Source organism: Wenyingzhuangia sp. IMCC45533, assembly GCF_054111225.1.
In genome coordinates this window covers 845,515-903,185 of record NZ_CM134197.1, presented here as the reverse complement: position 1 = coordinate 903,185, position 57,671 = coordinate 845,515, and the positions used below count along the sequence as shown (strand labels likewise).

Genomic DNA, 57,671 nt, shown 5'->3' with positions numbered 1-57,671 from the left:
GTTTGTTTTTTGGTTTTTTCTTTTCAAGAAATTTAGCCTACGTATATAAAGAATCAAGAGGTGTGCACAGAAGAGGTAGCATGTGGGTCATTATTATTATTGCCTTTTTAATACCTCCGTATACGATATCAGGATTTGACTATTGGACAGCATCACAGGTGTTTATTTACATAACAATGCCAATAATTTATGAAAATAAAAAGAAAAATAGTTGGCTGCTGGCTATTGTTCCTTTTATTCATTTTTCTTTTTATCTAGTTATTTTTTTGTTAATCAGTTTTTATTTTTTGCGAAAAAAGAAAAGGCTACTTCTAATTTTTTATGGAGTCAGCTTCTTGTCGTTTTTCTTGAATAAGTCTATTTTTAATGTGTTTATGAATTATTTACCTTCGGTAATTACTAGAAGAATGGATATATACATGAATGCTGAACAAATAGAAAGAACAGGTGGAAATATCATGAGATTGGTAGGGCTTATTTTCAATATTGCTACTAGTATTTTATTTTATGTGACATACACAAAGAATAAAACTTTCATAGAAACTAAGGGTGGGGTAAATAGGCTGTTTTTGTTTACACTATATTTTGCTGCTTTTTTTAATGTTTTAAGTATAATTCCTAGTGTTGGTAGATATAGAATAGTAGCTAATATTTTTATTTGGATGTGTGTTTTTCTGTTGTATAACCATAAAGATTTTAACAATCATAGAAAGTTATACAACGGAATAAGAGTAATGAGAATTTTTATATTATTCTATTGTTTAGCAAATACAATTAGATTTTATTTTCCAATGCTAGGTTTAGGATCAATACTTTCTAATCCACTTTTTGTTAATTTATTTGTGGATGATGATTATGTAGTTGGTAACATACTGAAGAAACTAAATTAAATAATTATGAAAATTTTATTTGTTGTGCCAAGGTATCATACCAATATGACTGGTTGGGTTAAAGCTTTGATATCTGCGGGGCATAGGGTTGAAGTACACGCTACATTGAGAGGGTATACAGAGAATTACGATGAAATAAAACCCATTGTCTTTGAAGATTCTGCGATCTCTAAGCTTTTAACAAAAATAGGCAAGAATGGGATCAATTCTCCTAAGTCTTTTCCTCCGGCATACAAATATTACAAATTTTTGAAAGCTAATAAACCTGATTATATCATAGTTAGAGATATAAGTCGCTACTTTTCTTTATTAGCGGCTTTGCTGGCTAAAATACTAGGAATAAAAACTGTAATTTATTCTCAGGCGTTACTAAATGAAAAGTATTCTCTTAAAAGACAAGCTTCGTTCAATTTTATAAATTGGTTTTTCGACTCCAAATGGATGACTCCTCTAGAAGGTAGGAGTATTCCTAAAAAAAGTGACAATGTTCCATCTAAGATGGTATTTGTACCTTTTGCAGTTACAGAAATAATTTTCAAAAATGAGTTTTTTTATAAGAATGAAACTAAACAGATATTAAGTATTGGGAAGTTTGTTCCTCGAAAATGCCATTTACTATTGTTAGAATCTATAAAAGATATGCTGTCACAAGGGTACAAACTGCATTTAACCTTAGTGGGAGAAAAATCTAGTGATTTACACGAAATAGAATTCCAAAAAGTGGTAAACTATATTGATCAGTATAATTTGAATGAATTTGTTACTTTAAAGACAAATATTCCACATAACGAAATTGGAAGTCTCTACAAAGCGAATGATCTATTCGTTTTACCTGCTGAAAAAGAGCCTGTAGGAATAGTTGTGTTAGAAGCCATGGGGTACGGACTGCCTGTAGTATGTTCTACAAGTTGCGGTGCTAAATATTATATTGATGATGATATTACAGGTTGTATTTTTGAAGAAAACTCAAAAATAGATCTAGTAAAAGCTATAAAGTGGTCATATGATGATAAAAATATGAAAGTTTTTGTAAAAGAAGGCAGCAAAAAAATAGTCAGCCGTATTTCTACACAAGCTTTTTTAAGCGAATTTGAATCAAAAATTTTACGGTGATTTAATTTTAAAAATATGAGAGTTAAACGACTTTTTTTTATACTACCAGATTTGAATGCTGGAGGAGCTCAGCGAGTGGTAACTTTTTTAAGTAAAAATATAGCTCAAAATTTTTTTGAAGTCAAGTTAATAATTATTGGGGCTAAAAACAAAACAGCTTTTGATTTGGAATTAGTAGATGTGGTTTATTTGGGAAAATCAAGGTTGTTAAAATCAATTCCCACTTTAATTAGTATTTTTAATAAAGAGAAACCAGATATAGTTTTTAGTTCGATAGGCAATTTAAATGTTGTTTTAGGTATGCTAGCGATCTTCTATAACAAAATAAATTTTATTGCGAGAGAAGCTAGTGTGGTGTCAAATAGAGCTGAATATTCTTCTTTAGGAGAAAAAATATATGGACTATTTCTTAAATTATCATATAAGAATTTTTCAAAGATAGTATGTCAGTCTACGGATATGAAAAAGGATTTTATTGAAAACTTTAGTATTCCATCAGAAAAATTAGTATTGATAAATAATCCAATTACTGAATTAGTATCAGTTGGTGAAAAAATAAAAACTACAGATAAAATGATGTATATAACCGTAGGAAGATTGACTGAAATAAAAGGTCACTTACGAATTCTACATTGTCTCAGCAAGATCAGTAATTATGAATTTGAATATACGATAGTGGGTTCGGGAAATTTGAAATCAAAAATTTTGGAAACTGCTGAAAAACTAAATTTAGAAAATAAAATAGTTTTTATTCCTTTTACATCAAACGTGTTGAAAGAGCTAAGCAAACATCATTTTTTTTTACAAGGTTCGTACGTTGAAGGATTTCCGAATGCTTTATTAGAAAGTTGTTCTGTAGGAGTTCCAGGGATAGCATTTAACGTGCCAGGAGGAACTAAAGAAATTATTCAAAATGGAGAAAACGGTTTTTTAGTAGAAAATGAATGTGAGTTTATAGAAGTTATATGTGATTTGGATAAATTAAATTCATTAAAGAATTGCAGCGAAATCAAAAAATCAGTGGAGTTAAAATTTAACGCAAACAAAATTTTAAGAGAATACTTGGAGTTGTTTGATGATGTTTTAAATAAGAAATAAGTATGGCTAAAAGAATAACATTACTTTCACTTTCTTTAATAAAAGGAGGAGCCGAAAATCAACTTGTTAAATTAGCTCTTTATTTACATAAAAATAATTACCAAGTCAAATTAATAGCTCTTTTGCCTCAAAATGATTTTCAAGAGTTATTGTTAGAGAATAACATTGATTATAAATTAGTACCCTTTAAAAAGGGTTTGGGGCTAATTAATTTAGTGAAAACAATAAAGGACAACAATACAGATGTTTTAGTTTCATTTATGTTTGGGGCTAATCTTATTTCTAGATTTGTCAAATTATTTACGAAGCTAAAGTTAATTACTTCTGTAAGAGTTAATGTTATTGATAAAAAATATTATTTATTATACAAGTTAACATACAAACTGGATGATATTTCTACGTTTAATTCTGAAGTTTCATTAACCAATTTTACTAAGAAAAAGCTAACAGCTAGAGGAAATTCATTTTTAATAAATAACGCGGTAAAAGTTTCAGAATTAGAAGAAAAAAGAGGTGTTAACAAAGTATTTACTTTTGTAAGTATAGCACATTTTAGAAAGCAAAAAGATTATAAAACTTTGTTCGAATCATTAAAAATACTTAAAGAACAAAATTGTGTTTTCAAATTGATAGTTATAGGTCATTTATATAATCAGTCTTGGCCTTTTGACGTAGTTAAAAAATATGGATTGACCTCTGAAATTGAGATATTGGGGTTTCAGCCAAACCCTAGTCAATTTTTAAAAAGAAGTGATGCTTTGATTTTATCAACTCATTGGGAGGGGACTCCAAATGCTGTATTAGAGGGGATGTCAAATAAGTTACCAATAATTGCATCGGATGTACCTGGTTGTAGAGCGTTGTTAGAAAAATCAAAGTGTGGATATTTGGTTAAACAGAAAGATCCTAGAGATTTGGCTTCAAAAATGCTCGTGCTCATGAACATGGCTGAAACTGAAAGAATTCACTTGGGAAATGTTGGGAGGAAATATATAGTAGATAACTATAGAGAGAGTAGTATCTTTAAAAAATGGGAAGAATTAATAAATAGTTAATTATGTGTGGAATTAATGGAGTGTATACCAATGCGAAAAATTTAAATCTAGATCCAGAAATTCATAGAATGAATGAAAGAATTTTTCATCGTGGACCCGATGAGTATGGTGTTTATATTGAGAATAGTAAAGATTATTCTTTAGCCATGGGTATGAGAAGACTCTCTATAATTGACGTACAATCTGGTAAGCAGCCAATTTATTCAAGAGATAAGAATCAAATAATTGTTTTTAATGGTGAAGTTTACAACTATAAAGTGCTTAAGAAAAAATTATTGGACAAAGGAGTTGAATTTGAAACTAATTCCGATACTGAAGTTATAATGAGACTTTATGAAGAGTATGGAACAGCTAGCTTTTCAATGTTAGACGGAATGTATGGATTTAGTATTTATGATAAAAAGGAGGATAAAATATATATTGCTAGAGATTTTTTTGGAGAAAAACCTATGTATTACTGTCATAAAGAAAATAGTTTATTATGGGGGTCTGAATTAAAATCAATTGTAAGTCAATTACGGAGCAAGCCAGAAATATCACACGAAGCATTGTCACTTTATTTTCAGTTGACATACATTCCAGCTCCATACACAATATATACTGCAGTGAAAAAATTGGAAGCTAATAGTTTTTTAGAGTTTGATTGTAAAACCCAAGAGGCTAAAATCAATACTATTAGATATGAGGATGTTATTGATTACGATAAAAAAATGTCGTTTGAAAAAGCTAAAAGAGTTACGGAAAATTTAGTGAACGAGACAGTAAATTCAAGAACTGTGTCAGACGTGCCAATAGGAACTTTCTTGTCAGGAGGTGTAGATTCATCCATTATATCGATGTGTCTAAGTAATAATTCCAATACGGCAGTAGATACTTTTTCAATTGGTTTTCAAAAAAAATCTTTTGATGAAAGTGATAAAGCCAAGTTAGTATCGAAATTAATTGGTAGTAATCATCATGAATTTAAATTGTCGGATAAAGATATGTTGGGTGATGTTGATTCAATATTATTAAATTATGACGAACCCTTTGCAGACCCCTCAGCTTTACCCACATTCATGGTGTCTAAATTAACTAGTCAGCATGTAAAAGTAGCATTAACAGGAGATGGAGGTGATGAAGTTTTTGGAGGATATAATAAATATTATATGGGAAAAATGAATAATATTTATACGGGTATAGTTCCCCAAAAACTACATCATAAAATTCTTATAAATACTGAGGGGATGTTAAAAGATAAATCGGATAGTAGAGGTATTAAGTTCAAATTAAGACGTTTACTAAAAGCGATAAATTACGAAGAAGAATTTTACTACAATATTATCTCTTTGGGCTTCCAAAAAAAGGAATTAGATTATCTAATTAACGATGAGAGTAAGATCAAAGAAATATTAGATTATTACAAGTCTAAAAATGTGCGAACACTTAAAGATTTTAGAGAAGTCGATAGAAATATTTCTTTGGAAGGTGCTTTACTGACAAAAGTGGATAGAGCGAGTATGCTTGCTTCAATAGAATGTAGATCACCTTTTTTAAATAAAAAATTATGGGATTTTACAAATCAATTGCCTGATGATTTTTTATTAAAAGGTTGGAATAAAAAATACTTATTAAAAAAAACTTTTGATAAGTATTTTCCTGAAAAATTCTTAGATAAATCTAAAAAAGGCTTTGCGGTACCCGTAGGAGATTGGTTAAGGTCTGTTTTTAGTAGAGAATTAAGAAGTTATATTGATGCTTCTTTTATAGAGAGACAAGATTTATTTCAGACAGAATATATTAGAGAATTAGTTATTAATCACTTATCAGGCAAAGAAGATAACACCTATAGAGTGTGGACATATTTTTGTTTTCAAAAATGGTATGTGAATATATATGATAATGGATTTAATAGCTAACAAATGAAAGTAGCTTTAGTGGAAAATTATGGTGCCGACTTTGTAGGAGCTAGATTGAGGTTAGCCCTGTTCTTGAAAAGGCAAGGAGTGAATGTAACGGCTATCATACCCAATGATGGATGCAAAAAAATAATACAAAATTCAGAGATAAATGTTATAGAAGTAGGTGCGAATATTAGAGCTCACGGACTTGACGTAAAATATCAATATGCTAAAAATTTAAGGGAAATATTGGTAAGAGAAGAATTTGATATCGTTCATTTTTTTAGACTCCAGCCAAACATAATTGGTACACTCATAGCAGGGCTGTTTACAGAGTCCAAAATTGTGAATCATGTAACAGGTTTAGGGGTTGCTTTCTCAGGTAGTAATCTTAGAAGTAGAATTCAGCAGTTCGTAATCAAATCTATTTATAAATTCAATTATTTATGCTTTAAACCTTTTACAATTTTTCAGAATAAACAAGATGTTAAAGAGCTAGGTTTTAAAAAAAGAGCAATTTGTATTGAAGGAAGTGCGGTAAATGAGGATAAATTTAACTCTGATGTTGTTAGTACTTATAAAGAGAATCTAAACAGTATAAGTAACGAAATCGAAGAAAAAGATAAAGAGCTCAAATTCATTTTTGTCTCAAGGCTGTTGAAAGAAAAAGGAATTTTAGAACTTATTTCGGGGTTCACGGCCGCAGAAAATGTATCTCATAAAAGAATAAAATTAATTATCGTTGGTTGGAGTGATTCACAAAATCCTTCAGCAATTTTACCATTTGAATTAGAACAACTTGTAGTAGATAAACCATTTATCAAATATCTTGGTAAACGATCAGATGTGGATAAACTCATTTACAAATCAGATGTGGGTATATTACCGACCTATTATAGGGAAGGGACCCCTCGGTTTTTATTAGAGTGTATGAGAATGAAGAAACCTATTATTACAACTGACATGCCAGGTTGTGATCATTTAATTGATAACAATGGTTTATTAATACAACCTCAAAGCACCGAAGCTATAAAAAATGCTATTTTAAATATTACAGACATGAATCTTTCAGATCTGGGAGAAAAAAGTTTTGACTTATACAATTCAAACTTCAGTGAGAAAAAAGTTTACTCAGGGATATTAGATTCTTATAAAAAATTATTGAATTAAATCTATGGCGAATATTTTAATAACAGGAGTGTCTGGTTTTGTAGGAGGAAACTTATCAGAATATTTATCCAGCGATGTAATAACAGGAGTTTCTAGAAAATCGAGGGTTAACGTAATTACCTATAAAGAAGTCTCCAGAGAAAGAATGAGTGAATTCTCTTGTGTAGTTCACCTTGCAGGAAAAGCTCATGATTTAAAAAAGACTTCCGACGATCAAGAATATTTTGAGGCTAATACAGAATTGACAAAAAAATTGTTTGATACCTTTTTAAAAAGTAGTTCTCGTGTATTTATATACATGAGCTCTGTTAAGGCCGCTGCGGATAAAGTAAATGGAGTGCTGGATGAAAATGAAATTCCAAATCCAATAACAGTTTATGGAAAGTCAAAATTAGCAGCAGAGCAGTATATATTGTCAAAAAAAATACCTGAGAATAAACGTGCTTATATTTTGAGACCTTGTATGATTCATGGACCCAATAATAAAGGAAATTTGAACTTGCTTTATAGTTTTGTTTCCAAAGGAGTTCCGTATCCTTTTGGAAAATTCCATAATAAACGTTCTTATGTTTCTGTTGAGAATTTGTGTTTTGTCATAAAAAACATGATAATTAATAAAAATATAGAAAGTGGCATTTACAATATTGCTGATGATGGTGAGTTATCAACAAATAAATTGGTTAGAATAATAGGAAATACAATAGACAAACCAGCCAAAGTGTTAAATATTCCTAAATTTTTAGTGCTTACACTCGCTAAATTAGGAGATGTTTTATCCTTACCAGTTAATAGTGAACGTTTACAAAAATTAACAGAAAATTATGTAGTCTCAAATAATAAAATAAAACAAGCAATTGGAGTAGATTTCCCTTTGACATTGGAGAAAGGAATAGAAAAAACAATTCAATCATTTCTGTAAAATATGACTTACTTAATTATTTTCCTAATAATGACTATTTGTTCTGTTGCTTATTTAAAGTTGGCAATCAAATTTAATATTATAGACAAACCTAATCAAAGAAGTTCACATACCATACCAACAATAAGAGGCGGAGGTGTTTTGTTTTTTATCTCAATTTTGTTGTTTTTTATAACTTCCAAAGGTCAATATCCATATTTTTTTATAGGAACTTTTATAATTGCCTTCGTGAGCTTTATAGATGATTTGAAGACATTAAGTTCAAGATTTAGATTACCATTTCAGTTTTTAGCGATAAGTCTAATATTATTCCAAATTTATGGTTTTACAATTCCCTTTTGGATTTTTATACCATTGATGATTTTAGGAGTTGGTTTCATAAATTTATATAACTTTATGGATGGTATCAACGGTATAACTGGCATTTTCAGTTTAGTTATTCTTTCTGCATTATATATGGTTAATCGAGATATTAAAGTAATTAATAATGATTTGTTTATATATCAAGTAATTGCAATTATTGTTTTCGGTTTTTATAATTTTAGAAAAAAAGCGAGATTTTTTGCTGGAGACATAGGGAGTATATCCTTAGCTATGATGGTTTTTTTTACAGGACTTTTTATGATTTATGAACAAAATTCACCTATTTTTTTGATGTTTATGATTGTTTACGGAGCTGATAGTACCCTGACAGTTTTTTACAGATTATTTGTGATAAAGGAGAATATAGGAGAACCTCATAGACATCACATTTATCAAAAGTTGGTAGACAGAACATCTCTCTCTCATATTCAAGTATCTCTATTGTATGCCTTAGTTCAATCTATTGTGAGCCTAATTATTTTTCAATTTTGTCATTTAGAATTTGTAAATCAATTAATAGTCATGGGATTAATCACCGTAGTTTTTATATCACTTTATATTGGTGTTTTTGTTTTCTTAGAAAAAAAAAAGATCAACTAACTCGATGCTAAAACAGAAATTTGTAACGAACACATTATCGCTTTTTTCAATAAAAGGATTAGAACTAATATTTACAATTTGGGTGGTCCCTTTTTTATTAACAAAAATAGGTATTGACAATTATGGTGTATATGCCTTTGGGATATCACTCGTTTTGTTTTTTACCAATGTCTTGAATTATGGCTTTAATTTATCAACAGTTAGGGATTTGGCGAAGGCTGATGAAGATAAATCTATGATATCCAAACTTTTCAACGAAGTGATTAATGTAAGATTTTATCTATTTGTTTTTTCGTATCTAATCATTGTTTTAATTTTAATTTTGGTTCCAAAATTTGACCCTCACAAGAAAGTTTATGTTTTTAGTTCTTTTATTTTACTAGGACATTTCTTTTCACTCAGATGGTTTTTTTTGGGATTAGAGAAAATGATTGTTTATTTGATACTTAGTTTATTATCCACATTAAGTTTTGCGATACTATTGTCTCTGCTACTTAGTAATGAGACACCACTTTACTATGTGCCTTTGTTCGAAGCTATTTCTTTGATTGTTATTAATTTCTTCGGATTTGTCTACGTATTACGTGTTTATAAAATAAAATTATATGCTTTGCATCCTATTAAAGTTTTAAATTATTTGAAAAATAACATTGATTCATTTATAAACTTACTACTTCCATCTATCTATAATAATATTATTGTTTTTTTAGTGGGGATGTTTGGTCTACCTTCTGATGTTACTTTTGTTCAAATAGGTTTGAAGTTAACAAATATGTTTACCACTATTAATGCTATTTTAACCAAAGCTTTCTATCCAATAGTAAATAGAAACAGAACAGCCTTTAGTTTGGTAAGAACCTTAATGATTGTTGTAGGTACAGGGTTTTCATTAATTATGTTTTTTATGAGTGAGTGGATTGTTACCGTTTGGCTAAATAAACATTCAATAAAGGAGTATCAAAACATTACTCTAGTCATAAAACTAATGTCAGCAATACCTTTTTTAATGTCTATTATATCTATTTACGGCGTAAATGGGATACTTGTGTTTCAGAAAGATAAATTATATAGAAACATTACGCTAATATCAACACTCATGATGGTTATTTCAATTTTGATATTGTTGCCCATATATGGCTATATTGGGGCTGCAGTTTCACTTGTGGTAAGCAGATTGGTCTATTCATTTTTATCATACCATTATTATATTGATTTAAAAAGAAATGAATTTGTCAATTAGATTAAAAAATACTGAGAACCTATTTTTTTTTATAATGATATTAGTATCGTTATTGTACGCTTTTTTTCCTTTTGGTGATAGATACAATATGGCTATTGTTTCAACTTTTCTGATGGTTGGATTAACGTCTATTTACGGAATTTTTAAAATGGGTAAGAGCAAAAAAATAAGTTTAAATATTTCAATCTTTTTATTTAATTATTTTTTTTGTTTTGTAGCGCCATTAATTCAGTATAAAACAAATACTGTATTCTATACTGATTTTGTAATTACTGATAGCCTCTATCTTAAATCCGCTTTAATAATTCTATGTTCGCAAGTTTATTACCTTTTTGTTTATGTGTTTTTAACCTCAAAAGTTAATGTGGAAAATTTTGGAGCCCAAGAATCGTCTAATGCTTTGATTGGAATCCCTTTCAAATACTTCTATATTCTATCACTAATAGCAATTGCAGTATATTTTTACTTAATTAAATTTAACTTTAGGCTATTGATTTTTAGGCCTTTCGAATTTAAATTGAAAGAAAATACTAACTGGGGTTATATTGGTTATGCACTTGTTTTAGTTGTAAGGCAAATACCTTTTTTTATCTTTTTGTTCTATTCACTATCGTCTAATAACTTCAAGAAAAGAATAATTCTATTGTTTTTGTTGCTAATAGTTTCTTTTCCAACGAGCCTATCTAGAGGTTTAATGGGAGTAATTTATATTCCTGTGTTGTTGACTTTCTTCCCTGTACTAAAGGACAAACTTAGATATGTATTACTTTTTATTGGTGGTGTACTGGTACTTTTCCCACTATTAAATAATTTAAGACACTGGAACGAAGCAGTTTTAACTCTAAACTATGATTTGTTTAACACAGCACATTTCGATGCTTTCCAAAATTTTATATTTCTTATTAAAGAAAATTATATAAGCTGGGGTCAGCAACTAAAAGGTTCGGTATTGTTTTTTATGAGAGAAATTAACGGAGTTTCTAATAATGGGAGTGGTCACATAATTGGTGAAAAAACAGATTATAGCTTTCTAAATGTGTCTATGCCTCTAGTTGGTGAAGGTTATATTAATTTTGGTTATTTTGGGGTTTTTCTTTTTTTATTTTTGCTCGCTTTTTTAAATGTTGTTCTTGATAAAATTAATTTGATAGTAAATGTCAAATATCAGCTTAAAGCCATTTACCTAGTGATGTTAGGTTATGAGTTTTACTTAATGAGAGGAGATTTATTAAGTTCCGCAAAAATGTTAACTAGTTTTACGTTATCCTATTTATTAGTAAACGTAGTGTTTAAGGTAGTTTGTTTGAAAAATAAAAAATTCCAAAATAAATTTCCGAACAGATTATTTTAAACAAAGGTTAAAGTTCAAAGGATGTTATATATTTGCGATTATGAAAAAATACTTATTAGAATTAATAAGCCAAAACATACCAAGATCTTTGGTTTTACTAATTGATACTACTTTAGTAACAATCAATTTCATTCTATCGTATTTTATTTTAAATGAATTTTCTGTTGATTTTGACTTGATGAAGCCTTTTATACAACTACCTTACGTTGTAGTTGTATCTCTATTTAGCTTTTTAGTGATGGGGTCATACAAGGGGGTGATAAGACATACAGGTCTCAGGGATACAATTACAATATACTCAAGCGTTTCTTTATTAACTTTTATTTTACTGACCTTAAATTATATTAACAAAACAGGTTTCTATTGTCCGCGATATATACTGTCCATGTCAAATATCACTATTTTGTTCTTATTGAATATAATAACTTTGATAACCAGTAGATATTTGTTCAAATTTGTATTCAAATCAATCATAAATAAGTCCTTAAAAGTAACGAGATCTAATGTTGTTATCTACGGAGCAGGTGAAATGGGAACCATTGTGTATTCTACTTTGCAAAAGAGTAGTGATAGAGGAATTAAAGTACGATGTTTTGTAGACGATGACATAAAAAAACAAGGTTCTAAAATTGACAGAATAAATGTAGTTTCTTTAGAATCTATAGACAAAAGATACGTAGACGAGCATAATATCAACGAGGTTATAATTGCTATTAAAAATATTCCTCAACAAAAGCTGTTATCAATATCTGATAAATTTTTGAATTTATCTGTCAAAATAAAAATTGTACCACCTGTATATAAGTGGGTGGGAGGAGATTTGCAGTTGAATCAAATAAAACAAATTAATATTGATGATTTGCTAAATAGAGTTCCTATTGAGTTAAATAATCCAGAGATTTATAAAGAAGTAGCCAATAAAAAAATTATAATAACGGGAGCTGCAGGCTCTATAGGATCTGAAATAGTTCGTCAACTTTCCCTCTACAAATGCGAGGAGTTAATTTTAATTGATCAGTCGGAATCTTCTCTTTATGATATTGAGCAAGATTTGTCAAGGAAAATAATTAGTACAAAACTAAGATGTTATGTATCTGATGTTAGGGATTTGAATATGATGGATTTTATATTTAATACTCACAAACCTAATCTTGTTTTTCACGCAGCAGCCTACAAACACGTACCGTTAATGGAGGCAAATCCGTACGAGGCAGTAAAAATTAATATTGTTGGAACGAAAAATATAGCCGATTTATCTTGCAAATACGGAATAGAAAAGTTTGTAATGGTTTCCACAGATAAAGCAGTTAATCCAACCAATGTAATGGGAGCTACTAAAAGGGTTGCTGAACTCTATATAAGTTCAAAAAACAGAGAGCAAACCGTTACTAAATTTATTACTACCCGATTTGGAAATGTTTTAGGGTCAAATGGTTCAGTTATTCCACTATTTAAAAAGCAAATATCAGAAGGTGGGCCAATTACTTTAACCCATCCCGAAATTACTAGGTACTTTATGACTATACCTGAAGCTTGTCAATTGGTTATAGAGGCTGGATGTATGGGAAACGGCGGCGAAATATATATATTCGACATGGGTCAGTCGGTTAAAATATTAGATTTGGCCAAAAGAATGATCAAATTATCGGGGTTAAATTATCCGGAAGACATCGATATTGAGATAACGGGGTTGAGGCCTGGTGAAAAACTTTACGAAGAATTGTTGAATGATGGTGAGAATTCAATACCAACTCACCACAACAAAATAATGGTACGCAAACAAGATAGTACTCTATTGGATGAAAAAGTCAGAGATATAAATGAATTGATTGTAATAAATCACCCAAATAATCAACACGAAGTAGTATCAAAAATTAAAAATATTGTTCCTGAATTTATATCGAATAATTCTATATTTGAAAATCTTGATAAAAACTAAAATGACTATAATAAAAAAACTATTGTTCTCAAGTATTTTAATGCTTTTGCTATTCTCTTGTGCATCAAGAAAGGATATAATTTATTTACAGGATTTGAAATCACCTGATGGACTCGTAAAAGATGTCAAAATGGTAGATTTTGAATCTCCAACATTCAAAATAGACGATAGAATAACAATAAATATATCTTCTATAAACCCAGAAGCTGCTAGACCTTTTAATTTATATGTAACTTCTTTCAATACTCAAGGAATAAGTGCTGGTGGAGGTCAACAACAGCAATCCTACTTGGTAGATGCCAATGGTAATATAAGTTTTCCTCAGCTGGGTAAAATAAAAATAGAAGGGAAGACGAGAATTGGCTTAGAAAAATACTTGGAGGAACAACTCAAACCGTTTTTGCCAGATGTAAAAGCAAATGTTCAGTTGGTAAATTTTAGAATTTCAATACTAGGTGAAGTAAATAGGCCAGGTGAATATAGGTTCAACAGAGAAAAGATTTCAATTTTGCAAGCAATAGGCTTAGCAGGTGACCTAACCATTCATGGAAAGAGAAAAGATATTAAGCTAATTAGAGAGGAGAATGGTGAATTGAAGTATTATGACATTAGTTTAAGAACCAAAGAGTTGATAAATTCTCCGGCATATTTTTTAAAGCAAAACGATGTAATATATGTACCACCAAATAAACCGAAGGTCAACGCATCAGCAAGTTCACCAACAGCTTCCTACATTATATCAGCAACAGGTTTGTTGATTACAATAATTTCTATTTTAACGAGATAAGAACAATGTCAAAGATGTACAACAATAACGAGTTTAATGTCAATAATGACTCTTCAAATATAAGAGCAGAAATAGAAAAGTATCTAACAAACTGGAAATGGTTTGTTTTATCTGTTTTTATTTGCGCATCAATCGCTGTGGTTTATGCAAAAAAGCAACTCAACATTTTTCAAACTCAAGCATCAATACAGGTTAAAGAAGATGGAAAGTCTTCTTCCGAATTGATGGCTTTTCAAGATTTAACATCGTTTGGATTAGGGGGGGGGAATAATGTAATCGATGAAATAGAAATATTAAAATCTAGAACTTTATCGGAAGCTTGTGTAAAAAAAATAGGACTGAATTTTGAAATTTATCAAAAAGTAGGATTAAAGAACATAGAAGTTTTTAACAATAGACCAATAAATTATCAAGTAATATCTGATAAAGAAAGTTTTTACGAGTTGGATACTATGCTGAATTTGAAAATTATTGATAATGTCAGTTTTGAGTATTCAATAGCAGGGAGTGAGGAGGAGGTTTCTAAAAAGAGGTTTGGTGAAAAACTAAGATTGGGAAAACATCAAATTATATTTACGCCCAACGAAAAATATAATAGTTCCTTAGATAATAATTATCAAGTATATTTTAAGAACAGTAACGTAATAGAAGCGTTAAAAACAAGTTTGATTGTTACTTCTGCCGAAAACTCTAGTATTATCAAAATTACGTTAAATCATCCCGTAAAAGAAAAAGCACAGTTAATCTTAAATACACTCGTAAATCTATACAATCAAATGTCTGTTGAGGATAAAAATCTTGTAGGTAAAAAGACGAGTGACTTTATAGATCAACGTTTGGAGGTGATTAAGACGGAGTTGGATGAAGTTGATAAGTTAGAAGAAATATACAAGACAGACAAGCAAATAACTGATATAGGAGCGCAATCAAGCATTTTTGTCAATGCTAAGTCTCAAAATGAATTGGAGATTTTTAAAAAAGAAACTAAATTGAGGTTAACTGAATTCATGCTGGAGGATATTGATAGTCAAAAAACAGACTTTAACTTGCTGCCAACAAATATAGGAAGTGAAGAGTATCCTCAGTTAAATCTTGACGTTTCTAGGTATAATGCTTTATTATTTGAAAGAAACAGATTACTTAGAGCCTCTTCTATGAGTAATCCAGTAGTTAGGAATCTAAATATAGAATTATCTGGTCTGATTAAAAACATAGAAGAATCACTAAAAAACATAAAAAGACAACTTGAAATATCTATTATATCGCTCAACTCTGTAGAAAAAGAGTTTCAAGATAGAATTTCTTCTCTTCCAAAACAAGCTAGGGAATATAGAACAATATTAAGAAGGCAAACTATTATAGCAGAATTATACTCTTATCTCTTGCAGAAGAAAGAAGAAAATGAGATATCTATGGCTGTCACTCTTTCGAACTCTAAAGTTATAGACAGGGCATATTCTCTAAAAGACCCTATTGCACCAAGAAAAGCATTAATAGCATTATTCGGGCTAATCATAGGCTTTGTGATACCGTTTGGAATCATTTATATCAAGGAATTATTAGATAACAAATTTCACAATAAAAATGATTTACAAGATTTAATTTCGTTGCCCTTGGTAGGAGACATTCCTTTAGACAAAACCGAAGAAAAAGTCATCATAAAAAAAGGAAGTAGAACGAGCACTGCGGAAGCATTTAGATTATTGAGAACCAATTTAGATTTTATACTGAGTTCCGTAAATTCAACATCTAAAACTATCTTTGTAACATCTACTATTTCTGGAGAAGGAAAGTCCTTTGTTTCGGTAAATGTAGCCGCTTCTTTGGCCTTAACAGGAAAAAAAGTGTTGTTAGCAGGAATGGATTTGAGGGCTCCAAAAATAACACAATACTTAGGGTTACCCAATAGAAACGGAATAACGAACTACTTAATTGATTCGGAGATTACCCTTGAAGAGGTCATTAAACCTTTAGCAGGCTTTGACAACCTATATTTATTAAGTTCAGGTATTGTACCTCCTAATCCTGCCGAATTACTTTTAAATCCCAAAATTGGACAAATGTTTGAGGAGCTAAAAAATGATTTTGACTACATTGTTGTGGATACTGCTCCAGTTAATTTGGTAACAGATACTTTAATGCTAAGCAAATATGCAGATATGTTTTTATATGTATCTAGAGCTAATTATTTAGACAAAAGAATGCTTGAAGTACCAGAAAGACTATATCAAGAAAAACGTTTACCAAATATGGCCTTATTAATCAATGGTGTGGATTACAGCAGGGGGTATGGCTACGGATATGGTGGCTACGGATATCCAAGTGGAGAAAATAAAAAAAGCTTTTTCAAAAAACTATTCAACAAATAGGAGTTAAAAACCTCATTATCAATGAGGTTTTTTTATGCTTTGTACAGTGCCTAAAAAAACATAAAAAAAGTTTTGCGTAATTACAATATGTGCCTATATTTGCACCCGCAACGCCGATATAGCTCAGCTGGCTAGAGCAGCTGATTTGTAATCAGCAGGTCGTAGGTTCGAGTCCTATTATCGGCTCAAAAGAGACAACTTTCGTTGTCTCTTTTTTTTGTTTTAAAAAAAAATTGTCAAAACAAAAAAAAATAATACATTTGTTGTACGTTATAAAACGATATATGAAATTATTTAACACTTATGGATTTTATTTCTTTTTCTTTTTTAAGAAAGAGAGACTTTTCTTGTGTTAATAAAAATATAAAGCATAAAAAAAAGTCTCGATCATATCGAGGCTTTTTTTTGTCGTAAAAATTATGAAAATAGCCATTCAGGGAATTAAAGGATCGTTCCATCACATAGTAGCAGAAAATTATTTCGGTTCTGATATAGAATTGGTCGAATGTATGACTTTTGCTGAAATGCCAGATGTTATTCTCAGTGGTCAAGCAGATTATGCAGTAATGGCTATAGAAAATTCTATTGCTGGAGCTATCATTCCAAATTACACATTGATTGACGAATCAGATCTGACTATTGTAGGTGAATATTATTTGGAAATTCATCAGAATTTAATGGCTTTGAACGGACAGGGGATTGAAGATATCAAAAAAGTACATTCACACCCTATGGCCTTGTTGCAGTGTAGAAGTTTTTTCAAAGATTACCCGCACATAAAGTTAATAGAAGATGTTGATACTGCTGATGTTGCTAAAAGAATTCAAGAGAATCAGCTAAAAAAGATAGGTGCGATAGCGAGTAACAGAGCAGCTGAAATTTATGAATTGAATTTGGTTGCAGAGCAGATACAAACCATCAAAAAAAACTATACCCGCTTTGTCATCGTTCAGCGCAAAGAAAAATCGTTAAACACAAAGGCAACTAAAGCATCACTAAAATTTGTGTTAAAAGATAAGAGTGGAAGTTTGGGAGAAGTACTAATGGTACTTGCCGACCACAAGGTCAATTTATCTAAAATTCAATCTTTGCCCATTATCGATAGACCTTGGGAATATGCCTTTTTTGCTGATTTAATTTTTGATGATTATCAAGAGTATAAAAATGCGATGGTAGATATAAGGCATAAAGTGTCTAGTTTAAAAATTTTAGGAGAATATAAAGACAATAAATAATGATTGTTTCAACTGCAGATAGATTAAAGGAGGTAAAAGAATATTATTTCTCAAAAAAATTGAGAGAAGTCGCTAATCTTAAAGCTCAAGGAAAACCAATCATAAGTCTAGGGATTGGTAGTCCTGATTTAGATCCTGATACTGCTGTAAAAAAGGCACTTGCTAACACATTGGACAAAAATATGGCTCATGCCTATCAAGGTTATCAGGGAATTCCTGAATTGAGACAAGCCATGGGTTCTTTTTACCAATCACATTTTGATGTAAATCTAGATGCAGATTCTGAAATTTTACCTTTAATGGGGTCTAAAGAAGGAATTATGCATGTCTCTATGGCCTTTTTAAATAAAGGAGATCAGGTCTTAATTCCAAATCCAGGTTATCCAACATATACTTCCGTGACAAAACTAGTAGGAGCGGAACCCGTATTTTACGACTTGTTAGAAAGTAATGATTGGCAGCCAGATTTTAAAGCGCTAGAAAATTTAGATTTGTCTAAAGTTAAAATAATGTGGGTCAATTACCCACATATGCCCACAGGAGCGTCGGCTAAAGATAAAATGTATAATGATTTGATTACTTTTGCGAAAAGGCATAAAATTCTTCTAGTAAACGATAATCCGTACAGTTTTATATTAAATAATGCTCCGCAAAGTATCCTGAACTACAAGGGAGCTAAAGAAGTGGCTTTGGAGCTAAATTCCATGAGTAAGAGTTTCAACATGGCAGGTTGGAGAGTTGGAATGTTCGTAGGTGCTTCGGACTATTTAAAGGAAATTTTAAAGGTAAAAAGCAATATGGATTCTGGAATGTTTTTAGGAATTCAGAAAGGAGCTATAGAAGCTTTAAAATTGTCTAAAGATTGGTTTGCCAATGTAAACAGTCATTACAAAAGAAGAAGAGAGCTAGTATATAAAATATTAGACAGTTTAAATTGCGTCTACGATCAAAGTCATGTTGGAATGTTTGTTTGGGCAAAGTTACCTAAGGAAATAAGTTCGGAGCAAATGACAGATAGATTGTTGTATGATAAAAACGTATTTATTACTCCCGGAACTATATTTGGTAGTAACGGTGAGGGGTATATAAGACTATCACTTTGCGTTTCAGAAGAAAATTTAAAAGAGGTTTTAAAAAGAGTTCAATCGTAATTTATGTTGGTTACAGTTATAGGTTTGGGTTTGATAGGAGGTTCTTTAGCTTTAGAGCTAAAAAAACGCTTGCATTGCACTGTTAATGGTATAGATGCAAACCTTCAGCACGCCCAAAAGGCTTTGGAATTGGGTATTATTGACTGTATTATTGATATCGATGAAGTAAGAGAGAGTGATATTGTGGTATTGGCCGTACCGGTAAATCACTTGTCAAAACTGGCTATTGAGGTGTTAAATTTTATAAAAGATGATGCAATAGTGTTTGATATGGGCTCTACCAAAGAGAAACTATGTAAAACAGTTGAAAATCACGAAAAAAGGACTAATTTTGTGGCCGTTCATCCCATAGCCGGTACAGAGCACTCTGGGCCAGAAGCAGCAGTGTACAACTTGTTCGATCATAAAGTTAATATTATTTGCGATCAACATCTGAGTAGTAAAATTGCTATTGCCAAAGTTTTGGAGATATTTGAAGCTTTGCAAATGAGAACTATTTTTATGGATAGTAAGGAGCATGACAAGCATATTGCTTATGTGTCTCATCTATCACATATAAGCTCATTTATGTTAGGGAAAACAGTATTGGAGATAGAAAAAAATGAGAAGAATATTTTTGATATGGCAGGTTCTGGTTTTGAATCTACTGTAAGATTAGCAAAAAGTTCTCCCAATATGTGGTCTCCAATTTTTATAGAGAATAAAGAGAATATTTTAACTTCTTTAAACGAGTATATTGATAATTTGATAACGTTTAAGAATTTAATAACAGAAGAAAATAGTGCAGGTTTGCGTCGATCTATGAAAGAGACAAACCATATTAAAGACGTATTAAAAGGAATTCAAAAATAAAAAGTATATAATTACTAAGATGGAAAATAACAAAGAATTTAGAAAGTGGTTGGATGATATGAATTTAGATCATCCGTTAGTAATTGCTGGACCATGTAGTGCAGAAACTGAAGAGCAAGTATTAAAAATAGCACATGAGCTAAAAAATACAGATGCTACAGTTTTTAGAGCAGGTGTATGGAAACCAAGAACAAGACCAGGAGGTTTTGAAGGTGTTGGTGCTGTAGCTTTGCCATGGTTAAAGAAAGTTAAAGAACAAACAGGTTTATTAACAGCAGTAGAGGTTGCTAATGTAGCTCACGTAAAATTAGCTTTAGAGGCTGATGTTGATATTTTATGGTTAGGAGCTCGTACCACCGTAAACCCATTTGCGGTTCAAGAAGTGGCAGATGCTCTAGAAGGAACAGATAAAATTGTTTTAATTAAAAATCCAATCAACCCAGATTTAGCTTTGTGGTTAGGAGGAGTTGAACGTTTGTACAAAGCAAATATTAAGAATTTAGGAGTTATCCATAGAGGTTTTTCTTCTTATAAGAAAACTCGTTACAGAAACGTACCTCAATGGCAGTTACCAATTGAATTAAAACGTCAATTCCCAGACTTGCCAATTATCAACGACCCTTCTCACATTTGTGGAAATAGAACAGGAATCCAAGAAATTTCTCAAATTGCTTTAGATTTAAATTTCGAAGGATTGATGATTGAGACTCACATCACTCCAGATGATGCTTGGTCTGATGCTGCACAGCAAATTACTCCGGATCGTTTGGTAGAAATTATGAACGATTTAAAAGTTCGTAAACCCAAAGCAGAAGGAGAAGCACTAAATAAATTAGAGGAATTAAGAGCAGAGATTGATGTAATCGATAATCATATTATTGATACGTTGGCAGAGCGAATGAAAGTTGCTGAACAGATTGGGGAAGTTAAAAAAGCTCAAAATATATCAGTATTACAAGATAGTCGTTGGGGAGAAATTTTAAAAACGATGGTAGCTACAGGTAGCAAATCTGGATTAAGTGAAGATTTTGTAGAAGCAGTATTCAAAGCAATTCACCAGGAGTCTATCAACAAACAAGAAGCAATTGTAACATCTAAATAATTAGAAATACAACCTGATATAGATAAAAAGAGAAACAGTTTTAACTGTTTCTCTTTTTTTTGTGGCTTACTTTAGTATAAACAATCGCGATAAACTATTTTTACCATATGAATGGAGTTGTTATAAAATCTACAGGGAGTTGGTATTCAGTAAGAACCGAAGAAGGAGAAATTTACCAGTGTAGAATTCCTGGGAAATTTAGAATGAAGGGAATCAAAAGTACCAATCCTTTAGCGGTGGGTGATGTTGTGGTTTTTGACTTAGAGCCCAACAAGGATACAGGTGTCGTTAGAGAAATTGAAGATAGAAAAAACGTAATTGTCCGTAAGTCGGTTAATCTTTCTAAACAAACGCACATTATAGCTTCTAACATTGATATTGCTTTTTTGGTAGTAACACTGCACAATCCTGAAACGTCAACCACATTCATAGATCGCTTTTTAGCAACTGCGGAAGCTTACAGTATCAAGTCCATATTGTTGTTCAATAAAATTGACACTCATGATGAGGAAATGGACGAGTACAGAGAAGCTTTCAAATATATTTATACCAATATAGGTTACCAATGCATAGATATTTCAGCGAAACAGCAGACTAATTTAGATTTTGTAAAGGAGTTAATGAAAGACAAGGTAAGCCTATTTGCTGGTCATTCAGGAGTAGGTAAGTCCACTTTAGTGAATGCTTTGGAACCTTCATTAAATTTAAAAACAAAAGAGATTTCCGAACAACATCAGCAAGGGCAACATACTACAACTTTTGCAGAAATGCACCCTCTATCTTTTGGGGGTTATATTATAGATACTCCAGGAATCAGAGGTTTTGGCGTTGTAGATTTTGATAAGTATCAAGTAACCGACTACTTTCCAGAGTTGTTTAAACTAAAGTCCGAATGTAAGTTTAACAATTGCACACACGTAGATGAACCTAAATGTGCTGTAAAAGAAGCTTTAGCTTCGGGTAAGATTTCAGAAACGAGATACGAAAGCTATCTACAATTGTTAAAAGAAGAAGAGGAACATTATAGACAAGACAATTATAAATAGATGAGGGTAGTTGTTCAAAAAGTAAATAAAGCCTCTGTAACAATTAGTAACAAGCAGGTAGCTAGTATTTCTAAAGGTTTGCTATTACTGGTAGGCATAGTTTTGGGAGATACCGAAGAAGACATTGATTGGTTATGTCAAAAAATGGTTAAGCTTAGAATTTTTCAAGATGATGAAGGTAAGATGAATCTTTCTGTACAAGACATTGTTGGAGATGTTTTGGTGGTAAGCCAGTTTACTTTACATGCACAAATAAAAAAAGGAAATAGACCTAGTTACGTAAAAGCTGCCAAATCAGAGGTGGCTATTCCTTTGTACGAATTGTTTAAAGAGAGGTTATCGTTTTATCTAGGTAAAGAAATTCAATCGGGAGAATTTGGAGCAAATATGCAAGTTGAATTAATAAACGATGGCCCTGTTACGCTACTAATGGATTCTAAAAATAGAGAGTAAAATGAGGAATTATTATTTGTTACTATTATTACTCACTTCACTAGCGAATGCACAAAATATATTTGAGATAGAAAAATTACCTTCAAGGGTTAGAATTTCAGGGGAATTTATCAATATGCATAACGAACCAGATATTGGTTTTTTGGGACATGGCTATGAGGTTTTTGGCTTGATACCTAAATTTAAATCAGTATACTTTGGGGTTAATGCATACTCTGCTTTAACAGGTATTAGGTCGGGTTTTATTGTGTTTGGAGTATCGACTGGAATTCAAAAAAGTATATATAAAGATTGGTTTTCGTATGATTTAGGACTTTACTTAGGTGGAGGTGGAGGTAGTGGTGCTCCAGATGGAGGTGGTTTAATGATAAGACCACATTTAGACTTTCAAATAGATCTCTCTAAAAACATAGCTTTGAGAACGGGAGTTTCGGGTATTACTTTTCCTAGTGGGGCTATCAACAGTTTCAATGTAAATATTGGAGCTGTGATAAAAACGAATACTTATTTTGTGAGTGAGCTGAACGATAGCCAATCTAACTATTCAAGTAACTCGTATTTTAGTAACATGGAGTTGTCTGCTTCATCACTGAATTTATTCAACTTTAGAAAAGGACCTTTGAGACCTGATAATACAGGAAATCCTAGCGTGATTTCATTGGTAGGCCTAACTTTAAAGACTCATCAAAAAAAATCTGTTTTTGGTGTTTTAAAATTAGGTGGAGCTTTTACAGGAGGAGTTGATGGTTTTATGATGCTATTATCTGGGTTAGGGTATCAAGTACCAATTACTCACTGGCTATATCTCAACGCTAGTGCATTGGCTGGTGGAGCTGGCGGAGGTGATGTAGATTTTGGGGGTGGACTAGCTACCCAGATACAGGCAGGCTTGGCGTTTAAATTAAAAGACTATTATTTAGAAGTTAGTGGAGGGAATACTTACGCTCCCAATGGTAATTTTAAATCGAATCATTTGGATGTTTCTCTAGGCAAAACTTTTAAAATGTATAGAAATAGCTCTAGTAATTTGAAGGAAGTTGTGGTCGCTGATGAGTTCAAAGAAGAGGGTTTTAACTTTTCTGTTTTTAACCGATCTTATTTTTTAGACGATTTGGAATTAGATAAAAATGATAGAAATTACGATGCAATTTTTAATTTGATAGGATTTGAACTTAGCAAGAAAGTATATAAAAAAACGAGTTTACTAGCAGCTACAGTTTGGGCATACCAAGGAAGTTATGGAGCTTATGCAGAGGGATGGTTAGGGTTAAAACAAACTTTTTTTTCCAAAAATAACATGGGTTTAAATGCAAAAATATGGATTGGAGCTGGAGGCGGAGGAGGAATCAATCTAGGAAGTGGCTTAGCTTATCAATACAGTTTTGGGATAGACAAAAAAATAAATCAGCGATGGAGTTTGATAGCCAACGCAGGACAAGTTAGACCCGTTCTCAATGGAAATTTTACGCCAATATTACTAGATATAGGAGTGAAATTGAATATTCATCAACTGGTAATAAATAATTAAGAACTATAAGAGAACTTGTTCATTCGTATTCTTAAAAGATGACGATCATTGTCTGTAAATTCTCCTCTACCGTGTAACATAGTTTTGTTGTTAATGTATATCAGATCCTTAGGTTCCAAGTAAAGATTTAAGGTTTTAGAGTTGTTAAGAATTATTTCTTTTAACACTTTATATGCGCTGATTTGTTCATTATTACATAAATCACTTCTTTGTATGATAGCTTTTTCAAAGGTGTCTATTCTAAATCTAATTTCATTATCTCTCAGGATAGGACCGTAATTAAACTCATGTCCTTCATTTTTTGTTTTCTTAAATACATTAGGAACAATGAAGGGAAAATTAGTGGTTCTCAGCGTTTTTTCTATTTCAAAACCATTCTCTAAAGATCTCAGGTCATCTAGTACATCTTTAAGGGTTAGTAGATATGATACTCCACCACCACAGTTTGCTTTTTTTAGAGTAAGTAGACCAAAAAAATCTTCGGGATAACTACTGTACTGGCTGTCAGTATGTAGTTCGGCTTCATGACTATGTTCTGAATACGTTTTAATAAAGCTAACTGATTCAGGATTAGATTTTATATCCCAGATTATTTTATTGTTGGCATCGTGACCAACAGGTTTACCAATCAACTCAGATATTTCCAAATATTTTTGCTTAGATTCTTCTATATTATTAACATCAATATAAAAATCTTTTACAATTACGTAACCTACATTTTCTAGGTCTTGAGAGATTTTAACAGATAAATCTTTTAAGTTTTTGTAAGATCTACAATCTATGTAATTGGCCTGGATTATTTTTTGATGAGTCATAAATAAGTTTTTTGATTCTACGTAGAATAAACTACTAAGGCTTAGCCTATATGAGTCTATTTTTTTAGGTTACTATTGAATATAATTTTTAAACTGATTAATTTCAGTATTGTCTTCATCTGATAAAATAAGATGTACAGCTTTTCTATGATCTACTTTATTAGTGACGGGAAATGAAGAAGTTCTAAATTCTCCATGACCGTAATAATTATCGTCAAAAAACAACAAGGTACCGGTTATATAATCCTTGTATTTCTTTTCTCCAATACTTCCTTCAATAGTTTTTTGAGGAATCCATTCTTGTAAAACCATATCTTTCAAATCAGATTTGTCAAAAAGGTTGTACCATATTTTTTCGTCTGTTACAATTCCTGCATAAATTTCTTGACTTTTACCAAGAGCTCTGTGTTTTAAAATCCATTTGTCTTTTTCAAACTTAGCTCGTTTCCATACTTCAACATTTTCATCAGCATTAATTGATGGAATATAGTATTTCTTAAAAAAGTTGACATCTTCTTTATTTAGCGTATTATCCAACAATATTTCTTTACCTAAAACAGAAAAGAATCTTTTATCGTGAACTAAAAAGACAGTTCTAAAATCATTAATAATGTTTAAGGATACTAGTTGAGTGATTAAATCATCTGAAAATGAATGAATTTCGTCAAAAGAAAGTTCACTTATTACTAAGCTGTCTTTCATTAAATAGAGGTTGTTTTCTAAATCTTTGTAATTAACTTCTACAACTTCGTATTTCATTCTTTTAAAAATATCAACGTAAATTTTAGATTCATTCCTAATATCATCGCCCTTCAATATGTAAATAGATTTGCTATTTCCTATGTAAGATAATATGTGCTTGTATATATTGTCATATATATTTTCTGTTTTCAAATTAGGAATGTGATTTTGCCTGTAATCGTCTGCGGCTTTGTTCATTAAGGCCGCAGAGAATATACCGTTAAATGCAAATCTACAGGTGATTTCAATTAATTTAACTTGATTGTTTTTGTCAAAAACAAAATCTGTCCTATAGGTACCGACTCTATAGGGTTTGGTATTAAACTTAGTAATAATACTTTCAGTTTTACTATCAACAGGCATTAAGTATTTGTACTTTTCGTAAGATGTTATGAATTCAACAATCAGAGAATGCATTATTTTCTGAAGCCTTTTTAAGTCTTTATGGTGCTGTTTACCAATTAATAGAGGCTCGTCAAACATCCATTGTTTAAAATAACTGGTTTTTTCACTAATAAATTGATTGACAGATTTTTTTAATGCCGATTCAGTCATTTTTAGATGAGTTTATAACTTTTAATCATTTGTTTTGTGCCATCAATCCCCTTGTGCATCAACATATCTATGATTGATAAATATGGAGTATGAGGTTCTGTAAATTGTGGGTATTCTACTTTACCAGTATCTACGAAAAATAAATTGAGGTTTTTTTCTTTGAAGTAATCTTTGTAATACAATTCTTGTCCGCCAACTGGATTTATATAAGTGTTGGCAAAATGCTTCTCACATAATTTAACAACCCTTTCAGACATTGTGTTTTCATTTTTTGCTAAAAACTCAGGTTGAATCTCTTCTTCAATAGAAGAGGTATGTGAATTATCGAATATGATTTTAGTTTTGATATTTAACAAATTACAAATTTGGATAATTTTTTTAGCATTAAAAGTATGGAGGTCCTTAACATCTTCGTCAAGTAATTTTTCTATGAAAGAATATATTTCGTCAAAATGTTTCGCTTTCTTGTAGTTGAAAAATATAATATTCAATAGTTTTTTTTTCCAATCTATACTGTAGTCAATGTCAACATCTTTTATTAGTTTGTTTGAGCTTTGTTTTTGAATAGGGATGTTAATAAAAACGGGTTCATTTTTACCTTTGTCTAAAATTCTATTTCGTGTTATCCACGATTTTTTTCGAAAAGTAACGTACTCATATATAATAAAAGTGTCTACCGAATCAATAAGCTGGAAATAACCTACATAAGGAAAAAAGTAGGGTTGCATAATTGCTGCCTTCATTCTGAAATAAAATTATCATTATTTTGATTCATTTAATTTATCGGCAATTTTTATTTACAAATGTAATGTTTTTAAAGTGTTTAGTTCCAAAAATTCCAAACAACTCCTAATCTAATAGTCAAATCTTTAGCAGGTTGATTTTCGGTTACAAAATAATCTCTACCTGTAAAGCTAGCAGTTATGTTTTCTACCTTAAAATAAATTCTTGTACGTCTAACTTCGCCATTTACAAATACATCAAAAGAAGGGTAATCACCAATTTTAGTGTTGTTTTGGAGATAAAATTCATTTAAAACAGGATTAAAGCTATTGGCTAAGTATTTCGAAAAATACTTAAAAGTAAATCCGATTTGTGCTAGTAAAGGGTCTCCTTTGAAAAGGTAGTTTTGATAGTAAAAAGTATTTCTAGTTACAATTTCTGGAACTCTTAAAACTTCATTTCCTTGTCCAACTTTCTGAAACATTACTGTATTGTTGAGATAGAAATTCTTTAATTTAAGTTGATTGCTAAATTTTAACTTTATATAATCTATGGTTTGATTATATTGGCTAGAAACGCTTCTACTATTAAAATAGGTGTAGTTTTCTATCTGATGAAGAAATAAATCAGCTTTAAACCACGGAGTCTTAAGATGACCATATAGAGTTCTGTAAACTTCGTTGTTAAAGTTATTGTTCCAGTTCAAATTGCTAAAGTTAGACTGATAAAAATTATTAATATTGTTTGGAGCAGAAGATTTTAACTGAATTCCTGTAGTTGCGGAAATTTCATTGTTTAACTTAAAACCTGCGATAATGTTGAGGTTGCTTCCCAAATTATTACCTGTAACAAGTTGTTCAGCAAATGCATTTAAAAATATTCCTTTGTATTCGCTATTCCATCTGGCTCCAAAAGAAGTATAGTCAGTTTCGTTTTCCTTAGGGACAAATCTTGTACCTACAGTTTTAGAAGTGATATACTGCTGATCAATTTTTTCGAACGCAGTAAAAATCTTAAAATCTCCCAGAATCCAAGGAGAATTAAATTTTAAATACAATTTGTTTTTAGTACTGTTTAATTCTGTTCTATCTCGTGTAGTGGTGTTAAGAGCAGTTCCAAATATATCAGGGTTGTCAATAAAATACTGTGTATCACTAGAGTTGAATTTGTACTTACTCAAAGTATGACTAATGGAATGACCCACTTTTAAATTTGTTAATTTTTGTTTTAAACTATCTTTACTATTTAGTAATCGTAATTCGTGTTCATAATAGTATCTCACCGATTTAAGGATGCTTTCTGAATCATTTAAGTTGACGTTAATTCTACCTCTCGCACTTATTTGGTCGTTGTCATCTCTAAATTCTGCAATAGCTTGATCTGTGATTCCTCCGTTTTCTAAATGATCTATTTCTTGAGAAACTATGTGAGTTCTGAATTGATATCTTTTTTTAGGATTGTAATAACTATAGGTAGTCCTAAAATTTACGTGACTAGCTCTAGAATTTTGAAAATCTCCAATAGACCTCATCCCTTTATAGGCAATGGAAAAATTTTGAGATTTTCCAAAATTGGTAGTAAACGTACTGTTTAACACCTGACCATCAATTCCAGAATTATAAAACAGAATAGTCGTGGGTGTAGGCACATGATAATAGTCTACATCATCAACCTCATAAAAATTATATTGCTTAGCAGTTACTCCAAATTTAGGTGTCAGTTGATTGTTAACAAAACTATAGGCTAGTTTGTTATACGTTTGTCCAGGATTGGCAAAAGCGAGCAACTCAAAATCGTCTTTTTGTATATAATTTTGTCTAAAATATTTCTCAATAGTTAAGGTGGTGTCAATTTGTATGGTGTCGTACTCGTAAGTTATTGTTTTATAATCTACATACCTAGCACCGTAAAGGTTTCTAATACTATCTAAAGGTATTGTTGTATCCTTAGATTCATTTTCAGTAACAATATTTTCTTCAATTACCTTTACTTTTTCCTGTGAAAAAATGGTACAAAAGGAGCTAAATAGAACAATAAGTAATAGACTTTTTTTCATGTTGAATAATTGCAGAGCAAAGGTAATTTTTTTAAACGAATTAGTTTGAGTATTATTGAGTGACTGAATTAAAAACATGGCGTTAAAAATTAATTTCTCTGGCAAAAAAAAAGAAGCTGGAACAGATGAGGCGGGAAGAGGTTGCTTAGCAGGCCCTGTGGTAGCAGCAGCTGTTATTTTACCTAGCAATTTTACCTGTCCTTTATTAAACGATTCAAAAAAATTGACAGAAAAACAACGTAAATTTCTTTTACCCATTATAGAAAAAGAAGCTATTGCTTTTGGGGTAGCTTTTGTTGATGAGCAAGAAATTGACAAAATCAATATTTTACAAGCATCTATCACCGCTATGCATCGCTCCTTAGATCAGTTAAAAGTTAAACCTAACTTTATTATTGTTGATGGAAATAAGTTTAGACCTTACAACGATGTACCTAGTGAAACGATTGTTAAGGGGGATGGTAAATATTTATCTATAGCAGCAGCATCTGTACTTGCTAAAACATATCGAGATCTGTATATGGAAAAAATTCATTTAGAATTTCCTCATTACAATTGGAAAAAAAACAAAGGATATCCCACTAAAGAGCATAGGAATGGCATCAAAGAAAAAGGAAGTTGTGTTTACCATAGGCAAACTTTTAAATTATTGCCCGACGAACAATTAGAATTATTTAGATAATTATCTAGCCAATTCCCATTCAAAAAGATTGCCTAAGTGACGTAATAATTTTTCTTGTACCTCTTTTAAGTCTACTTTTTTTCCGAGTTCAGCTTCCATAGAGGCTACTGCTTTGCCTTTAATGCCACATGGAATAATGTTATCAAAATAACCTAAATCTACATTTACGTTTAACGCAAAACCATGCATAGTAACCCATCGACTACTGCGCACACCCATCGCGCAAATTTTTCTTGCAAAAGGAGTACCCGCATCTAACCAAACTCCCGTTTCACCTTTACTTCTTTCGGATTTAATACCGTATTCAGCAAGGGTAAGAATAATGGCTTCTTCTAAAAAACGAAGGTATTTATGGATATCCGTAAAAAAGTTATCTAAGTCTAGAATAGGGTAACCTACAATTTGACCAGGTCCATGATAGGTAACATCTCCACCTCGGTTACTTTTATAGAAGGTAGCTCCCTTCGCTTCTAATTGTTTTTCTGTCAAAAGTAAATTAGAAATATCACCACTTTTGCCAAGTGTATACACGTGAGGATGCTCTACAAATAAAAAATGACTTTTGGTTTGGATGGTGGAGCCACTTTTTCGATTGTCCATTTTTGTTTGGATAATTTCTTGAAACAATTGATCTTGGTAATCCCACGTTTCCTTATAGCCTTTAACACCAATATTTTGGTAGAAAACTTTTTTGCTTTTCATCTTTGCAAATTACTGAATATTCGTTGGAATATTTACATGGAATTTTGTAGAATTATTACCTTTATCAATCAAAAAAATAATACAAAATGTCTATTAAAGTTGTTAGCGTAACTAAAAAGTACAAAAATCAAACAGCTGTCAATCATCTTAATCTTGAGATTAGCAAGGGGGAAATTGTTGGTTTTTTAGGCCCTAACGGAGCGGGTAAATCTACTTTAATAAAGATGTTAACAGGATATGTTTTACCTACCAAAGGAGAGTTGTTTGTGTGTGGAGACAAAGTTGTATCTAATCAAAAACAAACAAATAAAAATATTGGATATTTACCTGAGCACAATCCTTTGTACAAGGATATGTATGTTAAAGAGTATTTGAGATTTATTGCAAGTGTACATGGTGTTGATAACTCTCAGATAGAAAACGTGATTGAAAAAACAGGTTTAACTCCTGAATGCCACAAGAAAATAAATCAATTATCTAAAGGATATCAGCAAAGAGTAGGGTTGAGTGCCGCTTTAATTCACAATCCACGGGTTTTGATTTTAGACGAACCTACTACAGGATTAGACCCCAATCAAATTTTAGAAATTAGAGCTTTAATCAAAGAATTGGGAAAAGATAAAACAGTACTATTTTCTACTCATATTATGCAAGAAGTAGAAGCCGTTTGTGATAGAGTTATTATTATCAACAAAGGAAACTTAAAGGTAGATGCCAACTTATCGGAATTAAAATCAGGAGAAGAACAAGTGATAGATGTTGAATTTGATTTTAAAATTGAAACTCAGTTCGTAGAAAAAATATGGGGTTTAAAGTCCTATAATAATTACCATGACAATCAATGGGAATTTGTTTTTGATAGCGGTGAAGATAAGCGTTCTTTGATTTTTGATTTTGCCCAAGAACAAGGGTTAAGAATTTTACAAATGAATACCAAAAATAAAAATCTAGAAACGCTATTTAAAGAGTATACATCTCATTAACTAATTTGATGAAACAAATAATGAGATATAGATGGTAATATAGTCACCCATAGTTTTTACTTACAAAGTCACTCTCGGCTCACTTTCTTTTTAGATTCACGCACACATGTTTTTACAAGTTAATTTATGTATCTTATCTACTACAAATAGATTTACATGAACTTATCAGCAAATCAATTCAATAGATTTTTAAAATTTAAGTTACCCTCTGCATTTATTTGTGGTGTTAAAATAAATGATCTTAATAATGAACGATGTATTACTACAGTAAAACTCACTTGGTTTAACAAAAACCCTTTCAAATCTATCTATTTTGCCGTTTTAGCGATGGCTGCAGAGTTGTCTACGGGGGCTTTGGTTTTAAGGAAAACACATCAAACTAATATGTCTTTTTCAACGTTGGTTGTAGGGATGAAAGCTGATTTTTATAAAAAAGCTGTGGGAAAGATATTCTTTACTTGCGATGAGTTTAAAAATATAGATGAATGTGTACATAGAGCTCTTTTAACCAAGCAAGGTGAATCATTTAAACTGATTTCAATAGGTGTAGACGATGAAGGAGATGAAGTTGCCAAATTTGAATTTACATGGAGTATTAAGGTAAAAAAAATTAATAAATAGACTCCTTTAGAAGTTTTCCATATTTACTTTCTTTAATATCCAAAGCTAATGCATCGTAAATTTTTGATTTTAATGATTTGGTAGCCTTGGGCATTCTTGAATAAGCAATAAAAGGTGCAATAACTTTGTCTTTGTGCGCAATAGCATAATTAGCAGAAAATAAGTAAGATTTTTTCAAATTTTGATTGCGTTCAAATTCAATACTTTCAGATGTTTCAGTATCGTTTTGTTTTTCCGCTTCAAATTGTAATTTAATCAGGTCGAGATTTTTGTCGTTGAATTTTTTGACATATTCATCGTGCTTTTCCAATAAGACTTGCGTTTCAGACCCTGTTATTTTTGCTTTGGTATAAAAATTTTTCAGCTCTGTGGTAACGTTAATAGTGCCTGATTCTCCAAAAAAAGAAACTTGCTTAGAATTAGATTTTTCTAATGACAAAATAAATATTTCAGGTTCTTGTATTCGGTTGTTAAACGTTATGTTTTCGGTAGCATTGTTAATAAAAATTGAATCGACAACCACCAATGTACCGTTTTCTATCTTTTCTAGATAGATAGTCCCCTTTTTTAGTCCTTTAATATAGCAGTTAACCGTAAAATTGTGCTGGTTAGATTGAGAACAGCTAACGATCAATACAGCAACGAGAAGTATCCAAATGTAATTTTTCATAAACAAGATTTCATAAATAACCCCACTACTTTAGTAGTGGGGTTACAAGTTATATTAGTTTGAACTTAAGGTTTATCTTAAGAAGTTTCCTAGTGGACTAAAGTATGCATAAGTAAGAACTACAACAATAGTTACTACAATACTTACAGGCTTTAAATATTTCCAAGGAGTAATGTCTACTTGCTCTGTATATTGTTGTACAAAATCTACTTCGCTTGGTTTTAACTTACCAATAATTAACATAATTACTGCATTTAAAACAAATAAGATAGCAACAACATGTAAGAAATGAGGGTAAGTACCTCCATTGTCTATTACAATCGGTTTGATTACAAATTGGCTAATTGCATATAAAACAACTCCAGAAACCAATCCAATTTTGGCAGCGATAGCAGGAACACGCTTAGTAGTGTATCCTACAATAATAATTGTAAAAATTGGAATAGAGTAACATCCGTTAATTTCTTGTAAATAGTTAAATAAACCTCCTTTAGCATAAATTAAAAATGGAGCAATACAAGCACCACCAATAGCTAAAAAGATTCCAAACGTTTGACCAACTTTAACTACTTTAGATTCAGAAGCTTCTGTGTTAATGTGAGCTTTATAAATATCTAAACCAAAAATAGTTACTGATGAGTTTAAAGCTCCGTTAAAAGAACTTAAAATAGCTCCGAACAATACAGCAGCAAAGAATCCTACCATACTCGCTGGCAACACTTGCTTTACCAACAATGGATAAGCTTGATCTTTTAAAATACCGTTACCTCCTGCAAAATATTCAAAAGATTCAGGGTGTTGAGACATGTAAAAAGCAATAATACCAGGTAATACTAACATCAACGGTCCTAATATTTTTAAGAAAGAAGCAATTAACAATCCTTTTTGTCCTTCTGCTAAGTTTTTAGCTCCTAAAGCTCTTTGAATAATAGCTTGGTTGGTTCCCCAGTAAAACATTTGTACCAACATTAAACCTGTAAAAATAGTAGCAAATGGTACAGATGCATTAGAGTCTCCAATAGCGTTAAATTTTCCAGGGAATTCAGTCGCAAGATTAGAGATACCAGTTCCAATAGAACCTCCTCCAATTGCTAACAATCCAAACACTGGAATAGCCAAACCACCAATCAACAATCCTATTGCATTGATAGAATCGGAAACAGCTACTGCTTTTAATCCACCAAAAACTGCATAGATAACACCGATAAATCCGATAGCAAAAACTGTTGGCCATAAAGCCATAAAGTCATATTCTCTTTGTAACTCAGCCAACTCAACTGCACTTAACGTGTTAGCAACATCCGCAGGAATTACCAAACCTAAAGCTTGGGGTACATCAAACATAGTATTTACAGCCAAAGCTCCAGAGTAAAGAACGATAGGTAATAAGATAAACACGTATCCTGAAAGGAATAAGGCAGACACCCACGTTTTGGTCATTTTATCATATCTAGTTTCTAAAAACTGAGGTACTGTAGTAATCCCTCCCTTTAAGTATCTAGGTAATAAAAACATCGCGGTAAGTACCATGGCAATAGCAGCAAGGGTTTCCCATGCCATTACAACCACTCCTTCTTCAAAGGCAGCTCCGTTAAGTCCAACAATTTGTTCTGTAGAAAGGTTTGTTAATAATAACGATCCTGCAATTACAGGTCCAGTTAAACTTCTTCCTCCTAGAAAGTACCCGTCTGAAGAATTAACATTTTTTCTAGTGGCTAGCCAAGCTATCAAGGCTACTAATAGGGTAAAGCCAAGAAATGAAGCTATTGATAAAATCATATATTTAAGTATTTAATTAAGTTAATTTTTAACGAGCCACAAATTAGTAATTTTAAGGCTATTTTAATGCGATAAAATTAAATTTTTATACATCTAGTTAAATTATTAACGATATACAACTTTTGTGTACACTTGTAGATACAAAAACCGTGTTAAATGAACTTTAAAATGGCCTTAGCAACCCCGTCTTTTTTGTTAATATCGGATACCGCATCAGCAATCAACAACACCTCTTCTTTTGCGTTGGCTACCGCTACGCCAATTTTTGCAGCTTTTAACATTTCAATGTCGTTATAATTGTCTCCGAACGCAATGCAATTTTCTAGCGTTAATTGAGGATATTTACAAGCCAATAACTCTTCTATTCCTGTAAGTTTGGAAATGTTTTTGTTGGCAATCTCTAAATAGGTGTCCTTAGATCGATATAAATGTAGTTTATCTCCATGTAGCTTACCAAGCTCTGAATATACATAATCAATATGTTCTTTATCTCCCATGCACATCACCTTGTGTGCTCCTTTTTGTTCATCCATCCAAAGTTTAATAACCTCTTGTGTAGGTTTTACAATTGGAGTCACTTTGGTGTTGTTCTCTTCTCTTTTGGCCCAAAAATCCATAGTAGGAACGTACCAATCATCATTATTATAAAGACTGATGTGAAAATTGTTGTCTTTATTCAAGTCAGCAATATCTTCAAGAATTGTGGGAGCTATAAAAATATCATCCACAATTTCTCCATCAACAATAACCAAACCTCCGTTGTAACAAATTAAAGGAAGTCCCTCAATATTCAAATCTTTTTGAAGATGAGTCATGGCAGCGGGCATTCTGGATGATATTAAGATAAATGGAACTCCTTCTTTGGTGATTCTATTTACTTGTTCTTTTAACATGGTAGAAACCTCTCTTTCCGAATTTAATAAAGTTCCATCAATGTCTGTAAAAGCTATTTTAATACTCATGATAAGTTTTTAGGATGATGATTACAAAAGTAAGCGATTAGACTTGTTTATATGCCATTAATTAAATAATCAGCATAAAAAAACAGCTAATGTTTTAAGTAACATTAGCTGTTTTAAGATCTTTTGGTTAAAAAATAATTATTTAATCATATCATAACTACGTTTGATGAAGTTTGTTAAATCCTCACCATGTAACAAGTTTTGAGACAATTTAGCTAAATCAAAAGCCTGAGAGATTAATCCTTTTTGCTTGTCTTCATCAGCATTTAAAATATCAGAAATTAATGCGTTGTTGGTATTCACCACCAAGTTGTACATTTCTGGCATATTATCCATTCCAAACATTCCACCACCACCAGTTGCGCTCATTTCTTTCATTCTACGCATAAATTCTGGTACAGTAATGGTAAAAGGGGATGCGTTAGAATCCATTGCCTCTAATTGTACTGTGTAGTTTTCTTTAGGAACAGAAGCCTCAATGATAGGTTTTAAAGTTTCTTTTTCTTCGTCAGATAACTTAGAAATTACTTCCTCGTCTTTTTTGATTAAGTTGTCAACATGGTCGGCATCAACACGAACAAAAGTTACATTCTCGTTTGTTTGCTCTAATTTTTGAATTAGGTGAGCCACGATTGGAGAATCTAACAACAATACTTTGTATCCTTTATTATTTGCAGATTGAATAAATCCGTGTTGCGCTTCTTTATTAGCAGCATATAATACCACTAACTTACCGTCCTTATCTGTTTGAGCATCTTTAAATTGCTCCTTAATTTCATCAATAGTTAAGTAGTTACCATCTGTGGTTGGGTATAAAGCGAACTTTTTAGCTTTATCGAAAAACTTTTCGTCCGATAACATTCCATACTCAATAATTACTTTGATATCATCCCAATAACCTTCAAAAGCTTCTCTGTCTTTTTTGTAAATAGAACTTAACTTGTCAGCAATTTTTTTGGTGATGTAACCAGAAATTTTCTTTACGGCTCCATCTGCCTGTAAGTACGAACGAGATACGTTTAATGGAATGTCTGGAGAATCAATCACACCTTTTAACATCTGTAAAAAGTCCGGTACAATTCCTTCTACGTTATCCGTTACAAAAACTTGGTTTTGATACAATTGGATTTTGTCCTTTTGCAAGTCCATATTTTTAGACAACTTAGGGAAGTATAAAATTCCTGTTAAGTTAAATGGATAATCTACATTTAAGTGAATGTTAAATAAAGGCTCTTCGAATTGCATTGGGTACAATTCTCTGTAGAAGTTTTTGTAATCATCTGCTTCTAAGTCAGATGGTTTCTTTGTCCAAGCAGGTTCAGTGTTGTTAATAATATTGTCAACATCAATTTGTTGGTGTGGTTCTTTTTCTTCCGTACCATCCTCTTTTTTTACCACCTTCGGTTCAAAATCAGGATCGTTAACTTTTTTAGTTCCAAACTTAATTGGCACTTGGTTAAAACGATTGTACTTCGTTAACAATTCAGAGATTTTAGATTCTTCTAAAAAGTCTAAAGAATCCTCAGCAATGTGTAAAATAATTTCTGTTCCTCTTTCTGTCTTTTCAACCTCTTCTAATTCATAGTTAGGAGAACCGTCACAAGACCACTTTACAGCAGGAGCATCTTTGTAAGATTTGGTGATTAATTCTACTTTTTCTGCAACCATGAATGCAGAATAAAACCCTAAACCGAAATGTCCAATAATTCCAGAATCTTCTACCTTATCTTTATATTTTTCAATAAATTCTTCAGCACCAGAAAATGCAATTTGGTTGATATACTTTTCAACCTCATCTTCTGTCATTCCCAAACCTTGATCGATGATATGAAGTTTTTTAGCTTCTTTATCAATCTTTACTTCCAGTTTAGCATCTCCTAGCTCTACACCAGCAGCTTCTCCAATAGTAATTAAGTGTTGTAGTTTTAATGTAGCATCTGTTCCATTAGAGATCAACTCACGCAAAAATATTTCGTGATCAGAGTATAAGAACTTTTTAATTAATGGAAAGATATTTTCTACCGATACATTAATGTTTCCTTTTGCCATAATATTTATGTTTTATTAGTATGTTTTGATTTTATACGTACTCTACAGTCAAATAGAATACCAAAAGAAATTTTATGACACGATGACATAAAGGTGTATAAATCGTCACGGTTGCGTAAAATGTGTTGCTAATGAATTAAAACACATCTCCACCCACTTCTCTGTCCTCAGAAGGTCTACGTTTTTTACGAGTCTTAAATTTTTTACCGAAGTTATATGTGAATCCGATACTAACATTTTGGCTTTCCCAATTAAAAACACCTTTTTGTTCGATAGGATTTTCTACGTTAAAACGAGCCCTAAACGTATTAAATACATCCGAAAAATTGATGCTTACTGTTCCGTTATTGTTTAAAACTTTGTAGCTAGATCCTAGATTCATGAGAAACATAGCTTGCCTCTCTCGCTGCACGTTTTTATCTCTACCTCTATACAAATTGGTGATCTGAAAATTGAGTTTGTCTGTTAATTTTAAGGTATTGCTAACTCTAAAATTAAAAAGAGTGTTTTGCACTTCAACAGGAATATTGTTCACAATTCCCTGCTGGTTTTGTAGATAAATATCGGTGCTTCCGTTCAATCTCCACCATTTGTTAAATTTTAAATAGGCGGCCAATTCTAATCCATAATTATCTGTAGTGTCAAAATTGTCATAAGATAAAATGATACGTTCTGTTAACAAGGCATCTCTACTTAAAGATCTACTGATAAAGTTGTTGATAATTCTATAAAACCCCGTGATAGAAAAATTTCCATTACTCAAATCACGATTATATTTTAATTCAAAAGAATTGGTGAATTGTTGTTCCAAATCAGGATTTCCTCTCGAAGTCAAAAGAGGAGTTCCCCATGTTCTAATAGGGGTTAGTTGTTTCGGTGATGGTCTATCTACGCGACGTGAATAACTAGCTTGAAGCTGATTTTTACTTGAAAGTTGATAGGTTAGGAATACAGATGGATATAAAGAGTTTTTTTTATCTTCTACAGGAGTAGTTTTATTTTCTAGTTCAGAAAAAAAAGAAGCATCCAAATTATAAGATTCTGCTCTTAGTCCAATTTGCAAACCCAATTGATTTATCTGATGTCTATAACTAAAATAAGCAGAATAAATGTCTCTATCAAATTCAAAATCAGACAGTCCTATTAGGTCATTACTCTCGGTTCTTTGCGTAGAGTTATTTAGTTTTTCTTGATCAAAAGTTCTATATTCTAAACCCATCTCCAAAGAAATATTCTCATTAATTGGTTTGCTATAATCCAAATTAATTAAAACTCTTTGGGATTTCTCATTAATATCTTCCTCAAAATTGTTGGTTAAATCGCTAGGATTTACAAAATCTTCAGTTGTACTTTCTTCAGGAGATTTTCTGGTGTTGAATGTAATCCCAAAATCTAAAGTGTGCTTCTTTTTATCAAAATAATGATGAAGACTAGCATCGTATGTTTGATTTCTTGGAGATCTATCAATAAAAAATACGCTGTTGTTGATTAGATCCCTTTCAGGAAGTGTGTTGATTTCTGTTGTATTCGTATATTTTAGTCTGTTAAAATTCTGAATGGTAAACAAAGAAATACTCGTTTTTTTATTCAAGTCAACATCTGCCCCTAATTTGAGTAGCTGATTTTTTCGATCGTTAACACCAAAAGTTTCTTGAACATTATTGGGTCTTGTCAAAGAACCCAAAATATCACTCTTACCACCCCTAAAACTATAATTAGCGTACCAATTGATATTTTCCTTTTTAAAATTAAGATTTAAACCATGGTTACCTCTAACATTTCTACCAAAAGTAGTAGAGGTATTGGCAGTTCCGTTAAAGCCTGTATTGGTGTTTTTTACCAATTCTATATTAATGATTCCGCTATTTCCTTCGGGGTTGTATTTGGCCGATGGATTGGTAATTAATTCGATATTTTTAATAGCATTAGCAGGCAACTGCTGTAATAGTTGGTCTGTGGGAATGTTGGTGGGTTTACCATCAATTAATACTTTCACATTGGTGTTGCCTCGTAAAGACAATTCTCCTGTTTGCTGATCTACCGAAACAGACTGAACATTGTTTAGCACGCTAGCTGCATCAGTACCCACACTGGTTAAATCTTTACCTACACTAATAACAACCCTATCAATTTTTTGTTTGATAGAAGAGGTTTCAGCTCTTATGACTACAGCATCCAAAGCTTGAGCTTCTTCATCTAGAGATATGGTTTTTAGGTCTAAGTAGTTGTTATTCTCAAATCGAATAGGTCTTCTGTACGTTTTGTATCCAATGGCTTCAATTAATAATAAATACTCTTTATATTTTAACTTTTCTATAACAAACTTTCCGTTTTCGTCTGCAATAGTAGATTTCGACTGTTGTTTATTTTGTACGGTAACAGTGACAAACGGAATGGACTCATTTGTTTCTTTACTTTGAACAGCTCCTGTAATAAAATATTCGCGAGTTTGCGTAAAACCAATTTGGGTGAATAGTACAATAAGTATCAAGTATCTCATGACTGCTTTTTAGTATATTTTACAAAGCTATAGTCATACTGATGCTTGTCATCCGACATAAATTTTTCTCTTTCGGATTCTATCCATATACTTTTATCAATCTCAGGAAAATAAACATCTGCATCAAAAGTATGATGTACCTCGCAAATATCTAGAACATCTACTATGTTTATAGCCTCGTTGTAAATTTGTGCACCTCCAATAATAAAGGCATTTTGGTCTTTGGGTAGTTTGTCTAAGGCTTGGGATAAGGAGTTAACAACAATACATCCATCAGCTTTATAGTTTTTATTGCGAGTAATAATAACACTTGTTCTATTAGGTAAAGGTTTACCTATAGATTCATAAGTGTTTCTTCCCATAATAATGTAATGACCAGAAGTAACTTTTTTAAATCTTTTTAAATCAGCGGGTAAATGCCAAATCAAATCGTTGTCTTTACCGAGTTCATTTTGTTGTCCTATAGCAGCAATAAGTGTAATCATTCTAATACTTTAATGACCCGCAATATAAGGTGTTTTTTACATAATTTACCGCAAAGGTAAAAATCAACTTATTTATAATTAATCTGATGTTTATGGCTTGCCAATTTATTGTAATGTAGTTGCTGAACGTAGTGTTTCATCATTTTTTTTGCGTTCACGTAATCAACAGTAACGTTGTCGTAATAAGCCTTAAAGTCTGAATTGTTGTTGATGATGTTGGTGATACTCGTAGGAAGATTATAACCGTAGTATTCATTTATTTCGTTAAACATAGCAGGTTGAGTGGCCTTTGGCATACTCATAATAGCTTGATAGTACGATTCTAGGAATTGTTTGTTCTGAGATTCTACTTTGGCAGCAACAATATTTCCCTTTTTATCAATAATTAGCTTGGGGTATATTTGATGATTATTTTCAATATCCATTTCATCAACCAAAGAAATATCTACATGATTGTATAAATATTCTGTAATATAAAGATAGTTACATCTGTTTAAGGCTTTATAACTATTAGTTTTTCCACAATCAGAAAAAATAGGGGGAATATAACCAATAGCTTTGCTATTACATTTAATAACAGCTTTATTGTTAATGTTTTGAATGATAACTACAGTGTACCTGTACAAAGGATTAAACTTGTTGTGGGTAACTAACTTAAGGTTAAAATCTTCAAAAACCTTTTTAAGTTTACTGTCTAGTTTTTTGCTTTTACTGTTTGTGTGCAAATCCAGTAATTCATGATTATTGTCCACCGTAAACTCAAGATAAACATTTTTTCTCCATTCGCTAAACTCAACTTGTTCTAAGTCTCTTTTGGAAATATGCTTTTTAAAATGGAGGGTAATAGGGTTATTGTATGATGTTTCCGATTCGGCTTTTCTAACGATCCTGTTTTCTAGCTTATTGAATTTGTCTACATCATTATTTACATATAGTGCCGAAGAGATGTTTTGAGTTTCGCTGGGGAAAACAAAAACATGTTGTTTAGTTTTACAAGATATAAAAATAGCAACTATAAATATATGTGTTAAACAATGTTTAGGCACTTTATTTTTTGTACAAACTTAGTTAAAAATAGTTTAAAGTGCTATTATTGAGTCATAAAGTATTAAAAATGAAGTATTAGACCGATACAGCACCTTTAATTCCTGGGTGCGGATTGTAGTTTATCAGGCTAAAATCTTTGTAAGTAAAGTCAAAAATATTTTTGATTTCAGGATTCAAAATCATCTGTGGTAACGGTTTTGGCTCCCTAGATAGTTGTAAATCTATCTGTTCAAAATGATTGTTATAAATATGTGCATCTCCAAATGTATGTACAAAATCTCCAGGTTTTAAGTTGGTAACTTGTGCAATCATTAACACTAATAAAGCGTAAGAGGCAATGTTAAAAGGAACTCCTAAAAAAGCATCTGCACTCCTTTGATAGAGTTGACACGATAATTTTCCATCAGCAACATAAAATTGAAAAAAAGCATGGCAAGGAGGCAAAGCAGCTTTGTTGTTAGCTACGTTTTCTGAGAAAGAGATAGAAGTGTCAGGTAGCACGCAGGGATTCCATGCAGAAATCAACATTCTCCTACTATTCGGATTGGTTTTAATAGTTTCTATAACCTCTTTAATCTGATCGATTCCCTCATTGTTGTAATTTCTCCACTGCTGACCATACACAGGTCCAAGATTTCCATTTTCATCTGCCCAAGCATCCCAAATTTTTACCTTGTTTTCTTGCAAATAAGCAATGTTAGTATCTCCTTTTAGAAACCATAAAAGTTCGTGAATAATAGATTTTAAATGAAGTTTTTTAGTTGTAACCATAGGGAAACCCTCAGACAAGTCAAATCGCATTTGGTAACCAAAAACACTTTTTGTTCCAGTTCCTGTTCGATCTCCTTTTTGAACACCGTTCTCTTTAATATGTCTGATAAAATCTAAATATTGCTTCATTTTATTGGCTCTAGTATATCGTAAAATTAAAAAAAAGTCGATACGCATATGTACCGACTTTTCTGTTTTTTAAAAATAGTTGTTAACAAGTCTATCTTTTGTTGAGTTCGTCTCTAATTTCTGCAGCAACTTCATAATCCTCTTTTTCTATAGCTTTCTGAAGTTTTTCTTCAAGCTCTGAGGTAGATATTTTTTGATAATCTATAGCGTTGTCTTGAGCAATAGCGTTGTTTGCAAAATCGCTTAAATCTTCTTCCGCCTCATCAGATTCTACCTCATCATTTTCAACAAAATCTTCTTGTTTTAAAATAATTCCTGCTTTTTCCAAAATACTTTGATAAGTATAAATAGGGGCGTTAAACCTTATAGCAAGTGCTATTGAGTCGGACGTTCTAGCATCAAAGGTTTTTTCCTCTCCATCTTTGTCACAAATCATGGTGGAGTAAAACACTCCATCTACTAATTTATGAATGATGATTTTTTTTACAAAAACACCATAAGATTCTGCAAAAGTTTTAAATAAGTCATGAGTTAAGGGTCTAGGCGGTGTTATTTCACTTTCCAAAGCAATTGCTATAGATTGCGCTTCAAAAGCACCAATAACTATAGGTAATGTTCTTTCTCCATCAACTTCATTTAACACAAGCGCATAAGCTCCAGTTTGTGTTTGGCTATATGAAATACCACGTATATCTAATTGTACTAAACTCATTCTTACTTTTTAGCAATTAAGCATTTTCTGCTTTAAAAGTTTTTAACTTTTCTATCAATTGTGGAACCACTTCAAAAGCATCACCTACAATACCATAATCCGCAGCTTTAAAGAAAGGAGCTTCGGGATCAGTATTAATTACCACTTTTGTTTTTGATGCATTTACACCTGCTAAATGTTGGATAGCACCCGAAATAGCAATAGCAATGTACAAGTTTGAAGCTACAGGTTTTCCAGTCTGTCCTACATGCTCTGCGTGAGGTCTCCAGCCCATATCAGATACAGGTTTGGAACAAGCAGTAGCAGCTCCTAAAACATCAGCTAAATCTTCGATTAGTTTGAAATTAGAGGCTTCTTTTAAACCTCTTCCCCCAGAAACTACAATATCTGCATCTGCAATGGCCACTTTTCCAGAAGTCTGTTCTACAGCTATAGAACTTACAGAAGAAGTAATGATAGTAGGTTCGAAATTTTCTATAGAGGCATTGGTGTTACTTTCTATAATTCCAAAAGAGTTTTTAGCCAATCCAATTACTTTTTTATCAGAAGTAATTACCGTGTTACTTAAAGCTTTTCCAGAAAAAGTTTTTCTTTTAACCGTAAATGGGTTGATACTACTTGGCGGAGTTACAACATTAGAAGCATACCCAGCTTTTAAATTAGCTGAGACGATAGGAGCTATGTAATTTCCATTAGAGTTGCTGCTAATTACCACAACATTGATGTTATTGCTGTTACACGTTTCAGTAACAATAGCAGCATATATTTTTGCGTTAAAAGTGCTCAAGCTATCGTTTTGTACGCTCAAAATTTTGTTGGCACCATAAGTCCCTAATTCTTCGGGAGTTGTTGCATTAATTGTTAGAACAGTCAAATCACTATTCAATTCGTTGGCAACTGCTTTGGCATAAGAAACTAGCTCTAGCGTAGCTTTTTTATATTTTCCTTCACTCGCATCAGCGAATACTAATACAGACATAAAGTTTGTTTTTTGGAGTTGTTAATAATTAACAACCTAGTTTTTAATTAAATGACCTTGGCTTCGTTGTGTAGTAAATCGATTAATTCGTCAATGTTATTGGCATCAATCATTTTACATGCTCCTTTGGCTTCGGGTTTTTCAAAGCTGCTAATCTGAGTAGTAGCATTGACATCAGCTGCAGGAATAACATTCAGTGGTTTTTTACGAGCCATCATAATTCCTCTCATATTAGGAATTTTTAAATCTTTTTCCTCTACTAGTCCTTTTTGACCAGCTACTACAATAGGCAAAGTAGCACTAACTTTTTCAGTACCTCCGTCAATTTCTCTAGAAGCTTGAACATTGCTACCCTCAATTTCTAAATCTACACAAGCATTAATGTAATCAAGATCTAAAAAAGAAGCAATTAAACCAGGAACCATCGCTCCGTTGTAGTCTATAGATTCTTTTCCTGTTAAAACAAGGTCGTAATTTTCTTTTTTACACAATTCAGCTATTTGTTGCGCAACAAAAAAACCATCTGTAGGTGTTGCATCAATTCTAACAGCATCATCTGCACCAATTGCCATAGCTTTTCTTAAAGTAGGTTCTGTGGTTGCATCTCCAACATTAACTACCGTTACTTTTGCTCCCTGTTTTTCTTGAAACCAGATAGCTCTAGTTAAAGCAAATTCATCATAAGGGTTGATAACGAATTGAACACCTGTGGTATCAAAAACAGTCGAATTATCGGTAAAATTGATTTTAGATGTAGTATCAGGAACGTGACTTATACAAACTAATATTTTCATATTGAGAAGTTTATCGATTTCTATTGATTACTAAATAAGTAGAAGCTAATGTAAATTAAATTTTGTAAATATTTTATTTTAATATTAGAAAATATGAGCGTGTTTTTGTTATTTTTGTGAACGTTTAAATAAAATAGAATACATGAAAACTATACAATTTAGAGAGGCAATATGCGAAGCGATGAGTGAGGAGATGCGTTCTGATGAAAGCATTTACTTAATTGGTGAAGAAGTTGCTGAATATAATGGAGCATACAAAGCATCTAAAGGAATGTTAGATGAGTTTGGAGAAAAAAGAGTGATTGATGCTCCCATTGCTGAATTAGGATTTGGTGGTATTGCTGTTGGATCTACCATGACAGGGAACAGACCTATTGTGGAGTATATGACGTTTAACTTTGCTTTGGTTGGTATCGATCAAATTATAAATAACGCTGCAAAAATCAGACAAATGTCTGGTGGACAATTTAAGTGTCCAATCGTATTTAGAGGACCTACTGCCTCTGCAGGACAATTAGGAGCTACACACTCACAAGCTTTTGAAAACTGGTTTGCGAACACTCCAGGTTTAAAAGTAGTTGTACCTTCTAACCCGTATGATGCTAAAGGTTTATTAAAGGCTGCTATTAGAGATGACGATCCTGTTATTTTTATGGAATCGGAGCAAATGTACGGTGATAAAGGAGAAGTTCCAGAGGGAGAATATATCATTCCTTTAGGAGTTGCTGATATCAAAAGAAAAGGTACAGATGTAACGGTAGTTTCTTTTGGGAAAATTATTAAAGAAGCATATAAGGCTGCTGAGGTATTGGAAAAAGAAGGAATTTCTATTGAAATTATAGATTTACGTACGGTTCGTCCTATGGATACCAACGCTATTTTGGAATCTGTTAAGAAAACCAATCGTTTGGTTATTTTAGAAGAAGCATGGCCATTTGGTTCTGTAGCTACTGAAATCGCTTACAGAGTACAAGAACAAGCTTTTGATTATTTAGATGCACCTATCCAAAGAATCAACACGGCAGACACACCTGCTGCTTATTCTCCTACTTTGTTAGAAGAGTGGTTACCAAATTCACAAGATGTAGTAGATGCTGTAAAAGCTGCTTTATACGTAAAGTAATTCGCAGTTAAATAATAAATTTAGAGCCTTTCTTATTTTTTTAAGAAAGGCTTTTTGTTTGTAAAAATGAAACGAAAAAGAACGTGGCAATAATATTATCTTTAGAGTTGATTTTTAACTTTATTTGTATTTTTGCACTCGAAGAATAAACATATTTTAAATAAATCATATGGCATTAAAAGTTTTTGGACACAAATCTCCAGATACGGATGCAACTGCATCGGCAATTGTTTGGGCTTGGTATTTAAGCCAACAAGGAATAGAAGCTACACCTTATGTGTTGGGAACACCAAACACAGAAGCACTTTATGTACTTGAACATTGGGGTTTTGAAACTCCCAAAATTTTAAATACCGTTTCAGAAGACGATGAGGTGGTAATTGTAGACACTAACAACCCGGAGGAATTGTTTGAAAACATCAATCAAGCCTCTATTGTACAAATTATAGATCACCATAAGCTAGTAGGTGGTTTGGAAACAGCAGGTCCTATTGATATTACAATAAAACCATTAGCCTCTACAGCCTCAGTGATGTATTTAATGATGGGAGTGGATGAAGTTTCTGACCTACCTAACGAGATTGCTGGGTTGATGTTGTCATGTATTATTTCTGATACACTAGAATTCCGTAGCCCAACAACTACAGAGGATGACAAAGCGATGGCTCAACATTTGGCTCACAAATTAGAAATGAACATTAACGAGTATGCTACAAAAATGTTTGAGGCAAAGTCCGATATTTCAGCTTTTTCCGATGAAGAGCTTATAAAAATGGATAGCAAAATTTATGAGGCAAGTGGTAAAAAATACAGAGTTTCTGTGTTGGAAACTACAGCACCAAATATAGTTTTAGAAAGAAAAAAATCAATAATAGCTTCTATGGATGCTATAAAAAAGGAAGAAGGGTTAGATGAGGTTCTGTTATTTGTCATAGATATTCTAAGCGAGTCCGCAACTTTTTTCATTCCAAACGATGCAGTAAAGCAAGTAGCGGAAACTAAGTTTAATGCTGTTGTAGAAAGTGACCTTGTTGTGTTGCCTGGAATTGTATCTCGTAAAAAACAAATTATTCCTGTGCTGTAATTATAAGAAATGTACTTATCAGACAAAATCAAAAACCTTCTGTTGTACAACAGAAGGTTTTTTGGTTTGTTAGATTTATATTTTGTTAAATGGACTTTGCCAGCAGTATTTACTAAAAGTTTTACCAGAAGCTACGCCCATGTACAAGCAAATAGCAAAAGTTCCTTTCACGTAAAATAGCCACAGACAAAAGAGATATCCAACATTAAAATTATTTTTTAAAAAATAAGGGTACGTTAGTGCCGTTGCTAGTGTAGAAATAAGAAACAGTAAGGTGGCTAAATTTTTAAAATTCTTTAAAGGCCAAGCTTTCAGTTTTCTAGAAATATTCATGTCATCACCCCATTTGTGTAAAAAATAGTAATAGCCATTTCCTAAATGGGCAAACAGAATAGGGTCGTCTGTTTCTTTAAGGACAAATAGTTTAGAAGGGGCGATAATTTTAAATTGACCTACCATAGTTTGATGCTTTTTTTGAAAAAGATCAACTTGACGAATTGCCTCTGAGGGGAATTCACCTTTAAAATACTGAGTGTCTAAAAAACGTAATCGATAGTTTAAACACAAATTTTTGATTTGACTGATGTGAAAAATGTGTTCACGATTCAAATCATCAATATTGAAATTTGGAGAGGAATTTTTAACGGGGGCAGAGGTGAGTTGATGCAGCACACTCGCTTTGGTTGCATCCTTTTGTTTAAAAATATCATTAACAATACACTGAATATCGATTTCTTCAGCATTGAAATCTCTTTTTTTGATTTCCCGTAACTCTTCTAAAAGATTTAGCTTATAATCCATTCTATCTGTGTGTTTTAGGTCTGAATTTTAAAGTCAAAATTAAAAACGATAAACAAGAAAATAAAAAAACAAATGTAATGTTAAATTGTTAAGATTTGTTTTAAATAACAATCGGTAGTATAAATTAAAATAATCCGTGAATTTGAGCATCAATCTTATCAATAATGATCCCTAAATCTTCAGGATTACTCACGTAATCAATGTTATCAACATCAATAATTAGTTTTTTTCCTTTGTCGTAACTACTAATCCAAGCCTCATACCTTTCGTTCAATCTACTCAAATAGTCAATATTAATAGAACTCTCATACTCACGACCTCGTTTGTGAATTTGCCCGACCAATGTTTTGATATCTGCACGTAAGTAAATTAACAAATCAGGTGGGGTCACCAAATTTTCCATCAAATCAAATAGTTTGTTGTAGTTGGTAAAATCTCTATTGGTCAGCAATCCCATTGCGTGTAAATTAGGAGCGAATATTTTAGCATCTTCGTAAATCGTTCTATCTTGAATAATGTTTTTACCGCTCTTTTGAATCTTAAGAATTTGCTCAAAACGGCTATTTAAAAAGAATACTTGCAAGTTGAAAGACCAACGCTCCATTTCATTGTAAAAATCGTCTAAGTACGGATTGTCCTCAACACTTTCAAAATGAGTATCCCACTTGTAGTGTTTTCCCAATAATTCCGTAAGCGTTGTTTTTCCTGCTCCAATATTTCCTGCAATTGCTATGTGCATATCCTCCTTGTTTAGTAGATTAAAAGTAGTTAAAAATTTAGAAAAATAGGCACAGAGAAATGATTTAGCGATTACAGTAGATACAAATCAATTTTTATTTGCTGATAAACTAAGCAGGAATAAAAAAATATCTTTTAAATTTAGCTCATGCGCAAAATCAAAATAAGTTTAATTGTTCTAACAGTCATACTGCTAACATTTTATGTGTTAGAACAAGGGGTGAATTACATGCTATCTCAAAAAATTAACGAGTTTAAAGAGCAAAATAAAACGGTAGAACTTTACTACAAGTCAATCCATTATCAGTTGTTGTTTAATCAGCTAACCGCAGAAGGTATAAGTTTTAAGTCTTACGAGAAAGGAATTAATTTTTCGTCAAACAAAGTAGAGATTGTAGGATTTAGATTGCTCAAATTTTTAACCAATGATGCTATTTCTTTTTCTGATGTGTTGATAGATAAATCGGTGTTTGAAATAAAGCCTCCTGTTAAACCTAAAGATGATAAAACTTCTACTCCCCCAAAGATTTCTCTAGATATAGACTGTTTGAACTTAAACAATACAGAGGTGGTTTTTATAAATACTACCAATGACACCAAGCATAAAGCCCTTGTAACGGGTACGTTGACTCATTTTGAATTGAATGATAAAACACTCCAGCAATCTATTCCGTTTGGTTACGAAAAATTTGATTTTGAGGTTACAGATCTCTATTCCGACCTTTCACACTTAGAATACTTAAAATTAGAAAAATTAAAATACGAGAATACCCAACTGACTCTGAGTAATTTATTGATAAAATCTAAAGGGAGTCCAGAAGAACATGCCTCAAAACTAGTAGAAGAAAAAGAATATTTGGATTTGTTTTTTGATGAAATACAGATGGCTGATTTTACTTTTAAAAACTATCAAGAAACAGTTTTACTACAAAGTAAAAATATCGTTTTTGATGGGCTTAATTTGAATTTTTTTAGAGACAAACGCGTGAAAGATAATACGGTTTACAAGCCTTTGTACAGTGAATCTATCAATAAGTTAAAAGCAATAGTAGATTTCCCAGAAATAAAAATTAAAAATGGAAAGGTAGTTTATTCAATGCTGATGGATGACGAATCTCAAAAAGGAGATTTGTTATTCGATGATATCGATGGAGTTATTTCGGTTAGTAATATTAAAGATCATGAAGTATTAACTTTAGAGGCAAATGGAGTTTTTATGAAAGAATCTGCATTGCACTTAGATGTTGAGTTTACAGACGTGTCAAAAAATAAATTTGTAAGCAACGGGAGTCTAAAAAACTTTAAAACGGAAAGTATCAACTCATTTTTATACAAAGTTTTAAATATAGAGTTGGAAGGGGAAATAGATGCGCTGTATTTTGATATTGAAGGGAACAATATAGCCTCTAGAGGAGATGTTAAAATGAGATATGACGACTTAAAACTTAAAACAGACAGGTACAATTTTTTGGCTAAAGCATTAAGTGCCGTGGGGAATTTGGTGATTAAAAATTCATCTGAACATAAAAAAGACCATTTTAGAGAAGCAAAAATCAAACAAGATAGAGTGCAAACAAAATCGTTGTTCAACTTTTTATGGATTAGTATAAGGGACGGAATTTTAAAGGTGTTGGCTTAGTTATTTAAGTTAATAGTATAAATGCCTTCATCTTTTAAAAAATAAAAAGTGTTGTTAACCACCTCAAAGGCTTTGATGTTTTTAGGGCATTGATATATCAGTTTATTTTTGTTGTACAACATATTATTTTTAATCACAAAATCATCAAACAAAGAGATAGATGTTAAACCACTCTTAACAGATTTTGACTCTGATTTTCTAGCCACAAAATTATAGGTAACTAATTCTTCTTGAGTATCAACGGTAACGGCTTTATTAAGATTCCCTTTTAAACGCGTTATTTTGTTAGTAATAGGTATGGAAACCGCTTCTGTTTTTTGAGTTGTAAAATTAAAAATACTCAAAACCAAATCGACTTGGTTATACAGCCATACTTTGTTTTTACCCGCATTGGCAATAAATTGGCTACCGAATGGAACTTTAAATTCCGAAATAAAATTTAATCGATTATCCAGCAGAACGACAGTGTTAAATAATTTATACAATAGTAAAACTCGTAAGGGATCACTAATATCAATATCATCTGGAGTTCCATAATTAATATTTACATAATCGTTATCCAAATTACTCTTGTGTAGTGCCCCATTTTTTAAAGTATAAATATTTTCGTAAATATCCACACCAACAAATTTGTCAACACTAGATTTTACGAGTGTTTGACTAAAACAAATAGTACTAAAAAGAAATACAATCCAAAGTTTCATATTCAAATATAATTGAATTCATTGATACCTATTAAGTTTGTTCTCATGAAAGTCAGAGGATTCCAAAAAGTTTAGTTCGCTTAAAACAACCAACCCGTTTTACAAATGCTATAAAACGGGTTGGTTCTTTGGAGTGGTGATAGAGAAGAGTTAAAAAACAACTGTTTTTATAACACTTTGATTGTTGCTTTTTGCTTTGATTAAGTAAGTAACTCCCTTGCTTAAGTTCTGATTTTGAAGAAGTATTCCGTTAAAGTTTCTAACCTCTATGTAGTCTAAATCACTATCAGATTTTATTTTTCCGTTTTTTAAGTAAAAAGAAGTTTTTAAAGTTTCGGAATTGCTGTCAATAATAGTTCTGGTTCTTACTAAATTGTTGTTATTAAGTGATTTTTTAGTAGTAGCGGTAACGCCGCTTAAAATTTTAATAGTAAAAGTTTCGTCAAGCTCTCTGATACCATCGTTGTTGGTAGGGATGTGTATCGTGGCTTGAGTTTGTCCTTTAGGAATGGTAAATGTATTATTTGCAGGAAGTTCAATATCTGTTTTAATATTAGCAGATGCTCCAATAACTTCGTAAGTTATGGTAATGTCTTCATCTAAAGCCTTACTCAATAAAACCGTTAACTCTGCATCATTTCCTTCTGTTACATTTTGATGTTGTTCACTTTTAACAAAAGCAGCATATGTTTCTTTGTCAAAGCATTTGCAATGATCTTTCTGGGCAAAAAGACTAACGCTTATTAGAGTAGCTAGTAATAATGTGTATTTTTTTTTCATCATTTTAGTTTTGAGAGTAAATATAAAAAAAAACACTTTTAAAATGATTAAAAGTGTTTTTTTGAAGAATCGTATGGAATTCAGTGTTATAATTTAAAAGCTTCTTTTACCTGAGTTACGTAATCTAATTTTTCCCAAGTAAAAGTTTCAACCTCAATTTCTTTGGTTCCCTCGTAAGGAGAGTCGAAAACTACGGTTTTAACCTCTGGAGTACGTCCCATATGTCCGTAAGCAGCAGTTTCAGTATAAATTGGGTTACGAAGTTTTAATCTGCTTTCAATAGCAAAAGGTCTCATATCAAAAATAGAAGAAACAATTTCGGCAATTTGCCCGTCGGTTAAATCTACTTTGCTAGTTCCGTAAGTATTTACAAAAATCCCCATAGGTTCTACGACCCCAATTGCATAAGAAACTTGTACTAAAATTTCTGTAGCCACACCTGCAGCCACTAAGTTTTTCGCGATATGACGAGTAGCGTAGGCAGCAGATCGGTCTACCTTACTAGGATCTTTACCAGAAAAAGCTCCTCCACCGTGAGCACCTTTCCCACCGTAAGTGTCTACAATAATTTTACGTCCTGTTAAACCTGCATCACCGTGAGGTCCACCAATCACAAATTTTCCTGTAGGATTGATATGAAATTTGATGTCATCGCCAAATAAAGCTTGAACCTCATCATTGAAGGTGGCTTTTACTCTCGGAATCAAAATATTGATAATATCCTTTTTAATTTTAGCTAACATTTGTTCATCGTCAGCATCAAAATCATCGTGTTGTGTAGAAACTACAATGGCCTCTATACGTTCTGGTTTGTTGTCATCAGAATATTGTAATGTTACCTGAGCTTTAGCATCTGGACGTAAATAAGTAATGTCTTTCATTTCTCTACGTAAAGCTGCTAACTCCTTTAACAAACGATGAGAAATTTCTAAAGCCAACGGCATATAGTTTTCTGTTTCGTTAGTTGCGTAACCAAACATCATTCCTTGGTCACCAGCTCCCTGCTCTTCTTTACTAGCTCTATCAACTCCTTGGTTAATGTCTTGAGATTGTTCGTGAATAGCAGATAACACTCCACAGGAATTTCCATCAAACTGATATTCGCCCTTAGTGTAACCTATTTTATTAATGGTATCTCTAGCAATTTTCTGAACATCTAAATAAGCTTTAGATTTAACTTCTCCAGCCAAAACTACTTGTCCAGTTGTTACTAAAGTCTCACAAGCTACTTTGGAATCAGTATCGTAAGCTAAAAAGTGATCAATCAACGCATCAGATATTTGATCTGCAATTTTATCTGGGTGTCCTTCTGAAACAGACTCCGATGTAAATAAATATGACATCTCTATTGGGTGTTTATTATGTTAAAATTTGTTATGCTGATTGCCTTGGTCGGCTAAAGAAGTAGAAGTTTACTGCTTTAGCACTTTTATTTTATACAAATCACAAATGTTATTTTGCTTTTTGTAAAAGAGGTGGCAATCAGTCAAATCTTTCCTCTTAATTTATGCGCAAAATTATAAAAAAGAAATGATATACAATTCCAAATATTTATTTCTTTGTAAAATGATTTTTCAGAAAGTAAATAAATACAATCAGCCGTATTAAAAACTAAAAACTATTTTATATCTTTGCTCCAGCTCATAGAATTATTGAAGTATGTTATCATGAAAGGTAGAGGGAATAGACCCGTTGAAGCCTTAGCAACCCTTTTTAATGAAAATCCAAATTTCTATTAAAAAGAAGGTGCTACGTTCTACCAACAATTGTTGGATAGATAACCCAAGAGCCATTCTCTTTTCTAGTCAAGATAACCTACCAATTTAACAAAGCATTGCGATACTTTTGTACCGTAGCCAATTGAGTTATAAATGATTTAGATACATTGAATAAAAGTTTACAACATAAAACCTTAAAAGACTACACGACTTTGGTCGGTGTGCATTACGCTAGTTTAGAACTTTCTTACGAAGTTTTTGGACAGCCATTACACACAGCTCCAATTATTCTAGTCAATCATGCTTTAACAGGTAATTCTGATGTAGCAGGAGCGCATACAGGTTGGTGGAAAGGAATCGTGTCCAAAGGGAATTTGGTAGATACTGATAAGTATACCATCATTTCAATTAATATTCCAGGAAATGGTTACGATCAAAAACCAGAAAACTTAATAGAGGATGTAAAAAGTTTTACGGTAAGGGATGTGGCTCAGTTATTTGGGTTGTTATTAGAATCTCTAGAAGTGAAAAAACTCCATGCAATTCTAGCGGGATCTCTAGGAGGAGGAATTGCTTGGGAAATGGCAATTCTATTTCCAAACTTGGCGGATTACATCATTCCTATTGCGTCAGACTGGAAAGCTACAGATTGGATTTTAGCACACAACAAAGCCCAAGAGCAAATTCTGATGAACTCCAAAAAACCAGTTCACGATGCTCGTATGATGGCGATGTTGTTTTATAGAACTGCTGCATCTTTTAAAGAAAAATTTAATAGAACTCAAAATGATGCCTTGGGAATAGCCAATGTAGAGAGTTGGTTATTGCATCACGGTTATAAATTAGAGCAAAGATTTGAATTAAAAGCTTATAAAATGGTTAACCATTTATTAAGTACTTTAGACATTACGGAAGGACGAGGTAGTTTTGAGGAAGTAGCTAGTACAATCAAAGCAAAAATCATACAAATAGGAATAGATTCGGATTTCTTTTTTGTGCCAGAAGAAAATAGAGAAACACACGAAGTTTTGAAACAATTAGGGCTGCCGAGTGTTTATAATGAAATAAAATCTATTCACGGTCATGATGGATTTTTAGTGGAGGATGATCAGTTGAAAGAATTGTTAAAAGAGGTGTTTTAACGCTGAACTATTTTGTCAGGGTGTTCGAGCGGAGTCGGGAACGAATATTGAAGCGTTAAAAGTAAAGAAATAAACAGAGGAGTATAGAGTAAGCAGATTACCAGTTGCTTACTTCAAATAAAATGGAGCAATCTAAAAGTTATAGGACTAAAAAATATTGCTACTTAATAGGATAACAAAAAATGAAAGTATTAAAATTTGGAGGTAAATCATTAGCAAACGGGAATGGGATTCAAAGTGTCATTTCTATCTTGTTGAACAAAATAAAAGCCAGCCAACAAATTGTGGTGGTTGTTTCTGCACGTGGTAATGCTACTAACGAATTGTTGGAGTTGTTAGAATGCGCAAAGAAAGGAGACGATTATAAAACTGCTTTCGAAACCTTTAAAACTTATCAATTAGAGCCTTTACCCAAAATTGATTTTTCTAAAGAATTTGCTTTTCTAACCAAGATATTTGAAGGTGTTGGTTTGCTGGGAGATTATACTCCTAAAATCAAAGATTTGGTAACTGCTTATGGAGAATTATTGGCAGGTAAGTTAATTACAGCGCTACTAGAAAAGGAAAATGTGAATGCAGCATATACAGATTCTAGAAGTCTATTTAAAACAGACAACTCTTACGGAGCGGCTACGTTGCTAGAGGAAATTACAGAAGAGAATACCAAAAAGCATTTTTCAAAGATAGATTTATCTACAACTGTTCCAGTGGTGACAGGGTTCGTAGGAGCTAGTTTAGACGGAGAAACAACTACTATCGGGTTAAATGGGAGTAACTATTCGGCCTCTTTAATAGCAGGATATTTGGATGCAGAAGAATTAGAAAATTTTACCATTGTGAGTGGTATATATACGGCCAATCCAAATTTGGTGTCTAATGCTAAAAAGATAGACCACTTGTCTTTTAACGAAGCAAATGAGTTGGCCAATTTGGGGGACAATGTGTTAGATGCTAAAGCCATTATTCCCTTGGTGAAAAAGAATATTTCTTTACGTATTTTAAATACTTTTGAGCCTGAAAGTGCAGGTACTTTGATTAATGCCGATGCAAGCTCTAAAAAAGGAATCAGAGTAATTTCTGTACAAGAAAATATGGCTTTGGTAAGTTTGGAAGGACGTGGATTGTTAGGTAAGGTTGGAATAGATGCTCGCTTATTTACAGCTTTGCAAAAAGAAAATGTAAGTGTAGGAATTATTTCTCAAGGATCGTCTGAGCGTGGTATTAGTTTTGTGGTAAATGGAAAAGATGCTCACAAAGCAAAAGATGCATTAGGGAATGAGTTTAATCTAGATTTTTTAAGTAATGACATTAATAAAATTACGATAACTAGAGGAGTGGCAGTAGTTTCTATTTTAGGGAATTCTTTAAGTTCCTTTAAAACAAGTTACACTGCGTTGGTAAATAATAATATAAAGCCGTTGTTAATTAATAATACGGTTACGGGAAATAACGTTTGTTTAGTGATAGATAATAAAGAATTAAGAAAAGCGGTGAATGTAATGCATGGAGAAATTTTTGGAATTTCTAAAAAAATAAATGTAGCTGTATTTGGAGTCGGTTTGGTTGGAGGTACTTTAATCAAGCAAATTTTAGAGAGTAAAAAAAATATTTTAAAACGCAAAGGAATAGATTTAAACGTTTTTGCAGTAGCAAACTCTAAAAAGGTCTTATTCAATGCCGAGGGAGTTCCGGATACTTGGAAAGAAGATTTGAAAATATCAGGAGTAAATTATCAAGGAATTCAAGAAATTGTAGATTATGCCAAAGAGCACCATCTAGGAAACTTGATTGCGGTAGACAACTCTGCAAGTGCTGCGATGACAGAAAATTATATTCCTTTGATAGAAAATGGATTCAACTTGGTGTCGTCAAATAAAATAGGAAATACTAAATCTTTAACTTTCTATAATGATTTAAGGATGGCCTTAATTCAAAACAGAAAACAATACTTATACGAAACCAACGTAGGAGCAGGTTTACCGTTGATTGATACTATCAAATTAATGCATGCATCTGGAGAAAATATTACAAGAATTAAAGGAGTTTTCTCGGGTACTTTAAGTTACTTGTTTAACAATTTTTCTGCAAATGATGTAAAGTTCAGTCAAGTACTAAAGGAAGCAGCAGACCAAGGATTTACGGAGCCAGATCCAAGAGAAGATTTAAACGGAAATGATGTAGGTCGCAAACTGTTAATATTAGCCCGTGAGTTAGATTTAGCGAATGAGTTTGAAGATGTGAAAATTCATAACCTAATTCCAGAACATTTGAGAGATGGAGATACTGCCTCTTTCTTGAGTAATTTAGAAGATTTAGATCCTATTTATCAGGAGATGAAAGAAAATCAAAAGCCTAACCACGTGTTACGCTATATTGGTGACTTGCACGGAGATTTAGCTTCGGATAAAGGAGTATTAGATGTGAAATTGGTTTCTGTACCTAGTGATTCTGCTTTGGGGCAAGTAAAAGGAGCAGATTCTATTTTTGAAATTTACACAGAATCTTATGGAGAACAACCTGTTGTGATTCAAGGAGCAGGAGCAGGAGCTGAGGTTACTGCCCGTGGGGTCTTCGGAGATATTATGAGATTAACGGAGTTGGAGTTGTAATGCTTTTTTTGTACAAAGTGCAGAGTACAAAGTAATTAGTACTGAGTTATGATAACTATAAATTTGAGTATCAGGTAATAAGTATCGGGTATTTGATTTTAGATAATTAAGCGTAGTGAGTAAATAGTCTTGATACTTAATACTCACTACTTTATATTGAGAAAGAAATGAGCGATAAGAAAAATTTTGAAACCTTAGCGGTTCGTACACAAGCGGAGACTACTCAGTTTTCAGAGCATTCAGTCCCTTTGTATTTAACATCCGGATTTGTTTTTGAGGATGCGGAAGAAATGAGAGCTTCTTTTGCTGAGGAGAAACAACGTGATTTATACAGCAGATATAGCAATCCTAACACGAACGAATTTATAAAGAAAATTTGTTTGATGGAAGGTGCAGAAGATGGTTTTGCCTTTGCTACGGGCATGGCCGCAGTGTAC

At 32.0% G+C, this 57,671-nt stretch carries 50 protein-coding genes, 1 tRNA gene and 1 riboswitch (2 of these 52 only partly in view); of the genes, 30 read left to right on the top strand and 21 right to left on the bottom strand.

What is annotated here, in order from left to right; translation table 11 throughout:
* From ACXGQW_RS04010 to ACXGQW_RS03910, 21 genes are all read left to right on the top strand, one after another.
* A protein-coding gene (locus tag ACXGQW_RS04010) for a hypothetical protein (protein WP_457823812.1) crosses the window boundary here: on the top strand, nucleotides 1-890 show its 3' portion. 349 nt of this gene lie to the left of the window's left edge; 890 of the gene's 1,239 nt are visible here — the last part of the coding sequence; its start codon lies beyond the left edge, outside the window; the stop codon is at nucleotides 888-890.
* 6 nt (nucleotides 891-896) lie between these two features.
* On the top strand, nucleotides 897-2,003 hold the full coding sequence (locus ACXGQW_RS04005) for a glycosyltransferase family 4 protein (protein ID WP_457823811.1): 1,107 nt from the start codon (nucleotides 897-899) through the stop codon (nucleotides 2,001-2,003).
* Between the two features lie 15 nt (nucleotides 2,004-2,018).
* Complete coding sequence (locus ACXGQW_RS04000; RefSeq protein WP_457823810.1) at nucleotides 2,019-3,101, top strand: glycosyltransferase; 1,083 nt, start codon at nucleotides 2,019-2,021, stop codon at nucleotides 3,099-3,101.
* Nucleotides 3,102-3,103: 2 nt separating this feature from the next.
* Nucleotides 3,104-4,156, top strand: coding sequence for a glycosyltransferase (locus ACXGQW_RS03995; RefSeq protein ID WP_457823809.1), 1,053 nt, complete (start codon nucleotides 3,104-3,106; stop codon nucleotides 4,154-4,156).
* Nucleotides 4,157-4,158: 2 nt separating this feature from the next.
* Complete coding sequence (gene asnB, locus ACXGQW_RS03990) at nucleotides 4,159-6,054, top strand: asparagine synthase (glutamine-hydrolyzing) (protein ID WP_457823808.1); 1,896 nt, start codon at nucleotides 4,159-4,161, stop codon at nucleotides 6,052-6,054.
* 3 nt (nucleotides 6,055-6,057) lie between these two features.
* Entirely contained in the window at nucleotides 6,058-7,206 is a 1,149-nt protein-coding gene (locus ACXGQW_RS03985) for a glycosyltransferase (protein WP_457823807.1), read from the top strand.
* 4 nt (nucleotides 7,207-7,210) lie between these two features.
* On the top strand, nucleotides 7,211-8,125 hold the full coding sequence (locus ACXGQW_RS03980) for an NAD-dependent epimerase/dehydratase family protein (RefSeq protein WP_457823806.1): 915 nt from the start codon (nucleotides 7,211-7,213) through the stop codon (nucleotides 8,123-8,125).
* Between the two features lie 3 nt (nucleotides 8,126-8,128).
* Nucleotides 8,129-9,088: an MraY family glycosyltransferase gene (locus tag ACXGQW_RS03975; RefSeq protein WP_457823805.1), complete on the top strand. Its 960-nt coding sequence runs from the start codon at nucleotides 8,129-8,131 to the stop codon at nucleotides 9,086-9,088.
* 4 nt (nucleotides 9,089-9,092) lie between these two features.
* On the top strand, nucleotides 9,093-10,328 hold the full coding sequence (locus ACXGQW_RS03970) for an oligosaccharide flippase family protein (RefSeq protein ID WP_457823804.1): 1,236 nt from the start codon (nucleotides 9,093-9,095) through the stop codon (nucleotides 10,326-10,328).
* A gap of 364 nt (nucleotides 10,329-10,692) precedes the next feature.
* A complete protein-coding gene (locus ACXGQW_RS03965) occupies nucleotides 10,693-11,679 on the top strand; it encodes a hypothetical protein (protein ID WP_457823803.1) in 987 nt (328 codons plus the stop codon).
* A 40-nt stretch (nucleotides 11,680-11,719) separates the two neighbouring features.
* The gene (locus ACXGQW_RS03960; RefSeq protein ID WP_457823802.1) at nucleotides 11,720-13,618 is read left to right on the top strand and encodes a polysaccharide biosynthesis protein; all 1,899 of its coding nucleotides are present in this window, start codon (nucleotides 11,720-11,722) and stop codon (nucleotides 13,616-13,618) included.
* A 1-nt stretch (nucleotide 13,619) separates the two neighbouring features.
* Nucleotides 13,620-14,405 carry a polysaccharide biosynthesis/export family protein gene (locus tag ACXGQW_RS03955; RefSeq protein ID WP_457823801.1) on the top strand — a complete coding sequence of 262 codons (786 nt, stop codon included), beginning with the start codon at nucleotides 13,620-13,622 and terminating at the stop codon, nucleotides 14,403-14,405.
* A 14-nt stretch (nucleotides 14,406-14,419) separates the two neighbouring features.
* The gene (locus tag ACXGQW_RS03950) at nucleotides 14,420-16,774 is read left to right on the top strand and encodes a GumC family protein (protein WP_457823800.1); all 2,355 of its coding nucleotides are present in this window, start codon (nucleotides 14,420-14,422) and stop codon (nucleotides 16,772-16,774) included.
* A gap of 112 nt (nucleotides 16,775-16,886) precedes the next feature.
* Nucleotides 16,887-16,960 (top strand) — tRNA-Thr (locus ACXGQW_RS03945).
* A 233-nt stretch (nucleotides 16,961-17,193) separates the two neighbouring features.
* Complete coding sequence (locus ACXGQW_RS03940) at nucleotides 17,194-18,009, top strand: prephenate dehydratase (protein ID WP_457823799.1); 816 nt, start codon at nucleotides 17,194-17,196, stop codon at nucleotides 18,007-18,009.
* Between the two features lie 2 nt (nucleotides 18,010-18,011).
* Entirely contained in the window at nucleotides 18,012-19,160 is a 1,149-nt protein-coding gene (locus tag ACXGQW_RS03935; RefSeq protein ID WP_457824187.1) for a pyridoxal phosphate-dependent aminotransferase, read from the top strand.
* Between the two features lie 3 nt (nucleotides 19,161-19,163).
* Nucleotides 19,164-20,012, top strand: a complete 849-nt coding sequence (locus ACXGQW_RS03930; protein WP_457823798.1) for a prephenate dehydrogenase — start codon at nucleotides 19,164-19,166, stop codon at nucleotides 20,010-20,012.
* A 19-nt stretch (nucleotides 20,013-20,031) separates the two neighbouring features.
* Entirely contained in the window at nucleotides 20,032-21,114 is a 1,083-nt protein-coding gene (locus ACXGQW_RS03925) for a chorismate mutase (RefSeq protein WP_457823797.1), read from the top strand.
* A 107-nt stretch (nucleotides 21,115-21,221) separates the two neighbouring features.
* Nucleotides 21,222-22,160, top strand: coding sequence for a ribosome small subunit-dependent GTPase A (gene rsgA, locus ACXGQW_RS03920; RefSeq protein ID WP_457823796.1), 939 nt, complete (start codon nucleotides 21,222-21,224; stop codon nucleotides 22,158-22,160).
* The gene (gene dtd, locus ACXGQW_RS03915) at nucleotides 22,161-22,613 is read left to right on the top strand and encodes a D-aminoacyl-tRNA deacylase (protein WP_457823795.1); all 453 of its coding nucleotides are present in this window, start codon (nucleotides 22,161-22,163) and stop codon (nucleotides 22,611-22,613) included.
* Between the two features lies 1 nt (nucleotide 22,614).
* A complete protein-coding gene (locus ACXGQW_RS03910) occupies nucleotides 22,615-24,141 on the top strand; it encodes a hypothetical protein (protein WP_457823794.1) in 1,527 nt (508 codons plus the stop codon).
* Here ACXGQW_RS03910 and ACXGQW_RS03905 read toward each other — a convergent pair.
* From ACXGQW_RS03905 to ACXGQW_RS03890, 4 genes are all read right to left on the bottom strand, one after another.
* Nucleotides 24,138-24,956: a TauD/TfdA family dioxygenase gene (locus tag ACXGQW_RS03905; RefSeq protein WP_457823793.1), complete on the bottom strand. Its 819-nt coding sequence runs from the start codon at nucleotides 24,954-24,956 to the stop codon at nucleotides 24,138-24,140. The two genes, ACXGQW_RS03910 and ACXGQW_RS03905, sit on opposite strands and share 4 nt — an antisense overlap.
* A 72-nt stretch (nucleotides 24,957-25,028) precedes the next feature.
* A complete protein-coding gene (locus ACXGQW_RS03900; RefSeq protein ID WP_457823792.1) occupies nucleotides 25,029-26,252 on the bottom strand; it encodes a hypothetical protein in 1,224 nt (407 codons plus the stop codon).
* Between the two features lie 2 nt (nucleotides 26,253-26,254).
* Nucleotides 26,255-26,995, bottom strand: a complete 741-nt coding sequence (locus ACXGQW_RS03895) for a WbqC family protein (RefSeq protein WP_457823791.1) — start codon at nucleotides 26,993-26,995, stop codon at nucleotides 26,255-26,257.
* Nucleotides 26,996-27,075: 80 nt separating this feature from the next.
* Complete coding sequence (locus tag ACXGQW_RS03890; protein ID WP_457823790.1) at nucleotides 27,076-29,031, bottom strand: putative porin; 1,956 nt, start codon at nucleotides 29,029-29,031, stop codon at nucleotides 27,076-27,078.
* A gap of 76 nt (nucleotides 29,032-29,107) precedes the next feature.
* Here ACXGQW_RS03890 and ACXGQW_RS03885 point away from each other — a divergent pair, with 76 nt between their 5' ends.
* Nucleotides 29,108-29,713, top strand: a complete 606-nt coding sequence (locus ACXGQW_RS03885) for a ribonuclease HII (protein WP_457823789.1) — start codon at nucleotides 29,108-29,110, stop codon at nucleotides 29,711-29,713.
* On the opposite strand, the gene lipB is transcribed toward ACXGQW_RS03885, so the two are convergent.
* A complete protein-coding gene (lipB, locus tag ACXGQW_RS03880; RefSeq protein ID WP_457823788.1) occupies nucleotides 29,714-30,415 on the bottom strand; it encodes a lipoyl(octanoyl) transferase LipB in 702 nt (233 codons plus the stop codon).
* 86 nt (nucleotides 30,416-30,501) lie between these two features.
* Between lipB and gldA the strand changes: the two genes are divergently transcribed.
* A complete protein-coding gene (gldA, locus tag ACXGQW_RS03875) occupies nucleotides 30,502-31,398 on the top strand; it encodes a gliding motility-associated ABC transporter ATP-binding subunit GldA (RefSeq protein ID WP_457823787.1) in 897 nt (298 codons plus the stop codon).
* A gap of 156 nt (nucleotides 31,399-31,554) precedes the next feature.
* Nucleotides 31,555-32,019 (top strand): PaaI family thioesterase, encoded by a 465-nt coding sequence (locus ACXGQW_RS03870; RefSeq protein ID WP_457823786.1) that lies wholly within the window; start codon nucleotides 31,555-31,557, stop codon nucleotides 32,017-32,019.
* Here ACXGQW_RS03870 and ACXGQW_RS03865 read toward each other — a convergent pair.
* From ACXGQW_RS03865 to ACXGQW_RS03815, 11 genes are all read right to left on the bottom strand, one after another.
* Nucleotides 32,009-32,689, bottom strand: a complete 681-nt coding sequence (locus ACXGQW_RS03865; RefSeq protein ID WP_457823785.1) for a DUF4369 domain-containing protein — start codon at nucleotides 32,687-32,689, stop codon at nucleotides 32,009-32,011. The genes ACXGQW_RS03870 and ACXGQW_RS03865 overlap by 11 nt on opposite strands.
* 72 nt (nucleotides 32,690-32,761) lie before the next feature.
* Nucleotides 32,762-34,468 carry a solute:sodium symporter family transporter gene (locus tag ACXGQW_RS03860; protein WP_457823784.1) on the bottom strand — a complete coding sequence of 569 codons (1,707 nt, stop codon included), beginning with the start codon at nucleotides 34,466-34,468 and terminating at the stop codon, nucleotides 32,762-32,764.
* A gap of 152 nt (nucleotides 34,469-34,620) precedes the next feature.
* Nucleotides 34,621-35,430: an HAD family hydrolase gene (locus tag ACXGQW_RS03855; protein ID WP_457823783.1), complete on the bottom strand. Its 810-nt coding sequence runs from the start codon at nucleotides 35,428-35,430 to the stop codon at nucleotides 34,621-34,623.
* A 138-nt stretch (nucleotides 35,431-35,568) separates the two neighbouring features.
* The gene (gene htpG / locus ACXGQW_RS03850) at nucleotides 35,569-37,479 is read right to left on the bottom strand and encodes a molecular chaperone HtpG (protein ID WP_457823782.1); all 1,911 of its coding nucleotides are present in this window, start codon (nucleotides 37,477-37,479) and stop codon (nucleotides 35,569-35,571) included.
* A gap of 136 nt (nucleotides 37,480-37,615) precedes the next feature.
* The gene (locus ACXGQW_RS03845) at nucleotides 37,616-39,979 is read right to left on the bottom strand and encodes a TonB-dependent receptor domain-containing protein (RefSeq protein ID WP_457823781.1); all 2,364 of its coding nucleotides are present in this window, start codon (nucleotides 39,977-39,979) and stop codon (nucleotides 37,616-37,618) included.
* Complete coding sequence (locus ACXGQW_RS03840) at nucleotides 39,976-40,464, bottom strand: dihydrofolate reductase (RefSeq protein ID WP_457823780.1); 489 nt, start codon at nucleotides 40,462-40,464, stop codon at nucleotides 39,976-39,978. Before ACXGQW_RS03840 ends, ACXGQW_RS03845 begins: the two co-directional genes overlap by 4 nt.
* A 68-nt stretch (nucleotides 40,465-40,532) precedes the next feature.
* Nucleotides 40,533-41,510 carry a hypothetical protein gene (locus ACXGQW_RS03835; protein WP_457823779.1) on the bottom strand — a complete coding sequence of 326 codons (978 nt, stop codon included), beginning with the start codon at nucleotides 41,508-41,510 and terminating at the stop codon, nucleotides 40,533-40,535.
* Between the two features lie 76 nt (nucleotides 41,511-41,586).
* On the bottom strand, nucleotides 41,587-42,411 hold the full coding sequence (locus ACXGQW_RS03830; RefSeq protein ID WP_457823778.1) for a thymidylate synthase: 825 nt from the start codon (nucleotides 42,409-42,411) through the stop codon (nucleotides 41,587-41,589).
* Nucleotides 42,412-42,502: 91 nt separating this feature from the next.
* The gene (locus tag ACXGQW_RS03825) at nucleotides 42,503-43,123 is read right to left on the bottom strand and encodes a bifunctional nuclease domain-containing protein (protein ID WP_457823777.1); all 621 of its coding nucleotides are present in this window, start codon (nucleotides 43,121-43,123) and stop codon (nucleotides 42,503-42,505) included.
* Between the two features lie 16 nt (nucleotides 43,124-43,139).
* Nucleotides 43,140-44,102, bottom strand: coding sequence for an electron transfer flavoprotein subunit alpha/FixB family protein (locus tag ACXGQW_RS03820; RefSeq protein ID WP_457823776.1), 963 nt, complete (start codon nucleotides 44,100-44,102; stop codon nucleotides 43,140-43,142).
* Between the two features lie 47 nt (nucleotides 44,103-44,149).
* On the bottom strand, nucleotides 44,150-44,896 hold the full coding sequence (locus ACXGQW_RS03815) for an electron transfer flavoprotein subunit beta/FixA family protein (protein WP_457823775.1): 747 nt from the start codon (nucleotides 44,894-44,896) through the stop codon (nucleotides 44,150-44,152).
* Between the two features lie 142 nt (nucleotides 44,897-45,038).
* Here ACXGQW_RS03815 and ACXGQW_RS03810 point away from each other — a divergent pair, with 142 nt between their 5' ends.
* On the top strand, nucleotides 45,039-46,019 hold the full coding sequence (locus ACXGQW_RS03810; protein WP_457823774.1) for a pyruvate dehydrogenase complex E1 component subunit beta: 981 nt from the start codon (nucleotides 45,039-45,041) through the stop codon (nucleotides 46,017-46,019).
* A gap of 169 nt (nucleotides 46,020-46,188) precedes the next feature.
* Nucleotides 46,189-47,103, top strand: coding sequence for a manganese-dependent inorganic pyrophosphatase (locus ACXGQW_RS03805; RefSeq protein ID WP_457823773.1), 915 nt, complete (start codon nucleotides 46,189-46,191; stop codon nucleotides 47,101-47,103).
* Between the two features lie 75 nt (nucleotides 47,104-47,178).
* Here the strand turns inward: ACXGQW_RS03805 and ACXGQW_RS03800 are convergent, their stop codons facing one another.
* Complete coding sequence (locus ACXGQW_RS03800; protein WP_457823772.1) at nucleotides 47,179-47,904, bottom strand: hypothetical protein; 726 nt, start codon at nucleotides 47,902-47,904, stop codon at nucleotides 47,179-47,181.
* Between the two features lie 124 nt (nucleotides 47,905-48,028).
* Nucleotides 48,029-48,643 carry a deoxynucleoside kinase gene (locus ACXGQW_RS03795; RefSeq protein ID WP_457823771.1) on the bottom strand — a complete coding sequence of 205 codons (615 nt, stop codon included), beginning with the start codon at nucleotides 48,641-48,643 and terminating at the stop codon, nucleotides 48,029-48,031.
* 147 nt (nucleotides 48,644-48,790) lie between these two features.
* On the opposite strand from ACXGQW_RS03795, the gene ACXGQW_RS03790 reads away from it, so the two are divergent.
* Complete coding sequence (locus ACXGQW_RS03790) at nucleotides 48,791-50,281, top strand: hypothetical protein (RefSeq protein ID WP_457823770.1); 1,491 nt, start codon at nucleotides 48,791-48,793, stop codon at nucleotides 50,279-50,281.
* On the opposite strand, the gene ACXGQW_RS03785 is transcribed toward ACXGQW_RS03790, so the two are convergent.
* The 3 genes from ACXGQW_RS03785 to metK form a co-directional block, all read right to left on the bottom strand.
* Complete coding sequence (locus ACXGQW_RS03785; RefSeq protein ID WP_457823769.1) at nucleotides 50,278-50,985, bottom strand: hypothetical protein; 708 nt, start codon at nucleotides 50,983-50,985, stop codon at nucleotides 50,278-50,280. The genes ACXGQW_RS03790 and ACXGQW_RS03785 overlap by 4 nt on opposite strands.
* A 150-nt stretch (nucleotides 50,986-51,135) precedes the next feature.
* The gene (locus tag ACXGQW_RS03780) at nucleotides 51,136-51,765 is read right to left on the bottom strand and encodes a hypothetical protein (RefSeq protein ID WP_457823768.1); all 630 of its coding nucleotides are present in this window, start codon (nucleotides 51,763-51,765) and stop codon (nucleotides 51,136-51,138) included.
* An 86-nt stretch (nucleotides 51,766-51,851) separates the two neighbouring features.
* Complete coding sequence (gene metK / locus ACXGQW_RS03775; protein ID WP_457823767.1) at nucleotides 51,852-53,108, bottom strand: methionine adenosyltransferase; 1,257 nt, start codon at nucleotides 53,106-53,108, stop codon at nucleotides 51,852-51,854.
* Nucleotides 53,109-53,424: 316 nt separating this feature from the next.
* Nucleotides 53,425-53,549: riboswitch (SAM riboswitch) on the top strand.
* A gap of 101 nt (nucleotides 53,550-53,650) precedes the next feature.
* On the opposite strand from metK, the gene ACXGQW_RS03770 reads away from it, so the two are divergent.
* From ACXGQW_RS03770 to ACXGQW_RS03760, 3 genes are all read left to right on the top strand, one after another.
* Nucleotides 53,651-54,625, top strand: coding sequence for an alpha/beta fold hydrolase (locus tag ACXGQW_RS03770; RefSeq protein ID WP_457823766.1), 975 nt, complete (start codon nucleotides 53,651-53,653; stop codon nucleotides 54,623-54,625).
* 182 nt (nucleotides 54,626-54,807) lie between these two features.
* The gene (gene thrA, locus ACXGQW_RS03765) at nucleotides 54,808-57,234 is read left to right on the top strand and encodes a bifunctional aspartate kinase/homoserine dehydrogenase I (protein ID WP_457823765.1); all 2,427 of its coding nucleotides are present in this window, start codon (nucleotides 54,808-54,810) and stop codon (nucleotides 57,232-57,234) included.
* 167 nt (nucleotides 57,235-57,401) lie between these two features.
* Nucleotides 57,402-57,671: the 5' end (the start) of a trans-sulfuration enzyme family protein gene (locus tag ACXGQW_RS03760; protein ID WP_457823764.1), read on the top strand. Its footprint extends 903 nt past the window's final position; only the first 270 of its 1,173 coding nucleotides appear in the window; its start codon is at nucleotides 57,402-57,404; the stop codon falls past the right edge of the window.

Bases quoted from the DNA above. Each gene is read 5' to 3' on its own strand.
- ACXGQW_RS04005 (WP_457823811.1), top strand. From the start codon at position 897: ATGAAAATTTTATTTGTTGTGCCAAGGTATCATACCAATATGACTGGT.
- ACXGQW_RS04000 (WP_457823810.1), top strand. From the start codon at position 2,019: ATGAGAGTTAAACGACTTTTTTTTATACTACCAGATTTGAATGCTGGA.
- ACXGQW_RS03995 (WP_457823809.1), top strand. From the start codon at position 3,104: ATGGCTAAAAGAATAACATTACTTTCACTTTCTTTAATAAAAGGAGGA.
- asnB (WP_457823808.1), top strand. From the start codon at position 4,159: ATGTGTGGAATTAATGGAGTGTATACCAATGCGAAAAATTTAAATCTA.
- ACXGQW_RS03985 (WP_457823807.1), top strand. From the start codon at position 6,058: ATGAAAGTAGCTTTAGTGGAAAATTATGGTGCCGACTTTGTAGGAGCT.
- ACXGQW_RS03980 (WP_457823806.1), top strand. From the start codon at position 7,211: ATGGCGAATATTTTAATAACAGGAGTGTCTGGTTTTGTAGGAGGAAAC.
- ACXGQW_RS03975 (WP_457823805.1), top strand. From the start codon at position 8,129: ATGACTTACTTAATTATTTTCCTAATAATGACTATTTGTTCTGTTGCT.
- ACXGQW_RS03970 (WP_457823804.1), top strand. From the start codon at position 9,093: ATGCTAAAACAGAAATTTGTAACGAACACATTATCGCTTTTTTCAATA.
- ACXGQW_RS03960 (WP_457823802.1), top strand. From the start codon at position 11,720: ATGAAAAAATACTTATTAGAATTAATAAGCCAAAACATACCAAGATCT.
- ACXGQW_RS03955 (WP_457823801.1), top strand. From the start codon at position 13,620: ATGACTATAATAAAAAAACTATTGTTCTCAAGTATTTTAATGCTTTTG.
- ACXGQW_RS03950 (WP_457823800.1), top strand. From the start codon at position 14,420: ATGTACAACAATAACGAGTTTAATGTCAATAATGACTCTTCAAATATA.
- ACXGQW_RS03940 (WP_457823799.1), top strand. From the start codon at position 17,194: ATGAAAATAGCCATTCAGGGAATTAAAGGATCGTTCCATCACATAGTA.
- ACXGQW_RS03930 (WP_457823798.1), top strand. From the start codon at position 19,164: ATGTTGGTTACAGTTATAGGTTTGGGTTTGATAGGAGGTTCTTTAGCT.
- ACXGQW_RS03925 (WP_457823797.1), top strand. From the start codon at position 20,032: ATGGAAAATAACAAAGAATTTAGAAAGTGGTTGGATGATATGAATTTA.
- rsgA (WP_457823796.1), top strand. From the start codon at position 21,222: ATGAATGGAGTTGTTATAAAATCTACAGGGAGTTGGTATTCAGTAAGA.
- dtd (WP_457823795.1), top strand. From the start codon at position 22,161: ATGAGGGTAGTTGTTCAAAAAGTAAATAAAGCCTCTGTAACAATTAGT.
- ACXGQW_RS03910 (WP_457823794.1), top strand. From the start codon at position 22,615: ATGAGGAATTATTATTTGTTACTATTATTACTCACTTCACTAGCGAAT.
- ACXGQW_RS03905 (WP_457823793.1), bottom strand. From the start codon at position 24,956: ATGACTCATCAAAAAATAATCCAGGCCAATTACATAGATTGTAGATCT.
- ACXGQW_RS03900 (WP_457823792.1), bottom strand. From the start codon at position 26,252: ATGACTGAATCGGCATTAAAAAAATCTGTCAATCAATTTATTAGTGAA.
- ACXGQW_RS03895 (WP_457823791.1), bottom strand. From the start codon at position 26,995: ATGAAGGCAGCAATTATGCAACCCTACTTTTTTCCTTATGTAGGTTAT.
- ACXGQW_RS03890 (WP_457823790.1), bottom strand. From the start codon at position 29,031: ATGAAAAAAAGTCTATTACTTATTGTTCTATTTAGCTCCTTTTGTACC.
- ACXGQW_RS03885 (WP_457823789.1), top strand. From the start codon at position 29,108: ATGGCGTTAAAAATTAATTTCTCTGGCAAAAAAAAAGAAGCTGGAACA.
- lipB (WP_457823788.1), bottom strand. From the start codon at position 30,415: ATGAAAAGCAAAAAAGTTTTCTACCAAAATATTGGTGTTAAAGGCTAT.
- gldA (WP_457823787.1), top strand. From the start codon at position 30,502: ATGTCTATTAAAGTTGTTAGCGTAACTAAAAAGTACAAAAATCAAACA.
- ACXGQW_RS03870 (WP_457823786.1), top strand. From the start codon at position 31,555: ATGAACTTATCAGCAAATCAATTCAATAGATTTTTAAAATTTAAGTTA.
- ACXGQW_RS03865 (WP_457823785.1), bottom strand. From the start codon at position 32,689: ATGAAAAATTACATTTGGATACTTCTCGTTGCTGTATTGATCGTTAGC.
- ACXGQW_RS03860 (WP_457823784.1), bottom strand. From the start codon at position 34,468: ATGATTTTATCAATAGCTTCATTTCTTGGCTTTACCCTATTAGTAGCC.
- ACXGQW_RS03855 (WP_457823783.1), bottom strand. From the start codon at position 35,430: ATGAGTATTAAAATAGCTTTTACAGACATTGATGGAACTTTATTAAAT.
- htpG (WP_457823782.1), bottom strand. From the start codon at position 37,479: ATGGCAAAAGGAAACATTAATGTATCGGTAGAAAATATCTTTCCATTA.
- ACXGQW_RS03845 (WP_457823781.1), bottom strand. From the start codon at position 39,979: ATGAGATACTTGATACTTATTGTACTATTCACCCAAATTGGTTTTACG.
- ACXGQW_RS03840 (WP_457823780.1), bottom strand. From the start codon at position 40,464: ATGATTACACTTATTGCTGCTATAGGACAACAAAATGAACTCGGTAAA.
- ACXGQW_RS03830 (WP_457823778.1), bottom strand. From the start codon at position 42,411: ATGAAGCAATATTTAGATTTTATCAGACATATTAAAGAGAACGGTGTT.
- ACXGQW_RS03825 (WP_457823777.1), bottom strand. From the start codon at position 43,123: ATGAGTTTAGTACAATTAGATATACGTGGTATTTCATATAGCCAAACA.
- ACXGQW_RS03820 (WP_457823776.1), bottom strand. From the start codon at position 44,102: ATGTCTGTATTAGTATTCGCTGATGCGAGTGAAGGAAAATATAAAAAA.
- ACXGQW_RS03815 (WP_457823775.1), bottom strand. From the start codon at position 44,896: ATGAAAATATTAGTTTGTATAAGTCACGTTCCTGATACTACATCTAAA.
- ACXGQW_RS03810 (WP_457823774.1), top strand. From the start codon at position 45,039: ATGAAAACTATACAATTTAGAGAGGCAATATGCGAAGCGATGAGTGAG.
- ACXGQW_RS03805 (WP_457823773.1), top strand. From the start codon at position 46,189: ATGGCATTAAAAGTTTTTGGACACAAATCTCCAGATACGGATGCAACT.
- ACXGQW_RS03800 (WP_457823772.1), bottom strand. From the start codon at position 47,904: ATGGATTATAAGCTAAATCTTTTAGAAGAGTTACGGGAAATCAAAAAA.
- ACXGQW_RS03795 (WP_457823771.1), bottom strand. From the start codon at position 48,643: ATGCACATAGCAATTGCAGGAAATATTGGAGCAGGAAAAACAACGCTT.
- ACXGQW_RS03790 (WP_457823770.1), top strand. From the start codon at position 48,791: ATGCGCAAAATCAAAATAAGTTTAATTGTTCTAACAGTCATACTGCTA.
- ACXGQW_RS03785 (WP_457823769.1), bottom strand. From the start codon at position 50,985: ATGAAACTTTGGATTGTATTTCTTTTTAGTACTATTTGTTTTAGTCAA.
- ACXGQW_RS03780 (WP_457823768.1), bottom strand. From the start codon at position 51,765: ATGAAAAAAAAATACACATTATTACTAGCTACTCTAATAAGCGTTAGT.
- metK (WP_457823767.1), bottom strand. From the start codon at position 53,108: ATGTCATATTTATTTACATCGGAGTCTGTTTCAGAAGGACACCCAGAT.
- thrA (WP_457823765.1), top strand. From the start codon at position 54,808: ATGAAAGTATTAAAATTTGGAGGTAAATCATTAGCAAACGGGAATGGG.